A 57,671-nucleotide genomic window follows, 5' to 3' on the forward strand; every position below is an offset into this window, starting at 1 on the left:
TCATGACGCACATACTGCTATGTTATTAATAGCAGCAAAGGCACTTTCAGCGGTAAAAGATCAGCTTTCTGGAAATGTACGCTTGTTATTTCAACCAGCAGAGGAAATAGCGCAAGGGGCAAAGGCTATGGTTAAACAAGGCGCAATGGATGATGTTGATAATGTATTCGGTATCCATATTTGGTCTCAAATGCCTACTGGTAAGGTTTCCTGTAATCCAGGTCCTTCCTTTGCTGCAGCCGATATCTTCAAAGTGACATTCAAAGGACGAGGCGGTCATGGCGCCATTCCAGAGGCTTGTATCGATGCAGCTCTTGTTGCTTCATCCTTCGTCATGAACGTTCAAACAGTTATCTCTAGGACGATTGATCCGCAAAGCCCTGCTGTTTTAACAGTTGGTAAAATGGTGGTTGGTACTCGATTTAATGTCATTGCGGAGAATGCCGAGATAGAGGGAACTGTCCGTACCTTCCATTCCAATACTCGCGATCATATTGAAAAGTCTATTGGCCAATATGCGGAAAGTGTTGCGGCTATTTACGGTGCAACTGCTGAGGTACAATATACAAGAGGCACAGACGCAGTAGATAATGACGAAGAAAGCGCTAATCTTGTCCAACAGGTGGCATCTGCTTCGTTTGGTTCAGACGTTGTCTATTACGAGAAGCCGACAATGGGCGGAGAAGATTTCTCGGAGTTTTTAACAAAAGCACCTGGTAGTTTTGCACTTGTCGGTAGCGGTAATTCTAAAAAGGACACAGAATGGGCTCATCATCACGGTAACTTTGATATTGATGAGGATGCACTTTCTACTGGAGCCGAACTCTATGCTCAGTATGCTTGGACATATTTGAATAAATAAAGATTTTAAATGCATTCGGATGGAGAAAACAGTTAGTAGTTTTCTCTATCTTTTTTTCATTAACTTTTATCTGACTTTTTAAACTATTTATATAAAAAATCGTATATACTTATGTAAAAGGCTTGGAGGGATATGTATGGAGGATTTTATAGGATTAGTTGCTGTAGTGATGGTTTTTTCCATACCACTGACTGCAATATGGACAACACATCTACGAAAGTCTCAAAAAGTGAAATTAATCATTGTAAAAGATGAAATTGAACTGGAAAAACTCAAATATAATAACTTTTTGCTCGAAACAGAAAAAATGCGAATGGATCTTCAGCACAAACAAGCTAACTTACTAGAAAGCTCAGATCCACTTGTTTTAGATTTACAAAAAAGTGCACAACAAGAGGCAAAAACTATATCTTCTTAAAACAATCGTGCTGATTTCATTTCTGCACGATTTTTTTTGAATGCTTATTTCCATTGTAACCCCTCTCATTCGCTACTTTAACAGTGCATCGATTACAATAGAAGTATTCTACTAAACGAAATAGGAGCTTACTATGCAAACATCTACTAAAGGATTCTTTCAACTACTCAAAAGTCTTAAATGGCCCGTCAAGATAACAATTATAGCCGTTGCTCTATCCTTGATAAGCACTGTTATTGGGTTAATCGTTCCACTTGTCACGAAGAATTTAGTTGACACATTAACTACTAGTTCATTCAACTGGAAAATGATTGGAATATTGCTAGTCGTATTCCTTCTACAAGCGATTTCCGGTGGATTCTCATTTTATCTATTATCTTATATAGGAGAATTTATAGTTGCGGATCTTCGAAAAAAACTCTGGAGCAAAGTACTCCATCTTCCTGTCCCCTACTATGATCAAAATGAAAGTGGAGAGACGATGAGTCGTATTACACAGGACACGACTACTTTGAAATCTCTTATTACGGATCATCTAGTAAATTTTGTATCTGGGATTATTACCATTATTGGGTCGGTTATTATCCTATTTTTTATCGATTGGAAAATGACATTGATCATGCTTGTTAGTGTGCCATTAAGTATAGCAATCATGATGCCTCTTGGATCAATGATGCATAAAGTATCCAAATCCACACAAAAAGAAATGGCATCGTTTTCAGGACTTCTGGGCCGAGTGTTATCAGAAATTCGGCTAGTTAAATCTTATCGAGCCGAGAAAACGGAAACTATTAGTGGAAATGAAGCTATTCAAAATTTATATCGATTTGGCTTAAAAGAAGCAAAAATACAAGCTTTCATCTCCCCTTTTATGACCCTTATTATGATGGCCATTTTAGTCGTCATTTTAGGCTATGGCGGTTTGCAGGTATCTCAAGGAATATTATCAGCTGGTGATCTTGTTGCGATTATCTTTTACTTAGTAAATATTATTGTGCCTTTTGCACAAATGGCTACCTTTTTCACATCTTTCCAAAAAGCCGTTGGGGCTACAGAACGAATTCAAGAAATTTTCTATATGGACAGTGAAGCTGTTGAATTAGAAGCACCAAAACATTTAAAAGACGGTGTTATCACATTTGAAGATGTTCATTTTTCTTATGGTCCCGATAAGAAAATAATAGATGGCATTTCCTTAATAGCACATCCTGGAACTGTCACCGCTTTTGTCGGGCCTAGTGGTGGCGGTAAAACTACTATATTTTCCTTAATTGAACGGTTTTATGAACCCGATTCTGGAACCATCTTATTTAACGAGTCTCCTATCACCGACCTATCGTTAAATGCATGGCGCTCTAAAATTGGATATGTTTCTCAGGAGAGTCCATTAATGAGTGGTACTATTTTATCGAATATCACCTATGGTATGTCGACTATTCCTTCTATGGATGCAGTCATCGGAGCAGCGGCAGCAGCAAATGCTGCAGACTTCATCGATAATCTACCAGAAAAGTATGATACGCTTGTCGGAGAAAGAGGCATTAAACTTTCTGGTGGCCAGCGCCAACGTATCGCAATTGCAAGAGCCCTCTTGCACAACCCGAAAATATTATTACTGGATGAAGCGACCTCTAACCTTGATAGTGCGTCGGAGACATTGGTGCAAGAAGCACTCGAACGGCTAATGAATGGTAGAACTACCCTTATCATTGCACATAGACTAGCAACGATTATTCACGCCGACCAAATATTCTTTTTAGAAAAAGGAAAAATTACTGGTAGCGGTACACATGAAGAATTGCTTGCCCAACATCAGCTTTATCGGGAATTTACTCACGGACAAGGTTTGTCTTAATCACCTGTCATAATAAATAACAAAAGAAGGAGTAGAAAGTGACAAGGTCACTATCTACTCCTTCTTTTCTTATGATATTTGATTTGATATCTAATAGTCGGTGTCAAACTCACAAAGAAGTAAAGTTCTCCTTGTAGAAGGTATACAAAATAATAGGTAGTAGAATTAATCCAATTTAAATATATTAACACTATTAGATCATGAAAGTTGAACTAAAATATGGGCATTATTTCAAACTTTTCATAACTTCTTTCATATTTTAAATTTTCTATGTATTACACTCTATAATATGGTATCTTATTTATAATTGGATTTGATTTCCTTTTATTGATTTAGAAGAGGGTGTGGGTTTTATGAACCTTGGGCAATTGATTAAGTTAGAGCGCCAGAGACAAAATATTAAGCAAGAGGCTTTAGCTTTGGGTATATGTGTTCCCTCTTACTTAAGCAGAATTGAAAACGGCTTAGTCATTCCAAGCGAAGATATAAAGCACCTTATTCTTATGCGGCTAAACATCTCGGCAGATACATTAACGAAAAGACCCAATGAAGAAAATACTACGCAGTTTAAAATACGGTTCAAGCAAGTTATAAACTCTCGAGATAAAGAGTTGGCTAAACAACTACTAGTTGATATTCGCCTTCATATTACCGAACATCCCTTAGAAGCAGATCGACTTACACTGCTGATATTGGAAGCTCGATTGATGCTTATGTTACCTGAGGAGTTGGAAATACAAAGGAATATAAATATTTTAGTAGATTTCAAAAAGGAAATGACAATAGAACAACTATTTTATCTGTACACAATTCAAGGTATTATTGCGTATCAAGATAATCAGTTTAGTCAGGCTTCTCATTTCTTTAAGGAAGTTTTTCAATTAATCAAAGGCTATCGTATGGAAGACTGGGAAATGGCTGAATTGCATTACATATCTGGATTATCTCTATTATCTGAGTCTCGTTACATACTTGCTATCGACTATGTAAAGGAAGCAATTTTTTATTTCAATCAAGAAATATTAATCGATCGATCCATTGAATGTTTAATGATTCTGGGGATTGCACAAAAGAATTCGGGTGTCTTAAAGGATGCTCTTGCTACTTTTGAGAAGGCAAAAGATATAAACCTGAAGATTGAATCCTCTGAGTTTAACGGGATGATTGAGCATAATCTGGGTTCATGCTACTCTTTGCAACTGCAATCTGACCAAGCCTTACAACATTTTTTTAATGCTCTGGATTCCAAACACAACCCAGAGGACAAGATTGTCACTATTCTATCTATAATTAAGGAATATCACAAAAATCGGGATTTACAGAATGCTTTAGTATGGTTGGAAAAAGGATTAGAAACTGTCCAATATGTAGGAGATAGTAAGAAAGATCTTTATACCAATCATTTTTCCGTATATGGAGCGATATTACTGGAAAACCAAGTGCTTATACCTATATTTAAAAAAAGCTTGGACTATTTCGAAGGAAAGCAAGATTATAAACATTGTATGATTTATTGCAACGTATTGGCTAAACGACTAGCTGAAACTAAACAGTATAAGCAAGCGTCCATTTACTATGAATTAGGATTCCACTATCATTTGAAGCAATCAAAAGTATTTAGTTGGGAGGAATTGTCATGAAAAAAGTTGTATTTGGTGTTCTACTTTGTTTCGTCTTATTCACATTTCCAGTTCTAAGTTCAACCCATTCTACTGAGGACGACAAACCCAAAATTACATCTATTGGTGAGCTTATTTAATTGATTGATTGAAAAACTAAGGCACAAGATTCGATTTAGAATTTTGTGCTTTTTATTACTTATTATCATTACTACATAAGTTGCCAAAAAAAGGAGGACCTATGTCTACACGTAATTCTAAAAGAATTGGAAAGAAAAAAAAGAATTTAAAATATACCTTTATTATTATTTCTGCACTACTTTTAGTGGGTATTATTGCTTTTGCTGTAAATCTATCATTGGAAGCAAAGACAGCAACAACCAAGATGTACGTACCTTTAATACGCGATGAGAAAGCTCAGAGTGATAAGTCTCCACTTAAAACACCTTTTAGTCTATTAGTAGCTGGTGTGGACGATAAGAAAGAGGAAACATACGGTCGTTCTGACATGCTCCTATTAGTCACCATACATCCTAAATTAGGTAAAATTTCCATGGTGAATATCCCTCGAGATACTAGGGTTTATGTCGAGGAATTGGAACGAGAGGACAAAGTGAATCACGCCTACTCACATGGCGGGATAAACTATACGATAAATTCGCTTGAAAAGCTCTTAGATGTTCCAATCGATTATTATGTTTCTACAAATTTCCAGGGGTTCGAAGACATAGTCGATACACTTGGCGGAATTGAAGTAGATGTGCCGTTTACAGTTGATATTCAAATGGCAGATACATTGGAATGGAAAACTTATACCGAAGGGCCAATGCTATTAAAGGGAAACGAGGCGCTTGCCTATGTTCGAATGCGTAAAAAAGATCCAGAAGGCGATATAGGTCGCAATAAACGTCAAAAACAAGTGATTCAAGAAATCCTAAACGTATCCACTCGTTTTAGCAGTGTAGCTAAACTAGATGATTTGATAAAAAATGTCGGTGAAAACGTCAAAACAAATATTTCAACTGCTGATTATTGGAGCTTTGTACAACTATTTCAACAAATGAAGGATTCCCCTATCGATCAATTAACGCTAGAAGGCCAAGATGAAAGAATCTACAGTAAAACAGAAGGAAAAGAATTATGGTACTTTATACCAAACGAAGCTTCCTTAGAGGAATTAAAGAAGAACCTAAAAACCAACTTGGGAAAAAAAACACAAAAAAACATCTCCCCAAGTAATATCAACTTAACACTCCACTATGAATATGAATAACAATAAAAAACGAGTCCTCAGACTCGTTTTTGTTTATAACTTCTATTCAACTGTCACTTCTTCTTCTGCAATAATATGCTGACTGTATACTTCAACAAATTCCAAAGACTCTTCAATATTATCTACTAACTCAAAAACATCCAGAATCATTACAAGTCTGATCGTCGTATCTTCCCCAAAAATGTTTTTGTAAATAACATCTTTATAATGGGATTTCACTAGCTTATCGACATCCTCTAGCCTAACGGCACGTATGATATTAATGGTCTCTTCATAGATTTTATTAGACATAGAACCGGATATGGAAATGTGTTCAAACAACAATTTAACAGAAAAAATTTTATACATTACGCTCACCTCTTACTTATAACTTTAGTATGTGAGCACGTAGATTGCTAGATATTTCATGTGTGAATGTAGTGTTGTAAATCCAACATTAAACGTCTATTTTTGTTCTTGCTTTCCTAGATGAAATAACCTAGCTAATACCTTTATATTTGTTAGGGTATTTCTCTCCCATTTAAATATTAAACTGACTTTCATATAGCTCGGAGTAGAAACCTTTTTGTTTCAGTAGCTCTGTATGGGTCCCGACTTCAATTAATTCACCTTGATGAATAACTAAAATTCTATCCGCATTTTCAATCGTTTTTAGACGATGTGCTATGACAAAACTGGTACGGCCTTCTGAAAGTCTATTGAGTCCTTGTTGAATATCTATCTCTGTTTTCGTATCAATGCTTGAAGTTGCTTCATCTAGTATTAATATATCTGAGTCTGCTAAAACGGCACGAGCAATCGCTAATAACTGTCGCTGTCCTATACTTAAATTAGATCCATTTCCGGTAATCTGGGTATCATACTTATCAGGTAAATGCTTGATAAATCGATGAGCAGACGCTAGTTTAGCTGCCTCTATTACTTCGTCATCCGTTGCTTCTAGTCTACCGTATCGAATGTTCTCCAAAATGGAACCAGTGAAGAGAAAAGTATCCTGTAAAACAACCCCAATTTTTTCTCGAAGCTTGCTTATTTGATAATCGCTAATTGATCTCCCATCGATTTTAATATTTCCCGAGTCCAATTCATAAAAACGCATAAGCAAGTTAATAATTGTCGTTTTCCCCGAGCCTGTTGGACCTACTAAAGCAATCTTTTCACCAGCTTTTGCCTCGAAGCTAATATTTTTTAGAATTGGTTTGCCACTCTCATATGAGAAGTGAACATTGTTAAAAGTAACGTCTCCTTTTAAATGATCTATTGTAAGCGCGTACTCCTGATCCTGAATATCTGGAGCTTCATCCATTATTTCAAATACTCGCTCTGCTCCTGCTATAGCAGACTGAAAAGTGTTCAATAATGTTGAGAGCTGATTAATAGGTCTGAAAAATTGTCTAGAGTAATTTACAAATGCTGCAATTATACCGACAGTTGCCAATTCTTGAACAGTCATTAGAGCTCCAATTCCAATTATTAATGCAAGACCTAAATTGTTGATAAAGTTGTTGATAGGTCCTAAAAACCCCGACACAGTATCGGCAGCTGTTGCAGAACTGCGAAGTCGTTCATTTACAATTGAGAACTTTTGGATGTTCTTTTCTTCTTGACCAAAAAGGGTAATTACTTCATTGCCAGATATGGCTTCTTCTACAAATCCATTTAACTCACCTAAATCACGTTGTCTTTTGATAAAGTTGCTACTACTATAGCTGATAATCTTTTTCGTTGTGAATATAACTAATGGAACTACCAACAGTGACACAATAGCCAACACCCAGTTAAGTATAAACATAGCTATCGTAACACCTGTCACCATCATTACAGTTGAAATAATTTGAATCACACTTTGACTTAATGCGTTATTCAAACTTTCAATATCGTTCGTCACACGGCTCATAAGGTCTCCATGGGTACGTTTATCGAAAAACCGAAGAGATAGAGTTTGAAACTTTTCATATAGATCCTGGCGTAGTGACCGAATAGTTTTTAACGACACTCTAATCATTAAAAAGTTTTGTAGCCAAGTAAATGCAGCCGCCGCTGTGTACACAATTGCTAAGATCACTAAGTACCGTAACGTTCCATCCATATCCTTTGGAATTATAAACTCATCAATGGTTACACCTATCATGTAGGGAACTAACAAGTTTAATAGAGTAGAAATAATAACTAGTATGATTGATACTACAATTGCTATTTTCTGTTTCTCCATATATCGCCATACTCGTATAAGCGTTCCTTTTTTATCTTTTGCTTTCTCTACTGGCCCTCCAAATCCTCTTGGACCCCTTGCACGACCTATTGCATTAGATACCGGTGGAGCGGAAGTTTTACTCATATGAAAGGACCCCCTTTCCACTTTGCGTCGCATAGATACTGCGGTAAACCTCACTATTTTCAATCAGTTCATCATGTGTGCCACTGGCAACAATCATGCCGTCTTCCATTACTAAAATTCTGTCAGCATTAATAATGGAAGAGACTTTGGAAGATACGATGAATACAGTTGTATCAGGTAAATCATGTGTAAGTGCTTGCTGTACTTGCACTTCCGATATGGCATCTATCGCAGAGGTAGAATCATCTAAAACTAGTATTTTCGGTTTACGGATAAATGCACGAGTCATCGATAATCGTTGCTTTTGCCCACCCGAAAGATTTGTAGCCCCCTGCATAAGCTCATGCCCAAATCGTCCATCTACTTTGTTGATAAACTCGCTTGCAGCCGCAGAGTTAGCCGCTTTTTCCATGTCCTCTATAGTTGCCTCTTCTTTACCGAAGCGAATATTTTCCTCTATGGATCCTGCAAATAACGTTGCCTTTTGCGGCACAAAACCAATTAAATCTCTTAAATTTTTAATAGAATACTCTTTTATATTTATGCCATTGATCATTACCTCTCCTAAATCCGGGTCATACAATCGAGGGAGAAGTTTTATAAGTGTCGACTTTCCGCTTCCGGTCGGTCCAATAATTCCAATCGTTTCTCCACTATTCACATGAAATGAAATATCCTTTAATACATATTCTCCGTTTTTACTATAACTAAAATAAACTGATTTAAACTCAACTTCTCCCTTGAACTCGTTATTCGATAAAGGATTCACAGGATCAGTTATATCAATTTGAGTTTCCAATACTTGTTGAATTCGACGTGCCGAAGTAAACGACCTTGTAATTTGCATTAATACATGACTACTCGATACCAACCCGTTCATGATTATTGTTAAATAATTGATGAATGCTAAAATAACACCAACCTGCAGTGTTCCTTCATTTACTTTTATGGCCCCCATCCACATACCAACAACCACTCCAATATTAACGATGAATAGCATCACTGGCATAAGCGTAAGAATGAGTTGTTCTGCCGACATATTACGCTTCGTTAACTCCCCGTTCACATGTTTGAATGCTTTTACCTCAAAGTTTTGTCTATCAAATGCTTTAATCACACGTATCCCTGCGAACGTCTCTTGAAGTTTTGTATTTACTTTATCCATAGCTTTTTGTACTTTCGCAAATAATTTTCCTGTTTTATACGAGAAAAAATAGATTAAAATCATCAAAATCGGAATTACTACCAATAGCACTGGGAACAACTCTCTTGCTGTAAACCAAACAATCGCAACTGCTCCTATAAATAATAGTGGTCCTCTTACAAACACTCGAAGCGTCATCATAAGTGCCTGTTGAACGGCAGTAATATCATTTGTCACAATCGTTATTAGCTTACCTACACCAATATTGTCCATATTTTCACTGGAAAATCGCTCGGTCATTTTAAATACATCTTTTCGAATATCAGCAGCAAAATTCACAGCCGCTCTAGTACTATATATCGTACACCCTACTCCACCTATCAGCCCAATAACTGCGGTTACAAGCATTAGCACGCCTAGTTTTATGACATAAGCTGTATCATCATTCGCAATACCATTATCAATAATATGTTGCATAATTGTCGGGGAAAGTAAATCCATGGCAACTTCAATGCACATAAACATTGGGGCTAATATTGCAAAAAGCATATATGGTTTTAAATAAGGAAGTAATTTCCAAAATGATTTCATAAATCTCACTCCCTAATAGTTATCTGTCTTTAATCGTTCCGTTATTTCTTTCATAAATGAGATTAGTCTTGGCGAATTTTCAGGAGTCGTTCGAGTTTGCTTTATCGCCTTTCTAAGCTCAGACTCCCATAAATCTATTTGTTCCTTTAGATGAATTGCTTCTTCAGATTTTTGCCAGATCCAACGAGCCTCCCAATTACTCCAGAATAGTCCTTCGTTACGGGTTTCAAACTCCTGCAATCGATTATTTCCCTTTTCTTGAATGATATAAGTTTTTTTTTCGGCTGAAGGTTCAAGTTTTATCAATTCCTGCTCCAGTAATTCCTGAAGTGCCGGGTAAACTGTTCCCGCACTTGCAGTATAATGTCCGCTAGATCTAATTTCTAATTCCTTCATAATCTGATAGCCATGCATCGGTGCCTCTTCTAATAAATGTAAGATAGCCAGTTGAACAAAACCTCTACGCCTTTTCATGTAATCCAACTCCTTTAACTATATCGATAATTTTAATCGATATATCGATTAAAAACAATAGTAAAGGAGTTACCCATTTTATATGTGGGTAACTCCTTTGTGATCAAATTATTTAAAAGGAAATGTATATGTCATTTTTGTTATTCCCCGTATTTAACCTTCTCTAACGGTTCAAATGCTGGTCCCTCGAGTACATCACCATTATAACTAAATCTAGAACCATGACATGGGCAGTCCCATGAACTTTCTGCATTATTAAAGGAGACATTACAGCCCATATGAGTACACGCCGGTTTTACCAAATAAACTTTTCCTTGGTCATCCTTATAGGCACCGACCTTTTTGCCATCTAGCATTATTAAATCTCCACTACCATTTTTTAAATCGTCCAGCTTCAAATCTAGTAACTCTGTCTTTCCTTTAACAAGCTCTTTTGCAACACTTGCATTCGTCTTAGCAAAACTGGTGATATCTTCTTTTTTCATCTTAGATCGCGTTGGATCATACAACTCTATATACCGATTTTCTTTTTCAAGCACTAGATCTGCCATTATTTGTGCTGCAACTGTACTATTTGTCATACCCCATTTAGCATAACCCGTAGCTACTAATACATCAGTCTTCCCCGCTGTCATTGTACCGACATAAGGAAGCTGATCTAAGGTCACTAAATCCTGAGCAGACCAACGATAATCATAATTTTTCACCTTAAACTGTTCTCGACCAAAAGCTGCGAGGTTTTCATAATTTACATTGGTATCTCCTTCGAATCGTCCAGTTACATGTCCTTCTCCACCTAATATCAAATACCTTTTACCATCTTGTCCTAACGCAGTTCGTACAGATCTGGTCGGTTTCTCTACATTTATATACATCCCTTTTGGATAATTAGTCGGGGCGATAGAAGCTAGAGCATAAGAACGTTCAGGATGCATTCTAGCAAAGTACAAACCATCCCCATCATTAAACGGGAAATGACTACATACTAGTATTTTGTTTGCTCGAATATGCTGTCCTTCCATTAGTTCTACTGTGTTCGATTTCACAGTCTTAGCACGAGATTCTTCATAAAATTCCACACCGTTTTCGATTGCTTTTTCCATTAAAGCTTTTGCATATTTTATCGGATGGAACTGCCCTTGATCTTCTAACTTAAGTGCTTGCTTCACTGTATAAGGAAGTCCAGTATCCTTTGTTAAGGAAGCACCTTCTATTCCTAGAGTGTTATAAGCTTCCATTTCTTTTTCTACTTTTTCTATACCGACCTCCGTATCTGCATAAATATAAGCAGGCATCGTCTCGTAGTCACAGTGAATGTTCAATTGTTCAATCGTTTGTTTGATATATTCTTTTGCTTGCGTATTTGCATCATAATATAATCTCGCTTTTTCTTCTCCAAAAGTAGAAATTAGTTGCTGATAGATAGGACCATGCTGCGCAGTCACCTTGGCAGTTGTGAATCCCGTAGTACCTTCTAATATTCGACTACCCTCTACCACAATCACCTTTCGACCGCTATTACTTAACAAATATGCAGCAGTGATACCTGTAAGACCAGCACCAATGATGACAATGTCCGTTTCGATATTGTTGTTTATTTTAGAGAATAATGGAAAGTCATTATTTGCTCTCCAGTAGGATTTAGATTCTGTAGGTAAAATTTGATCTGACAATGTGTATTTCCTCCTTTTTACTACAGTGTCTATCTATTGATGAAACTTTATTCATTTTTTTGCGTATAACAGAAAAACAGTTTTAGTAAGGGGAATGAATGTGGATACTTTTAGTTTATATTTTGTAGGTTTTGCTCCTATTTTTATCGGTGCTGTATTTGTCATAGTTTTTGGATTTATTATTTTTGCGATTATTAGCAGTGTTAAACAGTGGAACAAAAACAATAACTCTCCTAAGTTATCTGTACCCGCTCAAATAGTGGCGAAACGTGCTAATACACGTGGTGGTTCTGGCAATAGCTCGGCTTCAACAACCTACTTTATTACTTTTCAGTTTGATAGTGGCGACCGTATGGAGTTACAGCTTAATGGAAAAGAATACGGAATGTTAGCAGAGGATGATCTTGGTGTATTAACATTCCAAGGAACTAGATATCATTCTTTTGAAAGAAAATAAAACCGAGCAGTCTCCAAATAGAGCTGCACGGTTTTTGAGGGTTCGTATACTGTTAAACTGTCCTAATAAGTTTTGCTTTTGCTGCTGACTTTAACGATCCTCTTCTTCCCAACATTCGGTGTTCTTTAACCCAGGAATTGTTTTTGCATAAAATACTGGATTTACTCCCTTTTTACGTTGTTTCGTATAATCATTAAGCACTTGGAATGCTGTCTTTCCAAGTAAAAGTATCACTGCAATATTCAATATCGCCATTAGTCCCATGAATAGATCCGCTAAGTTCCATACGAGTTGTACATGTGCGATAGAACCAAACATCACCATAACTAGTACTAGCATACGGTAACCGGTCATCCAACCCTTATGCGCATGGATAAATTCAATATTCGTTTCACCATAATAATAATTTCCTATAATAGAACTGAACGCAAAGAAGATTATTGCAATCGCGATAAAGTATGGTGCCCAACTACCAACATGTTCGGCCAATGAGTTTTGAGTTAACACGATTCCATCATTTTCTCCGGTCTTATAGAGACCCGCCAAAATAATTATGAAAGCAGTCGCTGAACAAATAATAATCGTATCAAAGAATACTCCTAGACTTTGTACTAAGCCCTGTTTAGCAGGATGTGAAATACTTGCAGTCGCTGCCGCATTTGGCACACTCCCCATACCAGCTTCATTGGAGAATAGTCCGCGACGTACCCCTTGCATGATTGCAGCACCAAGAGTTCCTCCTGCTGCTTCTCGAAGACCAAATGCTTCCGTAAAGATCAAGCTAAATACTGCTGGAATTTCTGTAAAATTCGTCACCACGACATACATCGCGACGATTAAATAAAATATAGCCATTACTGGCACGATGACTTGTGTCACCTTAACAATTCTATGTACTCCTCCAAATATAATGGTTGCGGTTAACAGTACTAGCAAAATACCTATTACATAAGGCTGGATACTAAATACATCCCCTACTGAAGCAGCGATTGTATTAGATTGAACCGCATTAAAGATGAAGCCAAAGCATAGCGTTAATAGAATACTAAATATGATTGCTAATTTGCGTGTGCCCAATGCTTTCTCCATATAATATGCAGGTCCACCTCTAAAAGTATCTCCGTCCTTCACCTTATAAACTTGGGCAAGTGTACTCTCGATAAAAGCAGTTGCCATCCCGATAATTGCAATAATCCACATCCAAAAAACAGCCCCTGGTCCACCAACACCAATTGCCAGTGCTACACCAGTAATGTTCCCAGTCCCTACACGGGAAGCTGTACTAATGGTAAAAGCTTGAAATGGTGATACTCCTCCTTTTTCTTCCTTTTTTTCAACAATCAGTCGGAACATTTCTCCAAACAGACGAAATTGTACAAACTTCGTACCAATAGTAAAGTACAGTCCAGCGATTATTAACAAAGCTATCAATATGTAAGTCCATAAAATATTATTTACTCCATCGACTAAGTTCCCTAACCAGTCCATAATTTTTCCCTCCAATTTTATTAACTTTGTTTATATACCCTTTTCACTCATTATAAAAACCAATAGAATAATTCCTATTGGTTTAGTGGAATGGCATTATTATATTTTAGGCTTGAAGTCCTTCTTCTTCTACTACTTTTTGTAAGGCTCCAACAAATGTTTCCGTTGGTTGAGCTCCTGAAATGGCATACTTGTCGTTTATGACAAAGAAAGGTACTCCACGGACTCCGATTTGTCCTGCTTTAGCAATGTCTATACGAACATCTGCTAAGTATTCCTTAGAGTTTAATACTTTTTCTGCTTCTTCTCTTGATAGATCAAGCGATTCCATCAGATCCAACAGTACATCATTATTTCCAATTGCTTTCCCTTCGATAAAATAAGCATGTAGCAATAGCTCGTTAGCCTCTTTTGCTTTACCTTGTGCAGATGCCCATTTTACTAACCGATGTGCATCTAAAGTGTTGGCAGGCTTCATTTTTTCAAAATTATAATCAAGACCTACAGTTTTTGCTTGCTCTACTACTCCTGCTGTCATCGTTTTCGCAGCTTCTACAGTAGAACCATATTTTTCTGCTAGCACTTCATACATCGTTTTATCTGATTGTTTTGGTGTATTCGGATCTAATTCAAAGCTTTTAAATTCTACTTGAGCTTGTGAAGCAAAACCGGTTTGTTCTAAAGCTTCTTCTAACCTTCTCTTTCCAATATAACAAAAAGGACATACAAAATCGGACCAAACTTCAATTTTCATTATCATCATCACCTCTTCTACATTGTAATAGGAAAAAATCTTGAATTCAAAATTACTGCCTCATAATATGTGTGGACTAAATTAAGAAAATAAACGAGCAGTTATCTCAAATATTCCACTAAACTAACAACCAATATATAACCGCAAATAAATCCCTTTAAACGGGAGGGGATACTTGAGGTGAAATTACCTGTAATAGAAAAAACGATGCAAATTAAATGCATCGTTTTTTAGCAATTTTTATTCAGCTAAAGCTTCTGTAAGAGCCGGTACTACTTGTTTTTTACGGGATACTACACCTTTTAGAAGGGCGGTATTATTTACAAATGGTACATTGAATGCCGCTTCTGCTTTTAACGCTAATTTTCCTAGAGCTAATGCTACAGAATCGTTATTTAGGATGTCCGTTACAACAAAGAAGAATAAATCTAATTCTTTTTCTTGGATTTCACGTGTGATTAACTCTTCTAGTTCAACTTGACGATCCATTACATCATTGACGTCTACAGCATTTACTTGTGCAATGATTACTTTCGATTCGCCCATTCCAAACTCTTTAGCATCTAGTGTAAGCAGGTCTTCTAAGCTCTTGTCACTTAAATCTGCCCCTGCTTTTAACATTGCAAGTCCGTACTCTTCTACATTGACTCCAGCAATTTTTTCCAACTCTCTTGCAGCTACTATATCTTCCTCTGTGCAAGTAGGTGATTTGAATAATAATGTGTCTGAGACAATGGCAGAAAGCATTAATCCTGCAATATTTGCAGGCACTTCTATGCCTTTTTCTTTATATATTTTATTGATAATTGTTGCTGTACAGCCTACTGGCTCAGCACGATAATATAGTGGGTCAGCTGTTTCAAAGTTTGCGATACGGTGATGATCGATTACTTCTGTTATTTGAACCTCTTCTATACCCTCTGCACTTTGTTGTTTTTCGTTATGATCAACTAAAATGACCTTTTTTGCTTCTGTCGATACGTTTTCTATAAGTCTAGGTGAGTCGAAGCCAAATTTTTCTAAAGCAAACTTCGTTTCATTATTTATATCACCTAAACGAACCGCCTCTGCTTCCATACCAATCTGATTTTTTAAGTGTGCATAAACGATTGCTGATGTAATTGTGTCTGTATCTGGGTTTTGATGACCAAAAACGAGTACCTTTGTCATGAATAATCCTCCTAAAATCTATTTCCGATTATATTTTATCATACATCTTGGGTGTCATTGAAAAGTAAATCTGCTAGTTTATGCTTTTGATGCAGATAATCTTGAAGCGTATATTCGTCTAACACCTTTAAATAAGCATTCAGCGCTAAGCGAAGGGTTGCCCGTAGCCCACAAACTGGGGTTATAACACAACTATTCGTTTGACAATCAAAGCATTCGACGAGATGAAAATCGTCCTCTGTATGCCTTACGACTTGTCCTATATTAATATCCTCCGGTTCCATCGCTAAACGGATGCCGCCACCTCTACCTCTAACAGTATGTATATATCCAAGCTTTCCAAGTTCATGGGTCACTTTCATCAAATGGTTTTTAGAAATACCATATGCATCTGATATAGCTTGTATTGTAGAGAGTTTATCCTTTTCCTGTGCTCCAAGGTATATTAACACGCGAAGTGAGAAATCTGTATACATAGTCATTCTCATATTGCCACCGCCATTCTTCCATATCATTATAACGATTTTGACAACATTGTGGTATAAATGTGTCTGATTTATTAAAGATGTATTTTAAATATTGCTTTTAAAAAATTACAGGAGTATATTGTGGATATAAACAAAGAAAAGGACGTGGATTAGAATGTTATCTCAAAAAACAATTGATATTGTAAAATCTACAGCACCCGTTTTAGAAGTACATGGTGTCGCTATTACCACCGCTTTCTACAAAAATATGTTTGAAGCTCATCCAGAATTATTAAATATATTCAATCATGCTAACCAAGCAAAAGGACGTCAGCAAACTGCATTAGCTAATACCGTTTATGCTGCTGCTGTTCATATTGATAATCTTGCTGCAATCATTCCTGTAGTAAAACAAATTGGTCAAAAACATGTAAGCTTAGGTATCAAACCTGAACATTATCCAATCGTTGGTGAGCATCTTCTTGGTGCTATTAAAGAAGTACTAGGTGATGCAGCAACCGATGATATTATCAATGCTTGGGCAGAGGCATACGGAGTAATCGCTGATGCATTTATCGGTATTGAGGAAGAAATGTATACCGCTACGGAATCCAAGCAAGGCGGTTGGAGATTCTTCAAGGATTTCGTTATTGCCGAAAGAGTAAAAGAAAGTGATAATATCACTTCTTTCTACTTAAAACCTGCTGATGGTTCAGCAGTTCCATCTTATGAACCTGGTCAATTTATCACGATTCGAGTGAGTATTCCTGGTGAAAAATACTTGATGAATAGACAATATAGTTTATCAAAAGCTGCGGACAATGAATCTTTTCGTATTTCTGTAAAAAAAGAGGATGAAAATAACCCAGAGGGTAAAGTATCGGTTCACCTTCACAATAATGTGAAAGTTGGCGATAAAGTAGAGCTTACCGCTCCAGCGGGAGATTTCGTTTTAGATCCATCACAAACAACACCAGTTACTTTTGTAAGTGGTGGGGTTGGAATCACACCAATGATGAGTATGTTTGAGACGGTTGCAAAAAACAACCAGAGCCGTCCTGTATCCTTTATCTATAGTGCCCGCAATGAGAACTTGCATCCATTTGACCAAGATATCCGTTCTTTAACGGAAAATATGGATGATGCAAAATATGTAACACTTTACTCTGAAAGTGGCGATGGTTTTATCACGAAAGACGTGCTTAAAGAACATACTATTGCAGATGGTGACGTTTACGTTTGTGGTCCAACAGGATTTATGGAAGCTATGATCAACTACTTATTGGAATTAGGAGTTCCAAATGAAAGAATTCATTATGAATTCTTTGGACCTGCCATACAATTAGAGCTGGCAAACGCTTAATAAAATAATCTCAAAAAAGTGTCACTTCTATATGAAGTGACACTTTTTTATAATGGAATAATTATACATTGCGAGAGATGTGAAGTTATCAACAATAATGTTATAATTAGGATATATTCCTAATTCAGAAGAAATGAGTGAACATGTTCAATGCCCAAAAATTCCGAGAGCAAGTACATTCCATTGGCAGCCTTTTTTAAACAATCGACTACCCAAGAAATTACATTAACATATGTTGAAATTGAAGCAATTATTGGTCATGTTCTGCCGAATGCCGCCTATTTAAGTAGTAGCTGGTGGAAAAAAACAAAGCCCCCTGCACTTCATTATTTTGCATGGACCGAATCTGGGTATTCTGTAAAAAACGTGGATCTTGGAAAAGCCATTCATTTCCAAAGTATTTTACATGAGTCCAATGAACGGAATTCTGATGATGATAGTCAGGATATCCTTATAATTCGGGAAGCTGATTTAGAGGATGCTCGCCCTTTCATTAACTTACAAGAAACTATCTTTACCGAGACTGATTTTATGCTATTTGGAAAAGCAGATAGACAATTAACAGTTCAAAGTATCCGTAAAAGCATGAACACTTGGAAAACTTCACCAAATTCCATTTTACTTTTAGCAATTATGAACGGCCAATATGCTGGTTATGTACAGTTTATCGGAGGTCCTGCTCCCCGTGCTGTCCACCGAGCTTCCGTAGTTATCGGGGTCAAACAGGCCTTCTCTAAGAAAGGAATTGCTTCTTCACTCATGCTTCAAGGAGAGAAATGGGCAAAGGGATCTGGTATTTCTAAGCTAGAACTTACAGTTATTAAAGAAAACACGAATGCTCAAAAGCTGTATAAGAAACTGGGGTTTGAATTAGAGGGCACTCGAAAAAACGCATTGGTTATAAATGACCAATTCGTTGATGAATATTACATGGGGAAACAGATTTAAGGAAATGAACTAAGTTACTTAAGAAACATAGATATGCCGTTGATTTTCGCTGCGAGCGGACGCTTTCCGTGGGCACGGCTTCAGCCGCTTCCTTCGCTTATGCTCAGTCCAGGGTCTTCAGCTCGCGCTGTTCCCACTGGAGTCGCCGCTCTGCGCTCCAATCAACTACGTCCACTTTATATACACGAATAATTGGATATAAAACCACCTAAGAATACTTGTTTTATCTTAAAAAAAGTAATAATAAAATGGACTCTGAAAAATGAAGATTTATTTTCTTCTTTCATTATAAAATAGTATTCCTAGCCGGGCAGAAGGTTTTATCCTTCTATTAACTTTGACTACTTTTTTCATCTAAGCGAGAGGCTATGCCAAATCTTATAGTGGAGTACTACTCACTTAGTTGATTGTAGTGAAATGTGGCGTCTCCAGCGGGATAAGCGAGAAAGTCGAGACCCCGCAGAAAGCGTCCACATGTAACGGAAATCAATAGTATTATTCATTCTTTTAAGTCTCATGAACTCAATGTTCACGTTACCTTTTTATTAAATTCTTATTTTTCAACAAAACCAGTGAGGACCTAATTTCAGGTCTTCACTGGTTTTCTTGTTTTTGATACGAATGGATTATCTGTTTCCCAAAATCTATAGGGGTAATGTACAGCCTCTCCGCTGTTTTCGATGCCTATTCTCGGACCCGTTGATACAGCGGTTACTGGCTCACCCTCTGCTATATACAAAGGCTTCTCAGTCCAATGGGAACCATAATGTTCCATGGTTATACCCATGGCTTTTGTTAGCTTTCCGGGGCCGTTCGTCCACTGCTTCATTGGAAGATCATTACGGAATTCCTTCATCAATTCTAAGCCCTCTACTGGTTCCACAGCACGGATTAATATCGCATTAGGAATATCTGGAGGTGCCGAGACAACATTGATCAGGGTATGGGTGTGCATTTGATAACTGTATATTAAACCTGGCTCACCAAACATAATCTCTGTACGCTTCGTTCTTCTATTTCCAAAACTATGCGCGGCTCGATCATCTGGTCCCATATACGCTTCCGTTTCTACAATTTTACCAATTATTAATCCACTTGGATGCTCATGAACAATATAGTTGCCTAATAATTGGCGGGCAAGCTCTAGAGTCGGTTGTTGAAAAAAACTTACATCAATTGGCTCCATATTAAATATAACCATTTTGTTTTGCTTCAAATGTTAACTCTTCTCTAAATTTCGGGTGTGCTATCGAGATAAGTTGTTTCGCACGTTCTGAAATTGGTTTTCCAAACATTTTAGCTACCCCGTACTCCGTAACAATCATATCGACATCATTTTTAGAAGTCGTAACAACTGAACCTGGACTAAGACTTAGTTTTATACGAGAAATTTCATCATTTTTTGCTGTAGAAGTCATACAAACAAAGCCTTTTCCTTCTTTAGCAAATCGAACACCACGAGCAAAGTCAGCTTGCCCACCAGTAGATGAATAGTACTTTCCAGCTACTGTTTCGGAAGCACATTGCCCGAATAGGTCAACTTCGGTAGTGGCATTAATCGAAACAATTCGCTCTTCTTTAGCAATTTCTCTTGGGTCATTCACAATACTGACAGGTAAAAACTCTACCGAAGGATTATTGTTTAGGAAGTCATACATTTTCTTTGAGCCATGAGCAAATGTTGCAATAATCTTCCCTTTATTCGTAAACTTTTGTGTACCATCTATAGCACCAGCTTGTACTAAATCAACAATGCCATCGACGAACATTTCTGTATGAACTCCTAAATGACGATGATTTTTTAACAAGCTTACTACTGCATTGGGAATTGAGCCAATACCTATTTGGAGCGTGTCTCCATTTTTAATCGATTCCGTCACATACTCAGCAATTTTCATGTCTTTCTCACCAATAGGAACAGCAACATCCTCGAATAAAGGACGATCATTTTCAACAAATCCTGCTATTTGGCTAATGTGTATTTGGTTTTGGCCAAAAGTACGAGGCATATGCTGGTTTACCTCTAATATAAATGGTACTGTACCGATAAACTCACTTACGATATCTGCTTGTGTTCCAAGTGAAAAGTAACCAAATTCGTCCATTGGTGAAGCAACAGCCATAATCATGGAGAGATTTGTGGAGCTTTTTAATATACGAGGCATTTCATGAAAATGATTTGGCACTAAGTCTACTAAACCTTGGTAAAACTGTTTTCTTGTTGCCCCACTTAAGAAGTAAGAGACATGGTGTAGTTGCCCAGGAAACGCACCATTCATATACTTTCTAGATTGCAATGCAAGCAGTTGATGTATTTTTACATTCGTTAATTGATGTGCTCGATATTCTAAAATGTCCAGTAATTTATGTGGTTCCCCGTTCGTTAGTGGAAGAATAATATCTGCATTATGTGGAATCAAATCAATTACTTGTTGTGCTGTTAGTAGTTTGTTATTCATATTGGCATACTCCTATGGTATTCGATATTTTTTTATGCACTTAGAAATCATAAAATCTGCGACCTGTGGATAAACTTCTACAAATAATTATCCGTCCAGCGTTTTTCACGATTTACTCCTTGGTGCAGTCATAAGAAATCCTTCTACTTCTTTAGGATTTCTTAAAATGCATATATCTGTATTTTTGACGTTCCTTAATATGTCGAGGGTATGCGGACGTACATCCTGTGGAAAACGCCATACCCATTTTGCAAATTCCATATCCATTTTTTCATTACAGCCCACAGCCATATCCGGTCTTGTTTTACCCCGATAGATCCATGCTCTCTTCAAGACTCTGTACGTGCATAATACTCTAGAGAAATCCAAAAAGACTATTAAATCTGCATAGGAAGCCCGCAACTCTAATGTCGAATCAAAATTTCCATCTATAATCCATTTATCTTTTTTTAACTCTTCTTGAATTTTTCCACGAAATTCTGGCTTTGGTGTAGGGACCCAACCCTCATTCCAAAAAAGGGTATCGAGATGTATTAAAGGCAAACCCCATTGTTTAGATAATCGTTTGGACAATGTAGACTTACCAGCACCGCTTGAACCGATGATGAGTATGCGTTTATGTTTTAATTGATACATCCTCTGCCCCCCTTGTATAGCCATTCTTCATTTTACTATGTTTTCACCCTTAGGCAAAACAAAACCTGCTCCCAAGGAGGAACAGGTTTTGTTTTCTACTCTAATTCTATTTGTTTTGTTTCTGTGCCTAGGAACAGTACCGCCAATACTCCGATTACAATCGCAATACAGAAAATAGTGAAGATGTAGCCAATTTCATAGCCTCTCATAACTAGAGTCCCAACTAATAGAGGTCCTAAAATGCCTCCAATACGTCCAACAGAGGCAGCCATACCAGAACCAGTAGCTCGAATGACAGTTGGATATTGCTCTGGAGAATATGCATATAAGGCTCCCCATGCACCAAGGTTAAAGAATGATAGAAGAATTCCTGAAACCATCAATAGCGTTGTTGTCTCCGCAGAACCAAAGACGAATGCACTTGCCGCAGTTCCCAATAAATATGTAATTAATACAAATTTACGTCCTGCCTTCTCTATTAACCAAGCTGCTGAGAAATAACCCGGTAATTGAGCTATCGTCATGATCAATACATATTCAAAGCTTTTAATAAGTGTAAATCCTTTAATGACCATTACACTTGGTAACCATAGGAACATTCCATAGTAGGAAAATACAACTGTAAACCATACTATCCATAACATTAACGTTCGCTTCGCATATTTCTTTGACCAAACCTCACTCATATTTTGCATAATCGTTCTAGTTTCGGACTTTTTCTCTGTATATTTAGGCGAATCGGGTAATTTTAAACGTAAGTAAATTGCATAAAATGCAGGTAACGCAGTAATTATTAAAGCAATTCTCCAACCGTAATCAGGAATAATAAAATAGGCAATGATTGCGGAAATAATCCATCCTGCGGCCCAAAAGCTTTCTAAAAGAACAACTACTTTTCCTCGTTCTTTTGCTTCCACACTTTCAGATACTAATGTTGACGCTACCGGTAGCTCTCCACCGAGACCCATTCCTACAAAGAATCTTAAAATTAAAAATGCCGCAAGTGTTGTTGTTAGTGCGGACAATCCACTTGCAATAGAAAACAACAGTAATGTAATCATAAATATTTTCTTACGTCCTACTTTGTCTGCAAAAACTCCAAAAACAAGAGCCCCTACTGCCATTCCAATAGAGTTGACACTACCAATCCATCCCATTTGCTCTGGTGATAAATTCCAATCTATCGCTAAGGCTGCAATTACAAATGAAAGAATCCCAACGTCCATTGCATCGAACATCCATGCAAGTCCTGCTATCCCGAGTAATTTATTTTTTGATATCTTTTTTTGTTCTTTCATGCTACTTTTTCACTCCTGTCTTTACACCTGTAAAGTTTTTAGTTTACCTGTTTAGTATACGCATCCAATACCAAAGTTACAATATAAATTTTACCTTGTTTTTTCCACTTTATTAGAGTAAAATGTCCTTTATACGAATACATATGTTTGTTCAAGGAGAACAGAGAGGTGGAATACATCATGGCTTGGCAAGGACTAATCGAAGAATATAAGGAGTTTTTACCAGTAACAGAAAATACCCCTAAATTGACTTTGCTGGAGGGTAATACTCCTCTCATTAAACTAGAAAATATTTCAAAAGAATTAGGCGTCGAAGTATATGTGAAAGTAGAAGGAGCAAACCCTACTGGATCTTTTAAAGATAGAGGTATGGTTTTTGCAGTTGCAAAAGCAAAAGAAGAAGGAAGCAAAGCAGTTATTTGTGCTTCTACAGGAAATACGTCAGCCGCGGCTGCTGCTTATGCGGCTCGTGCTGGAATGCGTGCAGTTATTGTTATACCCGAAGGAAAAGTAGCTGCAGGAAAATTAGCTCAAGCATATATGTACGGAGCAGAGGTTATTCAAATAGAAGGAAACTTCGATGTAGCACTCGATATGGTACGCGCCATTAGCGAAACCTCTCCTATTACACTAGTGAACTCAGTTAACCCATATCGTATTGAAGGACAAAAGACTGCTGCCTTTGAAATTTGCGATGTGTTAGGAATAGCTCCAGACTATCTAGCAATACCAGTAGGAAATGCCGGTAATATTACGGCTTACTGGAAAGGTTTCAAAGAATATAACGACAAAAAACAAACAGGTTTACCTCAAATTTTTGGATTTGAGGCAGAGGGCTCTGCTGCTATTGTACAAGGAAAACCTATCGAATTCCCTGAAACAATTGCTACTGCAATTCGTATCGGTAATCCAGCAAGTTGGAAAGGTGCTGAAGCTGCCCGCGATGAGTCTAATGGTGTCATCGAAGCTGTAACCGATGATGAAATTATCGAAGCCTATAAACTAATCGCAAGCAGAGAAGGCATCTTCGCAGAGCCTGGCTCATGCGCTTCAATAGCTGGACTACTACGTTCCGTAAAAGAAGGAAAAATAGCAGCAGGAAGTACAGTAGTTGCAGTATTAACTGGCAATGGCTTAAAGGATCCACAAACTGCAATTGATGTTAAAGTTGCTGAGCCCCATAAACTTGAAAGTAATGCTTCAGCTCTTAGCGCATTTATAGAGGAGGTGCTAGTCTAATGGTTTGGTGTATTTCAATACCAGCAAGTACAGCGAACCTTGGACCAGGCTTTGACTCCATCGGTATCGCCCTAGACAAATATTTAGAACTGGAAGTCGAATTAGGATTTGATTGGAAAATCATTAACTTATCCGGTAATCTTCCGGATGTTCCAAACCCACTAGATCACTTAATTGTCCACGCAGCCGAAAAAACGGCCGAGTTACATGGTTTTTCCCTCCCTCCATGCACAGTGAGAGTGAAGAGTGAAATTCCACTAGCAAGAGGAATGGGGAGCAGTGCTTCAGCCATTGTTGCTGGTATTGAGTTAGCCAATCAAATTATGGAATTACATCTAACTGCACAGGATAAACTAAAAGTTGCAACACTAATGGAAGGACATCCTGACAATGCAGCAGCTTCCATTTATGGAGGTTTTACCATCTCTTCTAATGCAGCAAACGGGGAGATAAATGTATTTCATGCAAATCACATCGAGGCCTCATTTGTGTTATTTATACCCAACTTCGAATTAAAAACAACAATGGCGAGACAAGTTTTACCGGATTCTTATTCACGTCAAGAAGCAGCACAAGCAAGTGCAATCGCAAACTTATTAACTGCCGCTTTCCTATCGTCAGCTTTTGAACAGGTTGGAACTTATATGGAACAAGATTTGTTTCACGAGCCTTACCGACTTGATATGATTCCACAGAGCAAAGAGATAAAAATAGCAGCTAAACAAGCGGGTGCTTATGGAACTTGTATCAGTGGTGCAGGACCTACCCTGCTCTCGTTAGTGGAAAAAGGAACAGAACAGGATTTCATCTCTAAGTTAAAAGGTCAATTCCCTGATTTTAATCTCGTTGAAGTACCTATGAATCGCACAGGTATTGTCGTTACGATTAAAGATACAGAGAATGCCCACTAAAGGAAACTTTCACTAGTCAGAAGTTATACATTCCATTATAAAAGGCAGTGCAACTTCGTTTGAAGGTTACACTGCCTCAGTTTGACGACAAAGGTATTTTTATAAATGGCTATGAATAGTAATAAATATCCACAAGGGATTTATTTACTGAAAACGGAATATATTGCATACTCTGTTGGAACTGTTTATAAGGCAAGGTCCACCACGAAGACTCCTATGGGAATAGCTTGAGCTGAAGACCCCGCAGGAACGTAGTGACGAGGAGGCTGAAGCCAAGCCCATGGAAAGAGAAGTGGTGGGCATTGCCGAGTTTAATATTCAACTCTATAAAATTAAGTTTGTCTATAGTCTGAGGCAGTGCAACTTCGTTTGAAGGTTACACTGCCTTTTTATGATTGAGCTTTTATTAAGCTAGGAGAACAAGACTTAAGGCCATTACTGCCATTCCTGCAACGAGTCCATAAATAGATGAATGGGTTTCATCATATTTTTTCGCTGCTGGCAATAACTCATCTAAAGAAATAAAGACCATAATCCCCGCTACTCCGGCAAATATTACTCCAAACATGACTCCATTTAAATAGGGCATCAGTATTAAATAAGCTACGAACGCTCCAACCGGTTCCGCTAAGCCAGACAAGAAAGATAACTTGAAAGCTTTCTTACGACTACCAGTTGCATAATATATAGGAACTGCTACAGCAATTCCTTCCGGTATATTGTGAATAGCTACGGCAACGGCAATTGCAATCCCTAAATTGGGATCTTGTAGAGCAGATGCAAAGGTTGCAATTCCCTCTGGAAAATTATGAATCCCTATTGCAAGTGCTGTAAAAACACCCATTTTCATGAGTTTTGTCTGCTCAGCATTACTGATTTTGACATCCATATCTTCTACACTTTTAACTTCATGTGGGTTACCAAGACTAGGTATTAATCGGTCAATTACCGCAATTACGAACATCCCACCGAAAAAACCAACTAATGTCATCCAATACCCATTTGTCTCTCCAAGTTCAGCAACGAGAGAGTCCTTAGCTTTCACAAAAATTTCTACCAAGGATACATAAATCATGACACCTGCTGAGAAACCTAGTGCAACGGATAAAAATTTAGTATTTGTGCGAGATGTCAATAATGAAAGTAGACTACCAATACCAGTTGCCAGACCAGCAAATAATGTAAGTAATAAAGCAAACGCTACATTTCCATCCATTGACCCAACTTCTTTCTATTTATCGATTTTCATTTATTATACGCAAAATGTTTCCTTTGCGCAACTCTTTTCAACTAGTGAAAATATAATTTTTTTATTTTTACGAATTCTACAAATTTATTACTAATTATGGAGACATCACTTCGTTATTTATTTCTTCCCTAAGCAACAGTGGTTTAACCTATAAGTGATGTTATTAAACAAAAAAGCATTGGAAGAAGTGTATACCACTTAATCCAATGCTAATTTTTTTATCATAATATGACTACTTTTGTTATTATATTCTATTCCACAACAGTATAACTACCATGTTCCATAGCAATTACAAATTCAGGCTGTGGTGGTTTTCCACCATGCTCTTTTATTTTCTTTTTATGTCCGGCAATATGCTCAGGACTCTTTTCCCATGCTTTCCAAGCCTCTTCTGATTCCCAACGAACAATCATTACTACTTCTTCTTCACCTCGACGAACATTCTTAACTAATAACTCACGCCCGATGAATCCTTCACGTTGTTCAATCAATGATGGACCTTGATCTGGTTTCTTCTTAAAACGTTCAAGAATCTTATCAGCATTTCCTTCTGTCACTGTCCATTTACGAATTTGTACTAACATTTCTATTCCCCCATTTTTATCTTAGCGATTGTTTTTAATTTTGTGTATCAATTGGTTTTTCTTCATTAATTGTGTCTTGAGTTGTGGGTTCTTCTACTTCATATAGTTCAAATAACTGTGCAAACTCTTCCATAAGAGTTTCTACTGCCTTCAATTCACCAACTATAATCGGATTAATCGATTGTAATTCAGGAGTTTCTAATTGCTTCTTTAAAGCGTTTGATTTCATATTCATCATATCATAAAACGCTAACGCTCTCCCACGTCGGAACGTTTTCGCACCATGTCTTTTTTCTTTGTCTTCTGCTTGTAATGGTCTTCCTCTACGTCTACCCTCCCGATGGTTTTCGTCTCGGTCATGTCTCCCTAGAGGATGTGATTCACTTCTCATACAAAGCCCCCTTTGTATACGTTTGTATACTTATATATATTGTATACAAACGTATACATCGAGTCAATCAATTAACTCAATTCAAATACAATCAATACTTTCTATTCGTTAAATAATTCCCAATATTAATCCAATCTTGCTCAAGAAAATCGCGGTTGGAAGGTCTATAAAACACAGAGGCAGGGTGGTAGGTAGGAATAATCATATAGCTTTCATCCGACCATTCAAATTCAATAGAATCTAGTGATTTTAAGTGACGTACTGGTCGATGAAGCAGTTCTCCATGTAACTTGGAAACCTTTGCCTCTTTTCCTAACAAACGCTGTAAACCTACATTCCCTAACGTAACAATAATATTAGGGACAATATTTTTTAGTTCATAATCTAATATGGGTGCATGTGCCACTATTTCTAATTGGGTTGGTGGGCGATTATACTTTTTTTGTATTAACTCACCATTACGAGTCTTCTTATCTCTCCATACATATGGCCGGCTACGAACTGCACTAGTCATATATACGTCTTCTCTGGTCAATCCAATACTTTCTAATGACTTGTTGAGTTCGTCACCTGCTCTACCGATAAATGGAACTCCTTTTATAGCCTCATTCTCTCCAGGAGCTTCGCCTATAAGTAAGATACTTGGTTTTTTAGGTCCCTTCCCTTTAACAAACCCTTCTACAGGAAAACCCTCTATCCGATTGATTCCAAGTTTAATAAGCTCCTGTGGTATTTCAAACATATACCCCACTCCTTTAGAAAAAACCTTTCCAACGAGGAAAGGTTTCTACTCTGTATACTTTTTAAAAACTCTGTTTCTGTATTCATACCACAATGCTACGATGACAAACCAAGAATACCCAATCATCCACCCAGCTAAAACATCTGAAGCATAATGCCTATGTTCCGCAATCCGTGAAAGTCCAACCATTATGGTAGCAAGTATAGCGACTAACCAGATTAGAACTCGTTTCGGTTTACTCGACTGATGCTCTGTTAAAAAGTAGGCAATGGTAAATAAATATAAAAGGCCCACCATGGCATGTCCAGATGGAAAGCTAAAGGTCTCCAGCTGTTGTGGAATATCTGGTCGTTCTCTTTCCACCCACTTTTTAAGCATTTGATTCAGAACATTTCCAAACCCTACAGAGAGTAAAACAAAAAGCATTCCTCGATAATTTTTTGAGCGTAACCAAAGATAAATAACTAATAACAGCGTGACAAATATAATAAATTTAGTGTCCCCGAAATTATGAAAAAATCCTATAATATTATTATCTCCAAATATTTGGGACATTTGATTATCAAACTGTGCTATTTCTTTTGAATTGAAATATACGAACAGTGCTGCAAAACCTAATAATGTTACCAGACTAAGTGGATAAAACCATTTCTTCAAAAAATCCCTCCTATCCCATAACAAAATTATAAGCTAGTAATATATGGATGTACAATGAATACCTACCCTTTAAGCAGAATCTGTTTATAGTCTTCGAAAGACTTGCGGGCAGAATTCCGGCTAATTATTAATCGAGTTATTCTGATGGAGATTATGAGAAGTTGGAAAATCAGGCGGGATGATTGAGCCAGATAAGATATCAAATGGCACGTTAGAGATGATACCGACTTATCGATCCTCATAAACGTATAAAAAAAGAACTACTCTACTCGTTTACACGAATAGAGTAGTTCTGGTTACTATGAATTATTTTAATTCATCTAAGATTTCTTGTAATTTTGCTGTTTCAGTTGTTACACCGTTGCTTGAGAAGTACCAGTTCGTACCATCTAAGTATACGATTTTGCCTTCTTTATAAGCACGAGTTTGTTTAATAATATCATTTTCGATATCTGCTTTAATCGTTTCTACATCCGAAACTGTGCGGTCAATTACTAATAATACTTCTGGATCTACTGAAAGTATTGACTCATAAGAAAAGTCTGATCCGTGTGAAGATGCTTCAATATCAGTTGTTGCTGGTTTGAAACCGAAGTCATTGTACACATATGCAAAACGTGATTCTGCACTGTTATCAAAGCCAGACATTTTTTTGTCATTATACATAGCAACTAATGCATTTTCATAGCCAGTTGCTTTTTCTTTCACTTCATCTACTTTTTCTTGTAATGCAGTTTTTAACTCTTCACCTTTTTCCACTTTATCAAACATATTAGCCGCTAAGTCTACTGTTTCATAAACTGCATCAATATAGTTAGAGTTATCTGAACCGATAAATACTACATTTGGTGTAATTTCTTTTAACTCTTCATAGAAGGCTGTTTGACGACCAGAGATAAAAATGATATCTGGATCTGCAGCTGCAACTGCTTCGAAGTTAATAGATTTTAAAGTACCAACATCAGCAATTTCATCACTTGGTGCATACTTTTCTTTCAAGTGTTCTGGAATATTCCCTTGACCACCGTTAGCTGCTACACCTACGATACCTTCAACACCTAAAGCATCAAGAGTATCTAAGAAACCGTAGTCTAAAGAGATAATGCGCTTAGGCTCTTCTTCTAATGTAATATCTTCAAAAGTAACTGAAGCACCTTCTTCTGTTTCACGAGCAGTACTTAAAGAAGATACCGTCATCGGATATGCCGACTCTTCTGCTACATCTTTTTCTGTATCACTTGCTTCGTTTGTTTCAGTTGCCTTTGGTGTTTCTGTTTCTTCTGATCCACATGCAGCTAACATTAATGCTAATGCAGCAGCAGTAATTATATTCCATTTCTTCATTCTAAATTTCTCCTCCTAATAAATGCTCTTTCAAGTTTTGATTGATAATGAAAATCATTCTCAATCAACTACCTCAAATTCTAATTTAGTTTGCTTCAATTGTCAAATACTATCTTGAAAATTAATTGTGTGAATTAAAATAGACGCAAATTCTACATCCATCTTGCACTTGAACAGGAATGTGCATATCATACACTTCACGTAAAGATTCTGAGTTGATAATCTCTTCCGTAGGACCATCTTTTACTAGACGTCCATTTTTTAATGCAACAATTCGGTCTGAATAGACAGAGGCAAAGTTAATATCATGCAATACGATTACAACTGTTTTACCTAGCTCATCCACCAATTTACGCAAAATTTTCATAATTTGTACAGAATGCTTCATATCGAGATTGTTTAAGGGTTCATCAAGCAAAATATATTCAGTATCTTGCGCAATAACCATCGAAATAAATGCACGCTGTTTTTGACCACCTGAAAGCTCATCTAAAAACATATCTTGCATATCTGTTAAGTTCATATAATCTAACGCTTGGTCAACGAATTTGTGATCTTCTGCGTTTAACCGGCCTTTTGAATACGGATAACGCCCAAAAGCTACAAGTTCCCTAACAGTTAAACGAATATTAAAATGATTTGCTTGCTTCAAAATTGCAACACGTTTTGCAAATGCATCAGACTTCATTTTCTTTACGTTTGATTGATCTAACAATACTTCTCCTGTATCCGCATCTAACAATCGACTTACCATTGATAATAGCGTTGATTTACCCGCACCATTAGGTCCAATAAAGGACGTAATGGCTTTCGAGTGAATTTTTAGAGTGACGTCTTCGACAACAGTTTTTTTCCCAAAGCTTTTAGAAAGCCTTTTAATCTCAATCATGCCGCTTTCCTACTTTCCTTTAGTAATAAGTATATAAAGTAAAGACCACCGATAAAGTTAATAATGACACTAATCGTTGTTGTTAAATTAAATACATGTAGCACTAAAAATTGTCCGCCGACTAATGCAATAATGCTTATTAAGCTTGCACCTATTATTAAGACTGAATGTTTGTATGTAGCAAAATATTGATATGCCAAGTTAGAAACTATTAAACCTAAAAACGTAATCGGTCCTACTAGCGCTGTGGATACAGCTATTAAAATCGAAGATAAAATCAAAATACGTAATACCATTTTGTCATAGTCAACGCCTAAGTTCATAGCATTGTCACGCCCTAAAGCCATAACATCCAACTTATGTAATATGCGTGAACCATAAAGAAATGCTAAAACTAAAATACCTGCGGATAAAAATAGCAACTCTGTTTTTACGTTCATAAAGCTCGCAAACAATCGAGCTTGTAAACTTTCATATTCTACAGGATCAATTATTACCTGCATAAAGGTACCTAAGCTTCCAAGTAGCGTACCGAGAACCATCCCTGCTAATAGTAATAAAAAAATTGGATACTTATCTGCACGGAATAAGAAACGGTATAATATTAAAGCAAATAAAACCATCGCTATAATGGATACTCCAAAGTTTAAGTAGCGACTTACAACAAAAATCGAAGTCGATCCTAACGCAAAGTAAATAATCGTTTGAACTATCTCATACATAGAGTCAATACCCATAACCGATGGAGTTAATAGTCGATTGTTCGTTACGGTTTGGAACGCTATAGAAGCAAAAGCGATCGCTGTTCCTGTAATTACCATCGCAAACATTCGTTCTAAACGTTTCGGAAATGCATAACTAAACCCACCTTGGATATTATAAAATGCAAATAACAGCATACAAATAATTGCAATAACTGCTAATATAATTAGCTTCGTACTATTTTTGCGCATATGCTTTCCCCCTAAACAACATAATTAAGAAGATCACACTACCGATTACTGCAACGGTTGTGTTAACGGGAATTTCATATGGATGTACGATTAAGCGGCTAATAATATCACAGAACAATAAAAATGCTGCACCCATAAAAATAGTATGGGGTATCGTTTTACGCAAATTATCCCCTAAATACAGAGAAACAAGGTTTGGCACTATTAATCCCAAGAACGGAATTACACCAACAGTTAAAATAACTGTTGTCGTAATAATAGCCACAATTATTAAACCAATATTCAACACTGTTCGATAACTTAAACCTAGATTTTTAGCAAAATCCTCACCCATACCTGCAACAGTAAACTTATTGGCATATATATAAGCAATAATAATCGCTGGTACAGCTACATATAGAAGCTCATAGCGCCCAGATACAACTAACGTGAAGCTTCCTTGGAAAAACGCATCTACATTTTGTAAAATGTTTGCTTCGTATGCTAAGAAAGTGGATAGTGCTCCAATAACATTTCCGTACATAATCCCGATAAGTGGAACAAACACGGCATCTTTGAACTTAATACGCTCAAGTAGTTGCATAAAGATAAATGTACCAATTAAAGCAAAAGCAAAACTAAAAAGGATTTGTCCAATATAAGATAAACCTGTAAAGAATACCATTGATATGATAATCCCTAATTTTGCTGCATCTAATGTACCAGCCGTTGTTGGCGACACAAATTTATTTCGACTTAAACTTTGCATGATTAAACCTGCAATACCCATCCCTGCGCCAGCTAAAATTATAGCTAATAATCTTGGTAAACGACTTATTAAGAAAATCTGTGTCTCTAACGATTCCCAATTAAGCAAATGACTCGGTTTTATGTCAATCGCACCAATAAATAGCGAAATAACTGACAGGATGATCACTGTAACTATCAACATCCACAGTCTCATTTTAAACCCCATATTTCTTTTATTCTCAGACGATAGTGAAATTTCTTCCACACTGAGTAAACATTTATTTATTGTACATAGAAGATATTTTTATAATAAACAGCATTGAAAATCATTATCAATTACCATCAATTTAATTATAGCATCCTGACTATTTAAGTCAATGTCTAAATGAAAACGTTTGTCATTTAGATATAGGAACGAGTGACTATTCCCCTATATTAATCCGACCCTATCCTACTTTGGTTTAATTAAAAAAACTGTTTCAATTGTCGAATTTCATAACAATTGAAACAGCCTATTAGCTAAAACCTATTCTATTATTTTATTAAATTGATGTAGCGCTATCAATAATCTCTTGAGGAACGACAATTTCCCCTATTTCATTGAACTTAGAGAAGTCTGTTTTAGCATCCATTTTTAGATTAATCGTTTCTCCTTCCATCGTCATATCCATATCTATCACTGTATCTAATTTGGTCGTTTGATACGATTCTTTATCAATATGGACTACGTAGTCAACCGAGTTAATCGTAAAGTCTAAGTTAATATTTTCACCTGCAGTTAAATTTTGAAGTGCTTCATCTACCTGGTCTTTCACAAGGGCAGTAAACTCTTCACCACTGCCTTTCAGTGTTAGAATATAGGTGTCATCGTCTTGTTCAAATTCTACTTGTTCTAAATATTCCTGTAAGGGTTGCAGTTGAGTAGCTGGATCTGTTTGGTTTGCAGAACTCATGATTTGGTCTACCATTTCCTGAGGGAACTTCATCCATTGTGCAGTTGTGCCTTCATACACATACATTGCATCTTCTGTAATATAAGTCTCCACCTCAGTTTCTTGAGACTCTCCTCCTTCACCCATACCCATCATTGTCGTTGTGCCCTTTTGGTGCATTTGCATTGGTTCCAGTATATATTCCATATCTAGCGCTGACTTAATGTCCAAAGTCATTTCTTCACTAGGCATTGTCATCGTCTGATTCATATCTATCGTGCCTTTAACGCTTTTTAACTCTTCAGAAACTTTCATTGACTTGTCATATACTTCTTGTAAAGTAAGTTTACTAGTTTCTGTTACCTCTTTTTCTTGTACGGGTGTTGCAGTTTCGTTACAAGCAGCTAAGCCTAATGTTAAGGTTGCTATAGATAATAGAGCTGTCCATTTCTTCATAAAAATAATCATCCCTTCTCAGTAAGATACTTACTTTACGGGATGATTACTTATAAAGTTTCACTATTTTGAATTTTACTTAACGCCACGCATATATTTTTGGATTAATGGAGTCATTATATAGAGTAATAAACCAATTACTAAAGCTACTACACCTATAACACCGAAGTATATAATTTCGTTTTCTGGTGAGTAAAATTTAACAACTTGGGCATTGATAGCCTGAGCTGACGCGTTCGTCATAAACCATAAACTCATCGTTTGTGCTGCGAATGCTCCCGGTGCAAGTTTCGTGGTCGCAGATAATCCTACTGGTGATAATAATAACTCACCTAATACTACAAGGAAGAAACTCAGTACTAGCCAGAAAGGACTAACTAGAGAGTCAGTACCGTTGAAGTAAGCTGGAATAATCATGACGATGAAGGACATCCCCGCAAAGAACAAACCAAATGAGAATTTCTTAGGTGTAGATGGTTGTCTGTCTCCCAGTTTTACCCACATCCACGCAAACACTGGTGCAAGGGCAATGATGAACAATGGATTTAAAGATTGGAACCAGGCAGGTGAAATCTCAACAGATCCAATCATTAAGTCTACTCGTTCATCTGCATACTGTGCTAAAATGTTGGACCCTTGTTCTTGAATTGCCCAGAACATCATAGCTGCAACAAATAATGGGATGTATGCAAGTAAGCGAGACTTTTCATCCTCTGTTGTTTTACTGCTTCTATACATAACGATAAAGTACAAGGTAGGAATAACAATACCTAAAATAGAAACTGTCATGATAAAACTATCAATTGTTAAAATACCTTGTTGAATCAATATGAATCCAACAATTAAAATAATGACTAATGCAATACCAATTCTAGTTAGAACTTTTTTACGTTCATCTTTTGCCATTGGATTTGGCACATATGTACCTGCTAACCCTAAATATTTCTTTTTAGTTACTAAAAATACGACTAAACCAATTGCCATACCGACCGCAGCAAGACCAAATCCTAAATGGAAGTTATACTCAAGACCAATTGTTCCAACGATTAAAGGTGCGATAAACGCTCCCATATTAATCCCCATATAGAAAATGCTAAAACCTGAATCACGACGAGTATCTTCTTTAGAATACAGATCCCCGATAATACTTGAAATATTTGGTTTCAACAAGCCTGTCCCAATGATGATTAATGCCATCGAGGCAAACAAAGTAGTTAAACCACCAGGGAATGCCAAGACGATATGACCGAACATGATGAGAACCCCACCATAGAATACCGTTTTCGTCGTACCGAATAGGCGGTCAGCTATCCAACCTCCAATAATTCCAGACATATAAACTAGTGAACCATACACAGCCATAATGGAGTTAGCAGTAGAACGTTCTAGTCCCAATCCTCCCTGCGTTACTTCGTAATACATATAGTAGATTAGTATTGCGCGCATTCCATAGTAAGAAAAACGCTCCCAAAACTCCGTGAAAAACAATGATAGTAATGCTTTCGGATGACCAAAAAATCCCTTCTGAGGGACGGATTTAACTATCTCTTCTTTTGTTGCCATTTTTTTACCTCTTTTCTAATTTTGAAAACATTAGGAATACACTCTATCGCCATATTAATGGATTACATGAAAAGTAACCTAATGCCCATAAAACTAACAAGACACATATTATAAACTGCCCTTTTGCAATTGTCAAAAAACCTTTTATATTTCAACTAGGAAGATTTCTACTAAAAAACAGCGTAATATCAACGTTCTAATATAAAATACAGAGCAAATTTTGACTGAAATTGGAATTTTATTTATTCTATCGAATTTAATTATTTCGACTTTTGAAATTGTTGGTTATAATAGTCGTTATGACAGAAGGAAGGAGCTAAGAAAATGCTCAAGAAGTTTTTTTCATATTACAAACCGCATAAACGACTATTTATCATTGACTTCAGTAGTGCTGTATTTGTCGCAATTTTAGAGCTCGCATATCCAGTTGCAGTTCAATGGTTTATCGATGACTTGTTACCTACTGGGGATTGGAGCATGATAACAAAAATCAGTATCCTACTATTGGTAGTATTTATCCTCAGCACTTTTCTACAGTATGTCGTAAGTTATTTTGGCCATAAACTCGGCATTAATATAGAGACCGATATGAGACAGCAATTATTCACCCACGTTCAACGCCAATCATTCCGGTTCTTTGATAATACGAAGACAGGTCATATTATGAGTCGAATTACAAATGATTTATTTGATATTGGTGAACTTGCCCATCATGGTCCGGAGGATTTGTTCATCGCTATTATGACATTAATCGGTGCTTTTACGATTATGTACAATATTAATCCGGAACTTGCGATCATCGCTATTGTCATGGTGCCGATCTTATCCGTCGTGGCAACGTACGGTAACATTATGATGAATAGAGCATGGAAAAACATGTACGGAAAAATTGCAGATGTAAATGCACGAGTGGAAGACAGTGTTTCTGGTGTTCGTGTTGTTCAATCATTTACCAATGAAACTTTTGAAATTGGCCGTTTCAAAGAAGATAATGGACAATTCCGTTTAGCTAAGCTGGTGGCCTATAAAGTGATGGCCGGTACACATTCTAGTATTTATATGTTAACTCGTCTCGTAACATTGGTCGTGCTTGTTGTCGGAGCTTGGTTTACATACAAAGGAGCTCTTACCACCGGGGAACTTGTAAGTTTTGTACTATATGTCAACGTGTTGATAAAACCTGTTGATAAAATAACGGCACTACTTGAGCTATATCCTAAAGGAATGGCTGGTTTCAAACGCTTCTTAGAACTAATTGAACAGGATCCTGAAATTCAAGACTCTCCAAACGCCCTAACTGTTCAGCATTTAAAAGGAGATATAAATTTCGAGCAAGTTGGTTTCCGATACGATGAACATAAACCTGTATTAGATAATATTAACTTGTCTATTAAAGCAGGAGAAACTATCGCATTCGTAGGTCCATCTGGAGCAGGGAAAACTACTATTTGTTCCCTAATCCCAAGGTTTTACGATGTTCAAGAAGGAGCGATTTCCGTAGATGGATTGAACATCCAAGATATTACGATGAAATCATTGCGTTCTCAAATTGGAATTGTTCAACAGGATGTATTTTTGTTCACGGGATCTATTCGTGAGAATATTGCCTATGGTAAACAAGATGCAAGTGAGGAAGAAATTCGAGACGCTGCCAAAAAGGCACATTTAGAAGATATGATTGCTTCTCTACCAGAAGGTTATGATACACAAATCGGGGAACGTGGACTTAAGCTATCAGGTGGACAAAAACAACGCCTTGCGATAGCTCGTATGTTCTTAAAAAATCCACCAATTCTAATTCTGGATGAAGCTACATCAGCTCTTGATACGGAAACAGAGCGGTTTATCCAGAAGTCTTTAATGGAGCTAGCCGAAAATAGGACTACCCTTATCATTGCACATAGATTGGCAACTATCCGTGATGCCGACCGTGTCCTTGTTGTAACAGAAAAAGGAATCGAAGAAGATGGTTCCTACAGTGATTTAGTAGCACAGGACGGAATATTTGCTAGATTGCATAACATACAGTTCCAAGAGGTTTAATATTAAGGAAATCAAAAAAGTTGTCTCCCAGTAGAATATCTACCGGCGAGACAACTTTTTAATTTGTTCTATTAGTTCTTGCGACTTTGCTGTGATTTTTGGTTACTTTCCGGTGATTCTTGACTACATTGCGATGATCCTTCGTTACTTTGGGGTGTTTCTCTACAACATTGCAGCTATCTATTGGACAAATAAAAATTCTTGAAAACGATCATAATCTGATTTTTTCATTTCTACTTGTACAACGGTACCCTCTTCTTCATACGAAGTAGTGGAGACTGACGCATGCTCATTTAAGTAAGATACAATATCTCCACGGTCAAACGGGATTAGTAAGGAACAACTAACATAATTAGAGAAAATATGTTTTCTAATAATCTCTATCAGCTCATTCAACCCTGCTCCCTCTTTCGCAGAAATCCAAATATTATCACCTGCGATATGTGGGTATTTCATATCTGCTAAATCAGATTTGTTGTAAACAAATACAGTAGGTACATCTTCAACACCAACAGCATGAAGTGTGTCGTTCGTTACGTCCATCATGAAGCGATGCTCTGCGTTCGATACATCCACAACGTGTAGAAGTAAATCTGCATCACGTGCTTCTTCCAATGTTGAACGGAAGGCTTTTACTAAATGATGGGGAAGCTTACTAACAAAACCTACCGTGTCTGTTAATAAAAATTCCTTTTGGTCCGGAAGTTTAATCTGTCTGACGGAAGTTTCTAGCGTTGCAAAAAGCATGTCTTTTTCAAATACTTGCTTCGATTCCATTTGTCCGACTTTGTTTAACAATTGGTTCATAATTGTAGATTTACCAGCATTCGTATAACCTACTAAAGATACAACGGGAATTGCATTTTTCTTACGTTGCTTGCGCTGCGTTTCACGTTGATCTTTTGCATGCTCGAGGTCTCGTTTGAGTTTGGCAATCTGATCTTCAATTTTACGTCTATCCAGCTCTAGCTTTGTTTCCCCAGCACCACGGTTTTTAAATCCACCGCCAGTTCCCCCACCTTGTCGGCCTAGAGATGCTCTAAGTCCCACAAGACGTGGAAGCATATATTGAAGTTGCGCTAAATCTACTTGCATTTGAGCCTCGTTAGACTTTGCACGTCGAGCAAAGATATCAAGAATTAGCATAGTACGGTCAATAACTTTACAGTCCAAGTCACGTTCTAAGTTCCTAATTTGTGATGGGGAAAGCTCATCATTGAAGATAACTAGATTAGCTCTGGCTTCTTCATATAGGCTTCTAATCTCCTCTACCTTACCGGTCCCCACATAATGAGATGAGGTAACTCGTTCAAGATTTTGCGTTACTTCCCCAACTACCTCCACATCTAATGCCCCTGCTAAATTGTGCAGTTCTTCCAATCCGTATTCAAAATGCTCATCTTTTTGTAATTTTACAGCTACGAGTATTGCCTTTTCTATTATTTCATCCATATAATTTCTCCTTTTAAAGAAAGCGATAAGTTGCTTGTTCATATGTGATTTCTTTATGTAGATTAGAACCATCAATATCAATGCTTGCAAGTCGCTCTTTTGTTTCGATTTTACTTTGTTTAAATATTAATCGTGTATTTTCTAAAAGTAATGTTTGTTCATCATACTCGATTAGTTGAAAATAATTTTTCCACTTATTCATTACTTCCCTTGGATCTCGAACGTGAAACTCACAAGCAGTAATAGATAACTTCAGATTACTGGCATTTATTGTTCCATCCTCTTGCAGTGAGTGATATCTAGCCTCATCGCTCTCCTCCCATTCTATAAAGAACGGAAAAGGCAAAGCATTACTAACTTCCTCGTGGATAAATAACATTTTCCATTTACGTATTAATCCACTAGTTGTCTTCCTCTCAGCATGTAGAACTCCCGAAGTTTTTATACCCTGGTCCATTAGCTGGTTACTAAGATGAGCTATATTAGTAGTGCGGATACAGATTGTATTGAATCCTGCTCCACTTGTTTTCAAGTCATGAAGCATAAGATTTATAAGAGGATGATCCGCGTTGTTCGCAACTTCCTGCCGTTCTACGGAAAGCCACTCAATATAGCTGGTTTTCGTATAAAGAAGTGCGTTGTATGTTCCCCATTGAGTATGTTGACCACCCACTACTGTATGAACTTCATTTTCCATCCAATCTTTCGCTACCTCTAGCGGTTCTTTTGTAACGCTATGAACGATATGATCCAAATACATCGTAGCACCTCCTTTCAACAATTCCCATGCCATCAGTATATCAATAAATATGAAGAGCATCGATCGGAAAACTGATGCTTCTCAATTACTAAGATCACACCTTAATAACCTGTGTTTCGACAACCATGTCATAAAGTGATTTTTTACGCTTACTAAATAGAGCGGTAAGGATATAAGCAAGCATAAGCCCATAGATAATTCCACCAATTGCATAGTAGCTAATTGGAACTTCTGCATCTCCAAGGTAAATCAGGCGATACACAAGATAATGTGAAAGTTCCCAAGGGAGAAATTTCACAATGGTTCTAAAAACAGACTGGAGTATCGAAAGGTTTTGATTATGTTTATTGACTACTTTAATTCCCATATATCTCTTGCCTACGGACTGTTTCCCTAGCACTGAATCACTAATAATAAAATAGAGTGAAACCGGCAATGTTACCATTAGAAATCCTGTGAACTGCGCAACTACAAGTGAGTTAATAAACAAACTCTGTACAGATGGAAATACAAATATATTGAAGACAGCAAGCACACTCAAGTAGGCAAATATAAGCAAGTAATCCAGCATAAACGCTTTGAATCGCATTATGAAAGTTGCATTCACATTCACTTAAAGTTACTCCTCGTAATGGATTTGTTTTCTTACCTTTCTATTCACATGAAATTTGTCGATTTCCCAGGAAATAATACGAATTATACTTTGGCCTTCTCTTTAGACATTTCACGAAGGAGGAACTTTTGAATTTTGCCTGAAGCTGTCATTGGATATGACTCTATGAATTCAATATACTTTGGTATTTTATGATATGAAATTTTCCCTTTACAGTATTCTTTTAATTCATCAGAAGTTATCTGTTCGCCGCTTTTTAGAATAACCCATGCCATAAGCTCTTCTCCGTATTTAGGATCAGGTACTCCAACTACTTGAACGTCTTGGACCTTAGGGTGCTGATATAAAAATTCTTCTACTTCTTTTGGATAAATGTTTTCTCCACCACGAATTACCATGTCTTTAATACGTCCCGTTATATCTATATACCCTTCCTCATCCACCACTGCGATATCACCTGTGTGAAGCCAACCATTAGGGTCAATTGCTGTCTTAGTTGCTTGTTCGTTTTTATAGTATCCTTTCATCACTAAATAACCTCGGGTACAAAGCTCACCAGGGACTCCAGTTGGTGTATCTTCCCCTGTAAGTGAATCTATAATCTTCACTTCAACCGCAGGATGAGGCTTCCCGACAGATGACACTCGCTTCTCAATAGGATCGTCCGTCTTCGTTTGTGTAATGACCGGAGAGGATTCTGTTTGTCCATAAGCTATTGTTATTTCACTTGCACCCATATCGGTGATCACTTTTTTCATCACTTCAATTGGACAAATAGAGCCTGCCATAATACCTGTTCGCAGTGTAGACAATTTAAACTGCTTAAAATCTGGATGGTTCAATTCTGCGATGAACATTGTTGGTACCCCGTGCAATGCTGTACATTTTTCGTCCTGAACTATTTGAAGTACTTTACCTGGATTAAATTGCTCGATAATGACCATGGTAGTTCCATGTGTTACAGATGCGATTGTTCCCATTACACACCCAAAGCAGTGGAAAAAAGGTACCGGAATACAAAGACGATCTTTTTCTGTTAAATATATATAGTCGCCTACGAGTTGTCCGTTATTTACTACATTTTTGTGCGAAAGCATTACACCTTTTGGAAAACCAGTCGTTCCAGAAGTATATTGAATATTAATCACTTCTTCATTATGAAGTGATTTCAATGCGTTCTCCAACGTGTCGTCCGACACCTTATCTGCATGTGATAATAGCTCCGCCCATGAATACATACCTTTATACTCATTGTCAGTCATTACTATGACTCTTTTAAAATGGGGGAACTTTTCTGAGAGAATATTGCCTTTTTCTGAATGAATAATTTCCGGGCAAATTGCACGGACAATATCTAAATAGGAAGTTCCTTTAAAAGATTCGCATAATATGAGCGTCGTAGCATCTGATTGTTGCAACAAGTATTCTAGTTCTTTCTCTTGATAATTTGTATTCACTGTTACGAGTACGGCACCCATTTTTCCTGTTGCGAATTGGCTGAGTAACCACTCTCTCTTATTGTCAGACCAAATGGCCACATGCTCCCCTTTTTGAATGCCCATACCGATAAAGGCTTTTGCAAGCTCATCCGTTTCTTTGTCAAACTCCTTATACGTCTTTCGAATGCCATGCTCTGGATACACATACGCTTCTGTATCTGGAAATTTCCTGGCTGCTTCTTTCACAATTTCCCCAACTGTTTTTTCATTTAACAAACCAATCACCCCTTGATTGTTTATTTAAACTCTATTTTATCACAAAATTCTGATGAAATAGACTTTTCCTTTTCCGATTGACAGTTTGTTGAAACCTGGTAAAATCCTAATTACTTTAGTGATTGAAAGCGTTGAATCGCCAAAGTGTTAAAATTAGTTTAGGAGGATATTTTATGTTTCGAATTTCATCTACAATTACGCCTCCTTTTCGAGAGGCATTATTTCTAATCTTGTTAATAGTTTCTTTGATGGTAGTTTGTATTATAAAATTTGATGCTGTACCACATTTACCAATTTTATTTGCCATTCTACTTTTAATTGGTTATGGGCTATTAAAAAGGGTTCCATTCGAGTCATTGGAAGAAGGACTAATAGAAGGTTCTAAAACGGGACTCGGCGCTGTTTTCATCTTTTTCTTTATAGGAATTTTAATAAGTAGCTGGATGATTGGCGGTACTATTCCGACGCTTATTTATATAGGATTTCAATTGATTTCACCTCATTTTTTCTTTGCAATAGTCTTTTTAGTAACATGCGTTATCGGTCTTGCTATTGGCAGTTCATTAACAACCGTTGCCACAGTAGGTGTTGCTTTTGTTGGTATAGCAAGTGCTATGGATATTTCATTGGCTATTACTGCTGGGGCCATCGTTTCAGGAGCCTTTTTCGGAGATAAGATGTCTCCATTATCAGATACCACAAATCTAGCGTCAGCTATAGTTCGCGTTGATCTGTTTGAACATATACGTAATATGGGCTGGACGACAATCCCAGCATTTTTTATAGCGATAATTGGATATGCATTACTTTCGCCTAACAAAGAAATTCAACAATTAGAGCAAATAACTACACTGAAAGAAGGTCTACTTCAAACTGGTATGGTCCATTGGTATTCATTACTTCCATTAGTTTTGCTCATTGTACTTTCTGCCAAAAAAGTGCCTGCTATGTTAGCACTTGCTCTCACTTCAGCAAGCGCAATAGCTGTAGCTTATTTCCATCAGTTTTTCACAGCAAGTGAAGTATTACACATCCTATTTAGCGGCTATACATCTCAAACTGGTTTAGAAGCGGTTGACTCCTTATTATCTAGAGGTGGAATGACTAGCATGATGTTTACTATCTCCTTAGTCTTACTGGCTTTGAGTATGGGGGGGCTTTTATTTACTTTAGGAATAGTGCAAAGTTTACTACGGAAAATAGAAAGTCTACTAACGAGTGTAGGAAAGGTCATTTCAGCTGCAGCTTTCACAGCTATAGGAGTGAATGTACTTATCGGGGAGCAATACTTGTCTATTTTATTGACAGGCGAAACCTTTCAAGCCCATTTCCAAAAAGTTGGGTTAGCAAACAAAAACCTTGCTCGTGTGATGGAGGATGCGGGGACTGTAGTAAATCCACTAGTCCCTTGGAGTGTATGTGGAATCTTCATAACAGACGTACTATCTGTTTCAACAATTGATTACTTGCCATTTGCCTTCTTCTGTTTACTTTGTCCGGTGCTCACCATTTTGTTTGGACTGACTGGCAAAACACTTACTTATAATAAATGAAGTCGATGTGATACACTATTTCCAAGTATATTACGAAAAAGTAGGCGATTTTATGGAATTTCAAGAAATGAAAGAATACATGCTTGAGCAAATAGTCACGAAGCAACTAGTCACGGCAACTATTAGTCAACCACGCGCAAAGTCTAATGAAGTGAAACGTGTAAAATTGAAACCAATCGAGATAAAGAATACGTATCATATCCAATTAGAATACCAGTACGAAAGAATATTAAAGCATGAGAATATTGCTTTAGATGCTTTTTCAGAGACATTAGATGGACTCTTAGAACAGTTCCGTCAGTTTCATATAGATTTCAGAGAAGAAAAAGTACAGGCTCAGCTTTCCAAGAAAAACAAAGTTATGTGGAAATCAGAAAAAGCCACTGTCTCTAAAGCTGTAGACCTCTCTCATAACCGTAAAAAGAATTATTTATTGGATGCGAATACACCATACCCTTTTCTTATACGCTTAGGTGTCCAAACAGCAGATGGAAAAGTCAAAAAGCAAAAGTACGATAAATTTAAACAAATAAATCGTTTTATCGAATTTATCGATGACACCCTTGCCTATTTACCAAAGGATAAGGCCGTTAGAATTCTCGATTTTGGTTCAGGTAAATCTTATTTGACATTCGCACTGTATCATTACTTGAAAATCGAAAAAGGACTTGATATTCGAGTTACTGGTCTTGATTTGAAAAAAGAAGTAATTGAAGAATGTGCTCAAATAGCCAATGATTTAGGATACGAGCAGTTAGAGTTTCTAGTAGGAGATATAAATGACTATAATGACGAAACTGCGGTAGATATGGTTGTGACGCTTCACGCCTGCGATGTGGCAACTGATATGGCACTTGCAAGAGCAGTTAAATGGGGTGCTAGTGTTATATTAAGTGTACCTTGCTGTCAGCACGAATTAAATACACAGTTAGAAGCACCTGGTCTAGATATAATGTTAAAACATGGTTTGATAAAAGAACGTTTCGCTGCTTTAGCGACGGACTCCATTCGAGCAGAGATTTTAAATATGGTCGGGTACGAAGCACAATTAGTAGAATTTATCGATATGGAAAACACCCCTAAAAACATATTGATACGTGCCTATAAAACAGGAAAAAAACCTACCACAGAACAAATGGCAAGTTATCAGCAATTTAAGCAGCTACTTAATGCAAAACCATTTTTGGAGAATGAATTGAAAGATTATCTGAATTGAAAAGATTGAAATACTATGCCGCCGGAGGATCTTATGATGAAAGAACCAACAATTAAAAAAGTGGCTTATGGTTTTGCTATGGCCATCGCAATTATTATTGTGCATTTTATTGATGCCCGCGTTTATGCAATGCCTCCAATATTCGCTTTGTTTTTGGCAATTTTCGTTACCTATCTGGGGATTGTATTAATAAATAAATCAGATAAACTAAATAAACCGATCTCTAGAACTAAATATAATTTAATAAATGCAGTCGTTGTGTTTATACTGTTTATCGCTTATTTTACGATTTCCGTATAAAAAAGAGTGAGCAAGAAATGTCTTAAGACACTTCTTACTCACTCTTTTCTTTATAACTCCTGACGTAATGCTTGAATCACGTCTATTTTCGTTGCTTTGCGAGCTGGTCTCCAACCAGAAATCATTGCGACTCCGATACTCATAGCTGATGCAAGAAGCACTAACTGCCAAGGGATTAACGAGAACGTGATAGATAAATCTGAGAACTCATCCTCTCCTAGAGCAGCGCCAACAACCAGCGGGAGTAACCAGTTAGCTAGGAAGCTCACTGCGTAGGAAATAACGATCGCTAGTAGAGTTCCGATTATCCCAATCCACGCACTTTCCATCAGGAACAATCGTTGAATTAGCTTAGGACTAGCTCCGATTGCTTTCATCACGCCAATCTCACGAGTCCGTTCAGTTACGGCCATTGTCATTGTGTTGAAAATACCTATAGATGATATAAGAATTGCAATAGTCCCAACAAAGATTAGTCCAATTTTAAAAGCCATAAAAAATACATCGATCTGTTCTAATTGCTCTGATACAGAAAAGACGTTATAGCCCATATCCTTTAAATCTTTTGTAACTGATTTCACATGCTCTAAACTAGATGTATAAATTTTGGTGTTTGTATAAATTTCAGGAACTTGTTCTCCATTTGCTTCATAAGCTGCTGTTAATTTCGGTAACCATGATTCATCCATTAGAATGCTTGAATCTACTATCCAATCTTTTGCTGGATTTTCCATCACTCCAACTACTGTAAAATCCCACTGTTCTGGAAATGCACTCTCCGATTCATACGGTTGTAAGGATAGAGAAACTTCTTTACCTATAATCGACTTTTCATATCCCTTAGGAAGATCCGCTTCCTCTACTCCCTCTTCTACTTTTATACGTTCTGCATCTGTCCACAAGTTCTGAGCAAAGTGATACCCTACTATTATCTCCGATTCATTTTTGGGCAATCGTCCTTCTGATAATTTAAGGTTTGATTGTTCTTCCTCTTTCATGTCAGTTAAGCGCAAGTCTCCTGACATCATTCGATCCTCAAAATGGAAGCTTGTCATTGTATCCATGCTAGTTCTTTGGACGATTGCTCCAATAAATGGTACAGCTTTGATTTCTTTAAGATTCAATTCTTCATTTTCACTCGGGAAAACTTCTACCTGCGTGATGGCTTGATCTTGCAGTATTTCCTTGCGCATCGTATCTTGAATACCAAATCCAATAGAAGCTAATACGATTAAAAATGCACAACCCATCGTTGCGGCAAGAATAGTCATAAATACACGTAATTTATTTTTCTTAATATGTTGGCGAACAAAATCGACCTGATCTTTAAATAACATTACTGTAAATCCCCCTTCACTAATTCCCCGTCGCGCATTTTAAATGTTCGATGGGCAATACTAGCAACTTCCTCATCGTGTGTAATCATCACAAACGTTACACCAAGCGTTTGATTTAAATTTTGTATTAGCAATAATATATCTTGCTCCGTTTCAGAATCTAAACTCCCCGTTGGTTCATCTGCAAATAATATCGGTGGATTCGTTATTAATGCTCGAGCAATACTCACACGCTGCTGCTGTCCCCCCGACAATTCATTTGGATAATGATCTCCAACCTCTGTCAAACCTACCTTGTCCATCATTTGTTTAACACTTATTTTTCTTTGCTTAGCGGATATGCCCTTTAGTTTTAGTGGTAGTTCTACATTTTCAAAAGCTGTTAATCCAGGCATCAGTTGAAAATTTTGAAAGATGAAGCCGAAGTTATTTAATCGGAATGCTGCTCTTTCTGTTTCATTTAAATTGGCTGTTTCCTGTCCATTTACTGTTATGGAGCCTTGTTCAGGGCTCATAAACCCTGCTATCGTATGAAGCAAAGTTGACTTACCCGAGCCGCTTTTTCCTACAATTGCCACGATTTCTCCCTTTTCCACTTCGAAGGATAAGCCTTTTAAGACCGGTACTTTCTTTTCCTTTCCTTTTTTCCCTATTAGGAATGTATGATTCACTTGCTTCACTTTTATCATCTTTTTACCTCCCGTTTCACTACTCATTTCATTGTATCCTTCATTTCTTAACATTTTAGAAGGATAAAAATGAAGAAATTCTTAAGATAGTCTGAAATGCGGAGGGGGCCCTGGTAGCCCTGAATAGCTCTGGAAGGGCTGGCGCCCGGAACGGGACACTGTCAAAAACAAAAAAGTGCACAAAGTTTTCACTTCGTACACTCTTATCCCTTTATTACATTTTAATAGCAACTTTCTTTGTAAGCTGGCGAATAACCCATAGAACTATAATTATAATTGCCACCACACCTATTATAGATATTGGTAAACCAAAGTCATACGAGGAAAGCCTTTCTGGTACTGTTAGCCCTAATCCTATACTTAATAATGCATTTTCTATAAAGACTAAGACAATGGACATACCAATAAACACTAGACCAATCACCACACCAAAACCGTAAAAGGCACTTCCTATTAACCAACCTAGCAGATAAAACGTTAAGAGGTTTAAAATAACGATGAATATTGCTAACAACCAGTTACTTTGTGGGTCGACATAAGGAGCTATAATAATGGATTGAATAACCTCAACGATTACCCCATCATCTTCCATGTTGACTCTTTCACCAAAAGTAGTCGTAAAAATTGATGACATATTAAACATTTTTAAGATGAATAATTCAATTACTGCCACTATACTCGTAATCACTGGAAGTGCAATAGAAAGTCCAACAGAAGCAAGTGTTGCTCCCTTAAAGTAATCTTTTCTCGTTACTCCATTACTGACATAGTGAGGTAAAAATCCATACGATGAGATAATGCCGACCACTAGCATAAATATATTTGCAGCTACAAATGTAGAGACAAAGTAGATTTCTATGTCATTGTTGCTATTTATAGCCATTACTATTTTTATTAGATGAATAACGAACATTATTCCTAAAAATCCAAATGCCCAAAATAATTGAACCCAAAACAAATCTGTTGCTACTTTCGGAAAAATGCTTGCTTTTTTCAATTTAATCATCCCCTTCTGTCAAATGTATAAACAGATCTTGAAGTGAAATTGGACCAATCTCCAGTCCCCTTTGCCGAGCTACTTTTCTGTCATGCTCACTTAGTTCACCATATACCATTACAGATTTTGTATTACCCAATTGTTGACTATTTAACTGTTTCATCGGGTGTACAAACTCGTCTACAACCTCCGCTGCGCCTGTAATGGAAGAGCCCTTTGTAACAAGGGACTCAAAATCCTCTTGTAACACAATACTTCCTTTATGCAATATTATTACTTCATCAAACAAATAATCCATTTCAGAAACTAGATGTGTAGAGAGTATAATGATGCGCGGATAGTTCGATTGGTCTTCTAGCAACTCACGGTAAAATATGTCTCTAGTTGGAGCATCCATTCCCAAGTATGCCTCATCGAATATCGTAATCGGAGATCTACTTGCTAAACCTATCGTTACGTTTAGAGCGGACTGCATACCCTTCGAGAATTCTTTTATTGGTTTCTTTAATGGAAGTTTAAACTTCTCTACTAAGTAGTCAGCGTATTCTGCATCAAATTGAGAACGGTATCTCCCAACATACTCGAGTGATTCTTTTACATTATCTGATTCATCTTTATAGTCTTTATTGAAAATGAAAGATACATGCTTCATAATTTCTGCATTCTCAAATGGAGCTTCGCCACCTATTGCAATAGTTCCGCCGGTTTGTTCTCTGAACGATGCCAAGATAGAAAGTAGAGATGTTTTCCCTGCACCATTTCTTCCTAATAACCCGTAAATTTTAGGTTCATTTAGGATGAAAGAAACGTCTTTTAATGCGGGATAGGAACCATAGGTTAAGCTCAAATTGTTTACTGAAACATTAAAATTCATTGAAGATCACTCCTTTTCACTTTGCTTATTAGATGAACGATTTCCTTTTCTGTTATACCTAACTTGTCAGCTTCCCTCACTAGACCTACTATATAATCATCTACAAATGCTTCTTTCCGTTTTTGCACGAGCACTCCTTTAGCTCCTTCTGCTACGAACATCCCTATCCCTCGCTTTTTAAATAATATTCCTTCTTCTACTAATTGGTTGACCCCTTTTGATACGGTTGCGTGATTTATCTTGTAAAAGCTAACTAATTGATTCGTAGAAGGGGCCTGCTCACCTTCTTTTAATTGATCGTTTACAATTTGGTCTTCAATTTTTTCTCGGATTTGCAAATAGATCGGTTTGTCATGGTCGAAAAGTGTGCTCACTACAATAACCTCTCTCCTTATTACTTATATGGTTATATACTTATGTGTATAACCATACCAGGTGGGATATTTTTCGTCAAGCAGAAGATTTGCCGTTAATATTAATAAAAGGCAAACTTTTTTTCAGCTAACCCAGTCTAATAATTAATACGTTCGAACGTTACAGCAAGAAAGAGGAGCATACCCCTGTCATGACAAAATCAGAAAAGTTTCAGCTAGTGGAAAATTATATAGTTGAAAATCAAAACGCCCATTACCGACTTGCTTATAGCTATGTAAAAAATAAGGAATCTGCCTTGGACATTATCCAGGAGAGCATTATGAAAGCATTAAAGTCGATTGATTCACTTGAGCAAATCCAATATTTAAAAACGTGGTTTTACCGAATATTAATAAATACTTCCATAGATTTTATTAACAAAAACAAACGAATGGTTGTCGTCGAGGATGAAGTTTTAGACTTCCACCTACCTTCCAACGAAATGGAAATACCGGACATCGACCTGTATGAGGCAATTGACCATTTAGCACCAAAACAGAAGACACTAATAATCCTTCGTTTTTTTGAGGATATGAAAATAGAAGATATTGCAATAACACTTGGTATAAATTCAAACACAATTAAAACTAGATTGTATGCATCTCTTAGGAAATTACGTTCCACTATGGAAGAGAAGGTGAAAGCATGAGCAAGTTAAATGAATCTAAAAAACAGTATAACGATATTGAAATTCCATCAGAGTTAGAGCAATTAGTAAGTAAATCTATTCAAACTGTAAAAATGGAACAAAAGAAGCCTTCTTTCAAAAAGCTTGGAATTGGCATTGCTGTAGCTGCAGCAATATTTGTAGCTAGTGTTAATATGAGTCCTGCTCTCGCTCAATCCCTTTCCACAGTGCCTATACTTGGATCCATCATTCAAGTCGTTTCGGTACAGGAAATAATTATTGAAGAGGACACATATAACGCGGATTTAAAAGTACCAAATATTACTGGATTAACTAATAAAGAATTAGAAAATAGTCTAAATGAAAAATATATAGCAGAAAACAAAGTACTTTATGAAGGCTTTCAAAAAGAGATGGAAGCACTGAAGGAAGTTGGCGGGGGTAATCTTGGTGTAGTTTCTACGTATGAAGTAGTAACGGATACAGATGAGATTCTCTCTATCAGCCGCTACGAGGCAAATATAGTAGGTTCTTCATCCACTACTATGAGAACCGATACAATCGACAAGAAAAATGAAATCCTCATCACATTACCTAGCCTATTTAAAGACAATGGATATATAGATGCAATCTCCAACTATATCAAGGATGAAATGGCTAAAGAGATGGAAGCAGATGAAACAATTATGTATTGGATTGCGAGTGAAGAAGAAATTGGTTTTGAAACCATCCGTCCAGATCAAACGTTCTCTATTACAGCTGATCACAAACTGACTATTTCCTTCGATAAGTATGAGGTGGCACCAGGTTCTATGGGAGTTATTACTTTTGAAATACCAAGCGGTATTATAAAAGAAGAGCTAATCAGCGATTATTATATTCGATGATTTCAGGGATATTCGCGTGATAATCATATTTATTCACCAGTTACTAAAATGATGGTATTTAAAAACTGCTCCTCCTCACGAAATGTGAGAAGGAGCAGTTTATTTTTTAGTTATGAGGGCATCGGTGTTTCGGTTGGTTTTGCATAGCCTTCTTTATACGTTTCATCAATTGTATTACGAATTTCTACTAGTGATTTACCCTCTTGTATCATTTGGATTGATGCGATAGCTGTTTCTAAACAGGCTACGCAACGAGTTCCATGATCATCCCAAACGACCTCTCCATTTTCCTTTATCTCATGGACGAAGCAGTTGAAATTACTTTTGTGTCCTGCGCTATCCCCACAACCACAATAACAAGGCATCCATTTTAGTACATCATTCGCTTTTGCAGCTGCTTGATAAACGAGCTTCATGTCCTCGGACTGATTATCTAAAAATGCAGGCAATATATCTGATGAAGCAGTTGTTTCTTGTAAATCCCCATTTTCTAGATGACCAACATGATCCTCGTGTTCTTCATGATTTTCTTTCTTATTTTCCTGTCCACATGCGGAAAGCAATAATATACTGCTTAGTAACATAAGTAATACTTTTTTCATAATCATAAACAATCCTTTTTACATATTATCAGTCTAGCTCCAGCACCTATCTTCTAGCGCTTTTCAGGGCTTACATAGGCGCTTTCGCTTTTCTTTAAATATTAAATCATATTTTCCGGTTTTACTATTTCATCAAATTTGTCAGCAGTCAGAAGTTCTAGCTCGATTGCTGCCTCTTTTAATGTTGTACCGTTTTTATGTGCATGTTTAGCTATTTTAGCGGCATTCTCATACCCGATATATGGGTTTAATGCTGTTACGAGCATTAATGAGTTATTTACATGGTGCTTAATCGTATCTAAGTTAGGTTCAATTCCCACTGCACAATTATTATTAAAGCTAAGAATAGCATCACTTAATAACCCAACTGATTGTAGGAAATTGTAAATGATTACTGGTTTAAAGACATTTAATTGGTAATTCCCTTGGCTTGCTGCAAAGCTGATCGTTGTGTCATTCCCCATTACTTGGGCAACAACCATTGTCATTGCTTCACTTTGAGTTGGATTTACTTTACCTGGCATAATGGAACTTCCCGGTTCGTTTTCTGGAATAGAAATTTCTCCAATACCTGAACGCGGTCCACTTGCAAGTAAACGTACATCATTTGCAATTTTCATCAAGTCTGCAGCTAATGCTTTTACAGCACCATGGACATAAACAACATCATCATAGCTTGTTAACGAATGAAATTTGTTTTTAGCAGAGGTAAATTCGATTCCTAGTGCTTTAGAAATTTCTGCTGCCACTTGGTCACCAAAGCCTTTGGGAGCATTTAAACCTGTTCCAACGGCTGTTCCACCAATTGCAAGCTCCTTCATATCTTCTACGCTTTGTGTAATCATTTTTGCTGATTTCTCTAGCATCCGATGCCAGCCACTAAACTCTTGTCCTACTGATAGAGGAGTCGCATCCTGTAGATGTGTACGACCGATTTTTATAATATCCATAAATTGCTCGGATTTTTTTCCTAATGTCCCCTTTAAGACATCAATTGCTGGGAGTAGTTGGTTTTCTATTGCAAGTACTCCAGCAATATGAAGCGCCGTTGGAAAAGTATCATTAGAGCTTTGTGATTTATTTACATCATCGTTCGGATGAAGACGCTCTTCGCTTCCCTTTTCCTCTAATAACTGATTCCCTCTATAAGCAATCACTTCATTAACATTCATATTAGATTGAGTACCACTACCTGTTTGCCATACAACTAAAGGAAAATGCGCGTCTAGTTTACCAGCTAAGATTTCATCTGCTGCTTCTGCGATAGCATCTTTTTTCGCTTCCGACAGGTTGCCTAACGAATGACTTACAACCGCTGCAGATTTTTTTAAAAGGGCCAATCCATGAATTACGCCAATTGGCATCTTTTCTGTACCAATTTTAAAATTTTGTTTGGATCTTTGAGTTTGGGCTCCCCAAAGACTATCTTCTGGAACTTTTATTTCTCCCATAGAGTCATGCTCAATACGATAAGACATTAACCTCGCTCCTTTTAAATCCATTTATTTTGTTTTTCTTCCAACATTGCTAAAAATTCATCCACTACCTCTGGGTGAAATTGAGTGCCTTTTCCATCTTTCATCTCTTGGATCGCTTCCTCAATGGTCATCGCCTTGCGGTATATTCGATTCGTAGTCATTGCATCAAATGCATCTACTACAGAAACAATCGAAGCCTCTATAGAAATTTCATCTCCTATTAAGCCATATGGATATCCTTTTCCATCATACCTTTCATGATGTTCTTCTACAATAAAAGCGGCTTTTCGTATACGTTCAATTTCATGATTACGCATCATTTCTGCCCCTAGAGTTGTATGCATTTTAATGACTTTCCATTCTTCGTCAGTTAACTTACCCGTTTTGTTTAGTATTTCTAAAGGAATTGCCAACTTACCTATATCATGAAAGTACGAACCCATCGATATAATAGCAACGCCTTGGCGACCTGGTCTCATTTTTTTCCAGAGTTCGATAGAATAATCACGAATTCGCGAGCAATGATGATAAGTATATCCGTCTACTTCTTGAATACGTTTAGCATCTCTTTGGATAATTTCACGCTCAGAAAAGCTCTTTTCAAATATCGAAGAAGTCATTTCAAATAAAATCTCGACATGTGATTCTGCATTACAGGTGACGACTCCAGTACACTTATTGACATCAATGACATCGCCTTGATGCAATATAAACTTTTGTCCATCGCAATCTATGTCTAAAACACCAGTTAAAATCGTATATCGCTCTACAAAATCAGCGGAATTATTTGAGTTATTATAAACCCAAGTTGTTGTGTTAGGAAACAATGTATATAGAGAGTAAGAAATATCTTCTGCACTTCCAAGATAGGTTGTAACCGATTGATCGGTAAATACTCTCGGTAGGTATGCTTTTATACGTATATCCTGTATTTGTTCAACGGTTAACATATTTCATCCCCCATACCTATGACAACATTCTGCTTTATCTGCTTTTATTATACAATTCAATTAACTTAAAAGAAATACAATAAAAAGAACCTATGAACATTTTCATAGGTTTTTTTCATTAAAACGTTATGGAGTTTCATTTACATTTATTATTTCTTCCGTTAAACGGTCAATACTTGGACGTATATTCCCTTTACCTGCATAGCTTTCAAGCATTTCTTTTACATCAATTCCAGAAGATGCTTTTAGAGTTTCTTGAAGAGTAGACATCAAGTTAGTTGCATAAGAGGTTACTTTGTTAGCTCCTCCACCTTCTCCGCTGCCAGTGTCCACAACCGTAATTTTATCGATATTAGCAAGAGGACTTGCAATTTGTTTAGCGTACTCAGGAAGCATATGAACAATCATATCGAGAACAGCTGCTTGACCGTACATTTCAAAAGCTTCTGCTATCTTACGTTTAGCTTCTGCTTCGGCAAGACCTTTCAATCGAATAACATCTGCCTCTGATTCACCCTGTGCCCGCTGAGAATCTGCTTTTGCTTGACCATCTAAGCGTACCTTCTCCGCATCAGCCTTTGCTTTAGCTTCTATTCTATACTTCTCCGCATCAGCCTCTGCCATTTCACGAGACTTAGAAGCTTCTGCATTTTGTTCAATAGCATAGCGGTCTGCATCGGCTTTTTTCTTCACCTCAGAATCATATTGTTTCTCTCTTCTTAGAATCTCTTTTTCTTCTAGTTCTATTTGTTTTTGACGTTCAATAATTTGAATTTGCATTTCTTGCTCAATAACATCCTGCTTAGAACGCGCCGTTTCTAATTCATATGCTTGGTCTGCACGGGCTTTGGCAATATCCGATTCGCGACGATATTCCGCAACCTTTAACTGATTATCTTTTTCAGATTCAGCAATTTCCGTAGCTCTTTCTATTTCAGATCTTTGCGCATCTTTGGAAGCCTCTGCCCGTTTGATACGAGTTTCTTTTTCAGCTTCTGCAGTAGCAATATCTGCATCACGCTTTACTTGCGCAATTCTTGGTTTCCCTAAGGAATCCAAGTACCCGTTTTTGTCACGTACATCTTTGATAGTAAATGATACAATGACCAATCCCATTTTCGCTAAATCTTGAGAAGCCACCCTTTGCACTTCCTGTGAGAACTTATCTCGATTTTTATAAATTTCTTCTACAGTCATGGAACCTAATATAGAACGAAGATGACCTTCTAATACTTCCTTGGCTTCGTTTTCACGATCTTCTTTCGACTTACCTAAAAACTGTTCGGCTGCAGTGGCAATTTCCGAAATAGAACCACCAATTTTAATAATAGCTGTTCCATCTGCCATTACTGGAACACCTTGTTCCGTATATACTTCAGGTGTAGTAACTTCTAATTTACTAGAAAGTAGACTAAGTGGTTTTGCTTGTTGAAACACCGGGAAGATAAATGCACCACCACCACGAATAATCTTAATGCGATTGCCAGATTCATCTGTGTGTACATTTCCAGAACCTAAATAACTTCCCGTTACAATTAGTGCCTCATCAGGACCAACTGTACGATACTTAGTAACAAAAACTGCTAAAATGGCAATAATCAAAAAAACTACTATTCCTATAACAATAAACATTTCCATTTGCATTTCTAATTCCCCCTATTATTTATACTAGCGGTACATATTCTTTTACTAAAAAGGTACCTTTGTCTACATCAATAATTAACACCTTTTTGTCATAATCTATTTCCTCATTGTCATAACCTGTCGCTCTTTTAGAAATGATCCCATTGACTGTTTCAATTACTATTTCACCAAACCCGTCTATTGGTATCGGGACAATAACTCTTCCAACCTGTCCTTGAAGTGACTCATCTGTATATGCTGTCGATACTTCTGCAGATGCGAGCGGAATTAGTATGAAAAAGTAAAGTAAAAATGTTAATACACTAGAAATAATAAGAGCTACTACAATGACAATTTTTTCGTCCCATTCTGTTAGCTTCAATAAGATAAAACCGGATGCACAAATAAATAATAGGAAGGAAAGAACCGTTGTTGGATTTAATATTCCATTGTCCATTCCATCAATTGCATCTGCAAATAACACATACAAAATTGTAATTAGTCCAATACCAATTAGGCCATATAAAAAGAATTGTTCTATTTCAATCACCTCTTCCATTATATAAATCTCTTTGTACTATATACGGAACTAAAATCAGAAGGTTTCATATATTCTACTTTTTGCGAGAACTTAATATTGTGTAAAATTTTTCGCTTATTCTTTAAATTCTGTCAAAAACCATCCATTTTCAACAAAAAATACGTATATTAGTTCTAATTTGTCGAACTAATGTTACAGGATTGTAAATTTGTATAATCTAGAGTAAAAAATGTGTTGATTTAGTAATTTTTTTGTTATGCTATTTGAGGAAAAAGTAAATATATTAACTAAGTCCAGGAGGCTTTTATGATTAGTTCAAAAAAACCCGATCCATTTTTCGTGTCTCTATTAAAAATTGCCGAAAACGTACGTGATAGTGCTCACTATGCAGATGACTTCCGCATTAATACGGTTGCAGATTTAAAAGAAATCAGCGTACATTTAAAAAATTACGAAACTGCTGGAGACACATTAATACACGAATTGATCGTTATGTTAAATAAATCCTTTATGACTCCAATTGAGCGTGAAGATATTCTTGAACTTGCGATACGTATGGATGACATTTTAGATGGTATTGATAATTTTACCGCTCATTTAGAAATGTTTTCATTAATCGAAATTGACGAATCTATGCGTACATTTTTAGGGTATATCGTGAAAAGTACAGATGAAATTGTGAAAGCAATGGAGCTTCTAGCGAGTAAAAAACTTTTGAAGATGCATGAGCATTCCATCCTTATCAAAGATTACGAGAGAAAATGTGATGATGTACTTCGTTCATCGATTAAACAGTTATTCTTAAATGAAAAAGATCCAATTCGCATTATTCAATTTAAAGATATATATGAACAATTAGAAGAAATCGCTGATTATTGCCAAAACGTTGCAAATACGTTGGAAACAATTATCATGCGAAACGCGTAGGAGTAAACCTTTATGGAAACAGTATTTATATTAACCATTCTAGTAGTAGTCTTTGCTCTTGCATTCGATTTCATCAATGGGTTTCACGATACTGCAAACGCCATTGCCACATCCGTTTCCACAAGAGCATTGAAACCTAGAGTGGC

The 57,671-nt window shown here is 36.9% G+C and carries 57 protein-coding genes (2 of these 57 running past the window's edge); 19 read left to right on the forward strand and 38 right to left on the reverse strand.

The window, feature by feature from the left end; all coding sequences use genetic code 11:
* The 6 genes from MHI40_RS17285 to MHI40_RS17310 form a co-directional block, all read left to right on the forward strand.
* Positions 1–862, forward strand: partial view of a M20 metallopeptidase family protein gene (locus tag MHI40_RS17285; protein ID WP_340763692.1) — the 3' portion only. The gene continues 314 nt to the left of window position 1, outside the view; the window shows 862 of its 1,176 coding nt (coding positions 315–1,176); its start codon lies off the left edge, out of view; it ends in the stop codon at positions 860–862.
* A 136-nt stretch (positions 863–998) separates the two neighbouring features.
* Positions 999–1,280 (forward strand): hypothetical protein, encoded by a 282-nt coding sequence (locus tag MHI40_RS17290; RefSeq protein WP_340763694.1) that lies wholly within the window; start codon positions 999–1,001, stop codon positions 1,278–1,280.
* Positions 1,281–1,413: 133 nt separating this feature from the next.
* On the forward strand, positions 1,414–3,135 hold the full coding sequence (locus MHI40_RS17295) for an ABC transporter ATP-binding protein (protein WP_340763696.1): 1,722 nt from the start codon (positions 1,414–1,416) through the stop codon (positions 3,133–3,135).
* A gap of 353 nt (positions 3,136–3,488) precedes the next feature.
* On the forward strand, positions 3,489–4,775 hold the full coding sequence (locus MHI40_RS17300; protein WP_340763698.1) for a helix-turn-helix domain-containing protein: 1,287 nt from the start codon (positions 3,489–3,491) through the stop codon (positions 4,773–4,775).
* Positions 4,772–4,894: a hypothetical protein gene (locus tag MHI40_RS17305; protein ID WP_281249753.1), complete on the forward strand. Its 123-nt coding sequence runs from the start codon at positions 4,772–4,774 to the stop codon at positions 4,892–4,894. The genes MHI40_RS17300 and MHI40_RS17305 overlap by 4 nt, the downstream gene beginning before the upstream one ends.
* 101 nt (positions 4,895–4,995) lie before the next feature.
* Positions 4,996–6,027 (forward strand): LCP family protein, encoded by a 1,032-nt coding sequence (locus tag MHI40_RS17310; RefSeq protein WP_340763701.1) that lies wholly within the window; start codon positions 4,996–4,998, stop codon positions 6,025–6,027.
* Between the two features lie 42 nt (positions 6,028–6,069).
* On the opposite strand, the gene MHI40_RS17315 is transcribed toward MHI40_RS17310, so the two are convergent.
* The 5 genes from MHI40_RS17315 to MHI40_RS17335 form a co-directional block, all read right to left on the reverse strand.
* The gene (locus MHI40_RS17315; RefSeq protein WP_093537525.1) at positions 6,070–6,375 is read right to left on the reverse strand and encodes a DUF4288 domain-containing protein; all 306 of its coding nucleotides are present in this window, start codon (positions 6,373–6,375) and stop codon (positions 6,070–6,072) included.
* Between the two features lie 172 nt (positions 6,376–6,547).
* Positions 6,548–8,239, reverse strand: a complete 1,692-nt coding sequence (locus tag MHI40_RS17320) for an ABC transporter ATP-binding protein (RefSeq protein WP_411747385.1) — start codon at positions 8,237–8,239, stop codon at positions 6,548–6,550.
* A gap of 118 nt (positions 8,240–8,357) precedes the next feature.
* Entirely contained in the window at positions 8,358–10,100 is a 1,743-nt protein-coding gene (locus MHI40_RS17325; protein WP_340763704.1) for an ABC transporter ATP-binding protein, read from the reverse strand.
* Between the two features lie 12 nt (positions 10,101–10,112).
* Complete coding sequence (locus tag MHI40_RS17330) at positions 10,113–10,574, reverse strand: PadR family transcriptional regulator (RefSeq protein ID WP_093537522.1); 462 nt, start codon at positions 10,572–10,574, stop codon at positions 10,113–10,115.
* A gap of 140 nt (positions 10,575–10,714) precedes the next feature.
* Positions 10,715–12,247, reverse strand: a complete 1,533-nt coding sequence (locus MHI40_RS17335) for an FAD-dependent oxidoreductase (protein WP_340763708.1) — start codon at positions 12,245–12,247, stop codon at positions 10,715–10,717.
* A 100-nt stretch (positions 12,248–12,347) separates the two neighbouring features.
* Between MHI40_RS17335 and MHI40_RS17340 the strand changes: the two genes are divergently transcribed.
* Positions 12,348–12,704 (forward strand): DUF2500 domain-containing protein, encoded by a 357-nt coding sequence (locus MHI40_RS17340; protein ID WP_445678330.1) that lies wholly within the window; start codon positions 12,348–12,350, stop codon positions 12,702–12,704.
* 90 nt (positions 12,705–12,794) lie between these two features.
* Here MHI40_RS17340 and MHI40_RS17345 read toward each other — a convergent pair whose 3' ends face one another.
* From MHI40_RS17345 to MHI40_RS17360, 4 genes are all read right to left on the reverse strand, one after another.
* On the reverse strand, positions 12,795–14,192 hold the full coding sequence (locus MHI40_RS17345) for an alanine/glycine:cation symporter family protein (RefSeq protein ID WP_093537520.1): 1,398 nt from the start codon (positions 14,190–14,192) through the stop codon (positions 12,795–12,797).
* Positions 14,193–14,298: 106 nt separating this feature from the next.
* Positions 14,299–14,946, reverse strand: coding sequence for a DsbA family oxidoreductase (locus MHI40_RS17350; protein ID WP_093537601.1), 648 nt, complete (start codon positions 14,944–14,946; stop codon positions 14,299–14,301).
* A 240-nt stretch (positions 14,947–15,186) separates the two neighbouring features.
* Positions 15,187–16,116, reverse strand: a complete 930-nt coding sequence (locus tag MHI40_RS17355) for a manganese-dependent inorganic pyrophosphatase (RefSeq protein WP_340763714.1) — start codon at positions 16,114–16,116, stop codon at positions 15,187–15,189.
* A gap of 38 nt (positions 16,117–16,154) precedes the next feature.
* On the reverse strand, positions 16,155–16,604 hold the full coding sequence (locus MHI40_RS17360; protein WP_340764575.1) for an RrF2 family transcriptional regulator: 450 nt from the start codon (positions 16,602–16,604) through the stop codon (positions 16,155–16,157).
* A gap of 154 nt (positions 16,605–16,758) precedes the next feature.
* Between MHI40_RS17360 and hmpA the strand changes: the two genes are divergently transcribed.
* Both hmpA and MHI40_RS17370 read left to right on the forward strand, forming a co-directional pair.
* Entirely contained in the window at positions 16,759–17,946 is a 1,188-nt protein-coding gene (hmpA, locus tag MHI40_RS17365) for an NO-inducible flavohemoprotein (RefSeq protein ID WP_093537517.1), read from the forward strand.
* 150 nt (positions 17,947–18,096) lie between these two features.
* Positions 18,097–18,894 (forward strand): GNAT family N-acetyltransferase, encoded by a 798-nt coding sequence (locus MHI40_RS17370; RefSeq protein WP_340763717.1) that lies wholly within the window; start codon positions 18,097–18,099, stop codon positions 18,892–18,894.
* Positions 18,895–19,480: 586 nt separating this feature from the next.
* On the opposite strand, the gene MHI40_RS17375 is transcribed toward MHI40_RS17370, so the two are convergent.
* The 4 genes from MHI40_RS17375 to MHI40_RS17390 all read right to left on the reverse strand — a co-directional run bounded on the left by MHI40_RS17375 (position 19,481) and on the right by MHI40_RS17390 (position 23,287).
* Positions 19,481–20,080: a DNA-3-methyladenine glycosylase gene (locus MHI40_RS17375; protein WP_340764577.1), complete on the reverse strand. Its 600-nt coding sequence runs from the start codon at positions 20,078–20,080 to the stop codon at positions 19,481–19,483.
* A gap of 1 nt (position 20,081) precedes the next feature.
* Positions 20,082–21,353 (reverse strand): acetyl-CoA hydrolase/transferase family protein, encoded by a 1,272-nt coding sequence (locus MHI40_RS17380; RefSeq protein ID WP_340763719.1) that lies wholly within the window; start codon positions 21,351–21,353, stop codon positions 20,082–20,084.
* A 105-nt stretch (positions 21,354–21,458) separates the two neighbouring features.
* Positions 21,459–21,989, reverse strand: coding sequence for a DNA topology modulation protein (locus tag MHI40_RS17385; protein WP_340763721.1), 531 nt, complete (start codon positions 21,987–21,989; stop codon positions 21,459–21,461).
* A 95-nt stretch (positions 21,990–22,084) separates the two neighbouring features.
* Complete coding sequence (locus MHI40_RS17390) at positions 22,085–23,287, reverse strand: MFS transporter (RefSeq protein WP_093537513.1); 1,203 nt, start codon at positions 23,285–23,287, stop codon at positions 22,085–22,087.
* Positions 23,288–23,467: 180 nt separating this feature from the next.
* Here MHI40_RS17390 and thrC point away from each other — a divergent pair, with 180 nt between their 5' ends.
* Positions 23,468–24,526, forward strand: a complete 1,059-nt coding sequence (gene thrC, locus MHI40_RS17395) for a threonine synthase (protein ID WP_093537512.1) — start codon at positions 23,468–23,470, stop codon at positions 24,524–24,526.
* Positions 24,526–25,437 (forward strand): homoserine kinase, encoded by a 912-nt coding sequence (gene thrB, locus MHI40_RS17400; RefSeq protein WP_340763724.1) that lies wholly within the window; start codon positions 24,526–24,528, stop codon positions 25,435–25,437. Before thrC ends, thrB begins: the two co-directional genes overlap by 1 nt.
* 406 nt (positions 25,438–25,843) lie before the next feature.
* On the opposite strand, the gene zupT is transcribed toward thrB, so the two are convergent.
* The 11 genes from zupT to MHI40_RS17455 form a co-directional block, all read right to left on the reverse strand.
* Complete coding sequence (zupT, locus tag MHI40_RS17405) at positions 25,844–26,653, reverse strand: zinc transporter ZupT (RefSeq protein WP_093537510.1); 810 nt, start codon at positions 26,651–26,653, stop codon at positions 25,844–25,846.
* Between the two features lie 284 nt (positions 26,654–26,937).
* A complete protein-coding gene (locus MHI40_RS17410; RefSeq protein ID WP_093537509.1) occupies positions 26,938–27,270 on the reverse strand; it encodes an antibiotic biosynthesis monooxygenase family protein in 333 nt (110 codons plus the stop codon).
* A gap of 34 nt (positions 27,271–27,304) precedes the next feature.
* Complete coding sequence (locus MHI40_RS17415) at positions 27,305–27,661, reverse strand: hypothetical protein (protein WP_340763728.1); 357 nt, start codon at positions 27,659–27,661, stop codon at positions 27,305–27,307.
* 91 nt (positions 27,662–27,752) lie between these two features.
* Positions 27,753–28,403: a uracil-DNA glycosylase gene (locus MHI40_RS17420; RefSeq protein ID WP_340763731.1), complete on the reverse strand. Its 651-nt coding sequence runs from the start codon at positions 28,401–28,403 to the stop codon at positions 27,753–27,755.
* A gap of 45 nt (positions 28,404–28,448) precedes the next feature.
* On the reverse strand, positions 28,449–29,060 hold the full coding sequence (locus MHI40_RS17425; protein WP_340763732.1) for a phosphatase PAP2 family protein: 612 nt from the start codon (positions 29,058–29,060) through the stop codon (positions 28,449–28,451).
* A gap of 306 nt (positions 29,061–29,366) precedes the next feature.
* Complete coding sequence (locus tag MHI40_RS17430; RefSeq protein WP_340763734.1) at positions 29,367–30,404, reverse strand: siderophore ABC transporter substrate-binding protein; 1,038 nt, start codon at positions 30,402–30,404, stop codon at positions 29,367–29,369.
* Between the two features lie 121 nt (positions 30,405–30,525).
* Positions 30,526–31,293, reverse strand: coding sequence for an iron ABC transporter ATP-binding protein (locus MHI40_RS17435; RefSeq protein ID WP_093537505.1), 768 nt, complete (start codon positions 31,291–31,293; stop codon positions 30,526–30,528).
* Positions 31,290–32,246 (reverse strand): iron chelate uptake ABC transporter family permease subunit, encoded by a 957-nt coding sequence (locus MHI40_RS17440; RefSeq protein WP_093537504.1) that lies wholly within the window; start codon positions 32,244–32,246, stop codon positions 31,290–31,292. The genes MHI40_RS17435 and MHI40_RS17440 overlap by 4 nt, the downstream gene beginning before the upstream one ends.
* A complete protein-coding gene (locus tag MHI40_RS17445; protein ID WP_340763738.1) occupies positions 32,233–33,189 on the reverse strand; it encodes an ABC transporter permease in 957 nt (318 codons plus the stop codon). The genes MHI40_RS17440 and MHI40_RS17445 overlap by 14 nt, the downstream gene beginning before the upstream one ends.
* 328 nt (positions 33,190–33,517) lie before the next feature.
* Positions 33,518–34,363 (reverse strand): DUF6612 family protein, encoded by an 846-nt coding sequence (locus tag MHI40_RS17450; protein ID WP_340763740.1) that lies wholly within the window; start codon positions 34,361–34,363, stop codon positions 33,518–33,520.
* A gap of 75 nt (positions 34,364–34,438) precedes the next feature.
* Entirely contained in the window at positions 34,439–35,926 is a 1,488-nt protein-coding gene (locus MHI40_RS17455; protein ID WP_340763742.1) for a peptide MFS transporter, read from the reverse strand.
* 324 nt (positions 35,927–36,250) lie between these two features.
* On the opposite strand from MHI40_RS17455, the gene MHI40_RS17460 reads away from it, so the two are divergent.
* Positions 36,251–37,969, forward strand: coding sequence for an ABC transporter ATP-binding protein (locus MHI40_RS17460; RefSeq protein WP_340763744.1), 1,719 nt, complete (start codon positions 36,251–36,253; stop codon positions 37,967–37,969).
* Positions 37,970–38,149: 180 nt separating this feature from the next.
* Here the strand turns inward: MHI40_RS17460 and hflX are convergent, their stop codons facing one another.
* From hflX to MHI40_RS17480, 4 genes are all read right to left on the reverse strand, one after another.
* Positions 38,150–39,421 (reverse strand): GTPase HflX, encoded by a 1,272-nt coding sequence (hflX, locus tag MHI40_RS17465; protein WP_340763746.1) that lies wholly within the window; start codon positions 39,419–39,421, stop codon positions 38,150–38,152.
* Between the two features lie 13 nt (positions 39,422–39,434).
* Positions 39,435–40,181, reverse strand: coding sequence for a VOC family protein (locus MHI40_RS17470; RefSeq protein WP_340763749.1), 747 nt, complete (start codon positions 40,179–40,181; stop codon positions 39,435–39,437).
* Between the two features lie 94 nt (positions 40,182–40,275).
* Positions 40,276–40,794 (reverse strand): RDD family protein, encoded by a 519-nt coding sequence (locus tag MHI40_RS17475; protein WP_340763751.1) that lies wholly within the window; start codon positions 40,792–40,794, stop codon positions 40,276–40,278.
* An 83-nt stretch (positions 40,795–40,877) separates the two neighbouring features.
* Positions 40,878–42,509 carry an AMP-binding protein gene (locus tag MHI40_RS17480; RefSeq protein WP_445678331.1) on the reverse strand — a complete coding sequence of 544 codons (1,632 nt, stop codon included), beginning with the start codon at positions 42,507–42,509 and terminating at the stop codon, positions 40,878–40,880.
* Positions 42,510–42,682: 173 nt separating this feature from the next.
* Here MHI40_RS17480 and nhaC point away from each other — a divergent pair, with 173 nt between their 5' ends.
* Genes nhaC through MHI40_RS17495 form a run of 3 tightly spaced genes read left to right on the forward strand, consistent with a single transcriptional unit; the run spans position 42,683 to position 45,578 of the window.
* Positions 42,683–44,062 (forward strand): Na+/H+ antiporter NhaC, encoded by a 1,380-nt coding sequence (gene nhaC, locus MHI40_RS17485; RefSeq protein WP_340763753.1) that lies wholly within the window; start codon positions 42,683–42,685, stop codon positions 44,060–44,062.
* A 52-nt stretch (positions 44,063–44,114) separates the two neighbouring features.
* On the forward strand, positions 44,115–45,278 hold the full coding sequence (locus MHI40_RS17490; protein WP_340763755.1) for a class I SAM-dependent methyltransferase: 1,164 nt from the start codon (positions 44,115–44,117) through the stop codon (positions 45,276–45,278).
* A 33-nt stretch (positions 45,279–45,311) separates the two neighbouring features.
* On the forward strand, positions 45,312–45,578 hold the full coding sequence (locus MHI40_RS17495; protein ID WP_340763757.1) for a hypothetical protein: 267 nt from the start codon (positions 45,312–45,314) through the stop codon (positions 45,576–45,578).
* A gap of 50 nt (positions 45,579–45,628) precedes the next feature.
* Here the strand turns inward: MHI40_RS17495 and MHI40_RS17500 are convergent, their stop codons facing one another.
* The 5 genes from MHI40_RS17500 to MHI40_RS17520 all read right to left on the reverse strand — a co-directional run bounded on the left by MHI40_RS17500 (position 45,629) and on the right by MHI40_RS17520 (position 49,849).
* Entirely contained in the window at positions 45,629–46,915 is a 1,287-nt protein-coding gene (locus MHI40_RS17500) for an ABC transporter permease (RefSeq protein ID WP_340763759.1), read from the reverse strand.
* Positions 46,915–47,604, reverse strand: a complete 690-nt coding sequence (locus MHI40_RS17505; protein WP_340763761.1) for an ABC transporter ATP-binding protein — start codon at positions 47,602–47,604, stop codon at positions 46,915–46,917. Before MHI40_RS17505 ends, MHI40_RS17500 begins: the two co-directional genes overlap by 1 nt.
* A gap of 214 nt (positions 47,605–47,818) precedes the next feature.
* On the reverse strand, positions 47,819–48,601 hold the full coding sequence (locus MHI40_RS17510; protein ID WP_340763763.1) for a hypothetical protein: 783 nt from the start codon (positions 48,599–48,601) through the stop codon (positions 47,819–47,821).
* 1 nt (position 48,602) lies between these two features.
* Positions 48,603–49,475, reverse strand: a complete 873-nt coding sequence (locus MHI40_RS17515; protein WP_340763765.1) for an ABC transporter ATP-binding protein — start codon at positions 49,473–49,475, stop codon at positions 48,603–48,605.
* On the reverse strand, positions 49,472–49,849 hold the full coding sequence (locus MHI40_RS17520) for a GntR family transcriptional regulator (RefSeq protein ID WP_340763767.1): 378 nt from the start codon (positions 49,847–49,849) through the stop codon (positions 49,472–49,474). Before MHI40_RS17520 ends, MHI40_RS17515 begins: the two co-directional genes overlap by 4 nt.
* A 191-nt stretch (positions 49,850–50,040) precedes the next feature.
* Between MHI40_RS17520 and MHI40_RS17525 the strand changes: the two genes are divergently transcribed.
* Positions 50,041–50,538 (forward strand): sigma-70 family RNA polymerase sigma factor, encoded by a 498-nt coding sequence (locus MHI40_RS17525; protein WP_340763769.1) that lies wholly within the window; start codon positions 50,041–50,043, stop codon positions 50,536–50,538.
* The gene (locus MHI40_RS17530) at positions 50,535–51,404 is read left to right on the forward strand and encodes a DUF3298 and DUF4163 domain-containing protein (protein WP_340763772.1); all 870 of its coding nucleotides are present in this window, start codon (positions 50,535–50,537) and stop codon (positions 51,402–51,404) included. Before MHI40_RS17525 ends, MHI40_RS17530 begins: the two co-directional genes overlap by 4 nt.
* A gap of 110 nt (positions 51,405–51,514) precedes the next feature.
* Here the strand turns inward: MHI40_RS17530 and MHI40_RS17535 are convergent, their stop codons facing one another.
* From MHI40_RS17535 to MHI40_RS17555, 5 genes are all read right to left on the reverse strand, one after another.
* Positions 51,515–52,006 (reverse strand): PCYCGC motif-containing (lipo)protein, encoded by a 492-nt coding sequence (locus MHI40_RS17535; protein ID WP_340763774.1) that lies wholly within the window; start codon positions 52,004–52,006, stop codon positions 51,515–51,517.
* Between the two features lie 101 nt (positions 52,007–52,107).
* Positions 52,108–53,484 (reverse strand): class II fumarate hydratase, encoded by a 1,377-nt coding sequence (fumC, locus tag MHI40_RS17540; protein ID WP_340763776.1) that lies wholly within the window; start codon positions 53,482–53,484, stop codon positions 52,108–52,110.
* Positions 53,485–53,498: 14 nt separating this feature from the next.
* Positions 53,499–54,434: an HD-GYP domain-containing protein gene (locus MHI40_RS17545; RefSeq protein WP_340763778.1), complete on the reverse strand. Its 936-nt coding sequence runs from the start codon at positions 54,432–54,434 to the stop codon at positions 53,499–53,501.
* Between the two features lie 126 nt (positions 54,435–54,560).
* The gene (locus MHI40_RS17550) at positions 54,561–56,078 is read right to left on the reverse strand and encodes a flotillin family protein (protein WP_340763780.1); all 1,518 of its coding nucleotides are present in this window, start codon (positions 56,076–56,078) and stop codon (positions 54,561–54,563) included.
* Positions 56,079–56,097: 19 nt separating this feature from the next.
* Positions 56,098–56,616 (reverse strand): hypothetical protein, encoded by a 519-nt coding sequence (locus MHI40_RS17555; RefSeq protein WP_340763782.1) that lies wholly within the window; start codon positions 56,614–56,616, stop codon positions 56,098–56,100.
* A 288-nt stretch (positions 56,617–56,904) separates the two neighbouring features.
* Here MHI40_RS17555 and MHI40_RS17560 point away from each other — a divergent pair, with 288 nt between their 5' ends.
* Positions 56,905–57,525, forward strand: coding sequence for a DUF47 domain-containing protein (locus tag MHI40_RS17560; protein WP_093537488.1), 621 nt, complete (start codon positions 56,905–56,907; stop codon positions 57,523–57,525).
* Positions 57,526–57,537: 12 nt separating this feature from the next.
* Positions 57,538–57,671, forward strand: partial view of an inorganic phosphate transporter gene (locus MHI40_RS17565; RefSeq protein ID WP_340763784.1) — the 5' end (the start) only. Its footprint extends 865 nt past the window's final position; 134 of the gene's 999 nt are visible here — the first part of the coding sequence; it begins with the start codon at positions 57,538–57,540; its stop codon lies beyond the right edge, outside the window.

This window comes from Psychrobacillus sp. FSL H8-0510, assembly GCF_038008345.1.
Lineage (GTDB): Bacteria > Bacillota > Bacilli > Bacillales_A > Planococcaceae > Psychrobacillus > Psychrobacillus psychrotolerans.

Coding starts and splice junctions, on each gene's coding strand:
- thrC (WP_093537512.1), top strand. CDS start 23,468: ATGGCTTGGCAAGGACTAATCGAAGAATATAAGGAGTTTTTACCAGTA.
- MHI40_RS17525 (WP_340763769.1), top strand. CDS start 50,041: ATGACAAAATCAGAAAAGTTTCAGCTAGTGGAAAATTATATAGTTGAA.
- MHI40_RS17410 (WP_093537509.1), bottom strand. CDS start 27,270: ATGTTAGTACAAATTCGTAAATGGACAGTGACAGAAGGAAATGCTGAT.
- MHI40_RS17290 (WP_340763694.1), top strand. CDS start 999: ATGGAGGATTTTATAGGATTAGTTGCTGTAGTGATGGTTTTTTCCATA.
- MHI40_RS17530 (WP_340763772.1), top strand. CDS start 50,535: ATGAGCAAGTTAAATGAATCTAAAAAACAGTATAACGATATTGAAATT.
- MHI40_RS17495 (WP_340763757.1), top strand. CDS start 45,312: ATGATGAAAGAACCAACAATTAAAAAAGTGGCTTATGGTTTTGCTATG.
- MHI40_RS17555 (WP_340763782.1), bottom strand. CDS start 56,616: ATGGAAGAGGTGATTGAAATAGAACAATTCTTTTTATATGGCCTAATT.
- MHI40_RS17375 (WP_340764577.1), bottom strand. CDS start 20,080: ATGGAGCCAATTGATGTAAGTTTTTTTCAACAACCGACTCTAGAGCTT.
- MHI40_RS17300 (WP_340763698.1), top strand. CDS start 3,489: ATGAACCTTGGGCAATTGATTAAGTTAGAGCGCCAGAGACAAAATATT.
- hmpA (WP_093537517.1), top strand. CDS start 16,759: ATGTTATCTCAAAAAACAATTGATATTGTAAAATCTACAGCACCCGTT.
- MHI40_RS17360 (WP_340764575.1), bottom strand. CDS start 16,604: ATGAGAATGACTATGTATACAGATTTCTCACTTCGCGTGTTAATATAC.
- MHI40_RS17305 (WP_281249753.1), top strand. CDS start 4,772: ATGAAAAAAGTTGTATTTGGTGTTCTACTTTGTTTCGTCTTATTCACA.
- MHI40_RS17345 (WP_093537520.1), bottom strand. CDS start 14,192: ATGGACTGGTTAGGGAACTTAGTCGATGGAGTAAATAATATTTTATGG.
- MHI40_RS17325 (WP_340763704.1), bottom strand. CDS start 10,100: ATGAAATCATTTTGGAAATTACTTCCTTATTTAAAACCATATATGCTT.
- MHI40_RS17315 (WP_093537525.1), bottom strand. CDS start 6,375: ATGTATAAAATTTTTTCTGTTAAATTGTTGTTTGAACACATTTCCATA.
- MHI40_RS17445 (WP_340763738.1), bottom strand. CDS start 33,189: ATGAGACTGTGGATGTTGATAGTTACAGTGATCATCCTGTCAGTTATT.
- MHI40_RS17500 (WP_340763759.1), bottom strand. CDS start 46,915: ATGTTATTTAAAGATCAGGTCGATTTTGTTCGCCAACATATTAAGAAA.
- MHI40_RS17370 (WP_340763717.1), top strand. CDS start 18,097: ATGCCCAAAAATTCCGAGAGCAAGTACATTCCATTGGCAGCCTTTTTT.
- MHI40_RS17505 (WP_340763761.1), bottom strand. CDS start 47,604: ATGATAAAAGTGAAGCAAGTGAATCATACATTCCTAATAGGGAAAAAA.
- MHI40_RS17390 (WP_093537513.1), bottom strand. CDS start 23,287: ATGAAAGAACAAAAAAAGATATCAAAAAATAAATTACTCGGGATAGCA.
- MHI40_RS17350 (WP_093537601.1), bottom strand. CDS start 14,946: ATGAAAATTGAAGTTTGGTCCGATTTTGTATGTCCTTTTTGTTATATT.
- MHI40_RS17330 (WP_093537522.1), bottom strand. CDS start 10,574: ATGAAAAGGCGTAGAGGTTTTGTTCAACTGGCTATCTTACATTTATTA.
- MHI40_RS17545 (WP_340763778.1), bottom strand. CDS start 54,434: ATGTTAACCGTTGAACAAATACAGGATATACGTATAAAAGCATACCTA.
- MHI40_RS17460 (WP_340763744.1), top strand. CDS start 36,251: ATGCTCAAGAAGTTTTTTTCATATTACAAACCGCATAAACGACTATTT.
- MHI40_RS17385 (WP_340763721.1), bottom strand. CDS start 21,989: ATGTATCAATTAAAACATAAACGCATACTCATCATCGGTTCAAGCGGT.
- MHI40_RS17535 (WP_340763774.1), bottom strand. CDS start 52,006: ATGAAAAAAGTATTACTTATGTTACTAAGCAGTATATTATTGCTTTCC.
- MHI40_RS17415 (WP_340763728.1), bottom strand. CDS start 27,661: ATGAGAAGTGAATCACATCCTCTAGGGAGACATGACCGAGACGAAAAC.
- MHI40_RS17295 (WP_340763696.1), top strand. CDS start 1,414: ATGCAAACATCTACTAAAGGATTCTTTCAACTACTCAAAAGTCTTAAA.
- thrB (WP_340763724.1), top strand. CDS start 24,526: ATGGTTTGGTGTATTTCAATACCAGCAAGTACAGCGAACCTTGGACCA.
- MHI40_RS17455 (WP_340763742.1), bottom strand. CDS start 35,926: ATGGCAACAAAAGAAGAGATAGTTAAATCCGTCCCTCAGAAGGGATTT.
- fumC (WP_340763776.1), bottom strand. CDS start 53,484: ATGTCTTATCGTATTGAGCATGACTCTATGGGAGAAATAAAAGTTCCA.
- MHI40_RS17440 (WP_093537504.1), bottom strand. CDS start 32,246: ATGCGCAAAAATAGTACGAAGCTAATTATATTAGCAGTTATTGCAATT.
- MHI40_RS17310 (WP_340763701.1), top strand. CDS start 4,996: ATGTCTACACGTAATTCTAAAAGAATTGGAAAGAAAAAAAAGAATTTA.
- MHI40_RS17430 (WP_340763734.1), bottom strand. CDS start 30,404: ATGAAGAAATGGAATATAATTACTGCTGCTGCATTAGCATTAATGTTA.
- MHI40_RS17420 (WP_340763731.1), bottom strand. CDS start 28,403: ATGTTTGAAATACCACAGGAGCTTATTAAACTTGGAATCAATCGGATA.
- MHI40_RS17560 (WP_093537488.1), top strand. CDS start 56,905: ATGATTAGTTCAAAAAAACCCGATCCATTTTTCGTGTCTCTATTAAAA.
- MHI40_RS17435 (WP_093537505.1), bottom strand. CDS start 31,293: ATGATTGAGATTAAAAGGCTTTCTAAAAGCTTTGGGAAAAAAACTGTT.
- MHI40_RS17550 (WP_340763780.1), bottom strand. CDS start 56,078: ATGCAAATGGAAATGTTTATTGTTATAGGAATAGTAGTTTTTTTGATT.
- MHI40_RS17380 (WP_340763719.1), bottom strand. CDS start 21,353: ATGAATAACAAACTACTAACAGCACAACAAGTAATTGATTTGATTCCA.
- MHI40_RS17355 (WP_340763714.1), bottom strand. CDS start 16,116: ATGACAAAGGTACTCGTTTTTGGTCATCAAAACCCAGATACAGACACA.
- zupT (WP_093537510.1), bottom strand. CDS start 26,653: ATGGATGGAAATGTAGCGTTTGCTTTATTACTTACATTATTTGCTGGT.
- nhaC (WP_340763753.1), top strand. CDS start 42,683: ATGTTTCGAATTTCATCTACAATTACGCCTCCTTTTCGAGAGGCATTA.
- MHI40_RS17470 (WP_340763749.1), bottom strand. CDS start 40,181: ATGTATTTGGATCATATCGTTCATAGCGTTACAAAAGAACCGCTAGAG.
- MHI40_RS17320 (WP_411747385.1), bottom strand. CDS start 8,239: ATGGAGAAACAGAAAATAGCAATTGTAGTATCAATCATACTAGTTATT.
- MHI40_RS17490 (WP_340763755.1), top strand. CDS start 44,115: ATGGAATTTCAAGAAATGAAAGAATACATGCTTGAGCAAATAGTCACG.
- hflX (WP_340763746.1), bottom strand. CDS start 39,421: ATGGATGAAATAATAGAAAAGGCAATACTCGTAGCTGTAAAATTACAA.
- MHI40_RS17515 (WP_340763765.1), bottom strand. CDS start 49,475: ATGAATTTTAATGTTTCAGTAAACAATTTGAGCTTAACCTATGGTTCC.
- MHI40_RS17450 (WP_340763740.1), bottom strand. CDS start 34,363: ATGAAGAAATGGACAGCTCTATTATCTATAGCAACCTTAACATTAGGC.